Source organism: Plantibacter sp. MMLR14_011 (genome assembly GCF_001865025.1).
GTDB classification, from domain to species: domain Bacteria; phylum Actinomycetota; class Actinomycetes; order Actinomycetales; family Microbacteriaceae; genus Plantibacter; species Plantibacter flavus_A.
This window is the reverse complement of record NZ_MJGW01000050.1, coordinates 226,490-282,199: the sequence shown is the minus strand read 5'-3', so window position 1 is coordinate 282,199 and position 55,710 is coordinate 226,490. Positions and strand designations below refer to the sequence as shown.

The following is a 55,710-nucleotide window of genomic DNA, read 5'->3' as shown; positions in this document are numbered from 1 at the left end:
TTCGACTTGCTTGAGCAAGTGAACCGACCTAGAGTGACTTGCCTGAGCAAGTGAATAGGCGCATCGCCGACAGAGGGAGATGACATGGACCTACAACTCCGAGGCAAGACGGCCTTCATCAGCGGATCGACCGGTGGCATCGGCGCAGCCATCGCCCGGACGCTCGCCGCGGAGGGCACACGGGTCATCGTGAACGGGCGCTCCGAGCAGGCGGTGCATGATGCGGTCACCGCACTTCGGCGCACGCACCCCGACGTCGGCCACGACGGGATCGTCGCGGACTTCGCCGATCCGGCCTCCGTCGAGCGACTGCTCGGCGACCTCGGCGCCGTCGACATCCTGGTGAACAACGTGGGCCAGTTCGGTCTCGCGCAGTTCGAGTCCGTCTCGGACGACGACTGGGCCCACATCCTCGAGGTCAACCTGATGAGCGGCGTCCGACTGTCCCGGCACGTCCTGCCAGGCATGTTGGATCGCGGCTGGGGGCGCATCCTGTTCGTCAGCAGCGAGTCCGGCGTGAACATCCCCGCCGACATGATCCACTACGGCGTCACGAAGGCGGCGATGATCGCCCTCGGCAACGGACTCGCGAAACGGACCCGTGGTACCGCCGTGACGGTCAACACGATCCTCGGCGGCCCGACCTACTCGGACGGCGTCGCCACGACGATCGAGTCAATCGCCGCCGACCAGGTCGCGCCGGTCGACGCCGTGAAGGCCTCGATCATCGGCCAGAACCACTCCACGCTGCTCGAACGCTTCATCGAGCCCGAGGAGATCGCCTCGCTGGCGGCCTACCTCGCGAGCCCACTGGCGTCGGCGACGAACGGTGCGGCCCTCCGCGCGGACGGCGGCGTGCTGACCGGGATGCTCTAGCCCGGCCGGTTGCGACGGGGCTGGCGGCGGCACTATCGGATACCGGCGCCCTCGTCACTCGGAGGAGCGACGCTCCCGTACCGCGTCGAAGGTCCGCTGCAGCGCACCGATGGACGACTCGGAGTCGACCTGGGCGACGCCGATGAAGAGGCAGTCGACGACCATCAGCTGCGCGATCCGACTCCCGAGCGCTCCCGAGCGGAACGCCGTCTCCCGCGCGGACGTCTGGAGGACGATGTCCGCGCTGGTCGCCAGGGTCGACTCCGCGTGGTTCGTGATCGCGATGGTCGTCGCGCCGGAGCGGGCCGCGAGCCGGAGATAGTCGACGGTGTCCGCGGTCGCGCCGGAGTGCGAGATCGCGACGGCGACCGCCTGCTCGTCGAGGATCGCCGCGGCGGTCCAGGCGGCATGCGGGTCGGGCCATTCGAGCGCCACCCGTCCGATCCGCGAGAGTTTCCGCTGCAGGTCGACGGCGACGATGGAGCTCGCCCCGACACCGAAGATGTCGACCCGGCGAGCGCCGGCGACCGCGGCGACCGCACGCGTGAGGGCTGCCGTGTCGAGGGCCTGAGCGGTGTCGGCGATCGAGAGGGATTCGTTCGCGGCGACTTTCGCGACGATGTCGTCGAGGCTGTCGCCGGCGACGATGTCGGGCGACTGCACATTGGTCCCGGCGAGCGCGAGCCGCTCGCGGAGGTTCTCCTCGGTCAGGTCGTGGCGGAAGTCCTTGAAGCGGTCGTAGCCGATCTTGCGCGTGAAGCGCACGACCGTCGTCGTCGATGTCGAGGCCTCCTCGGCGATCTCGGCGACCGACCGCGTCGCGAAGGCGCCCGGGTCGGCGAGCAGCGATTCGGCGATCCGCCGCTCGGAGGGGCGGAGTTCGTCGAGGCGGGCGCGCACCTCGGTGGACACCGCTCGTGATGTCCGGTGGACGTCGGCTCCCATCGGTGCTCCTCTCGACCGTGAACACTGTACCGTCGGCACCCACCGGCGGGATGTATGGAAATTACCATCCAGCGTCAAACTGTGTATGTTTGTTGCAACGACTCGCGACCGGTGCCCTCCTCAGGTGCGGACTGGCCGACACGTATAGCGGAGTACCGCGGGTACTGCCGGCATGCACGATCCAGGAACCAAGGGAGGTCCCGTGACCAGCTCCACACCACGCAGCGACGTGATCAGCAGCACCGCCCGACGCCGGGCCATCGTCGCCGGCAGCGTCGGCAACTTCATCGAGTGGTACGAGTTCGGGATCTACGGGTTCCTCGCCACGATCCTGGCCGCACAGTTCTTCAGCGACGGCCAACAGACCGGTATCGAGTCGCTCATCGCGACCTACGCGTCCTTCGCGATCGCCTTCTTCTTCCGCCCGGTCGGGGCTGCGCTCTTCGGCCGCATCGGCGACCGGATCGGTCGCAAACCGACGCTCATCCTCGTCCTGGTCATGATGTCCGGGGCGACCGCCCTCATCGGCATCCTCCCGACGTACGCCTCGATCGGCGTCGCGGCGCCCATCCTGCTCACGATCGTGCGCATCCTGCAGGGCCTCTCCGCCGGCGGTGAGTTCGGCGGCGCCGTCTCGGTCATGACCGAGTTCGCCCCGGCCGGGAAGCGTGGCTTCTACGGATCGTGGCAGTCGTTCACGGTCGCACTCGGACTCCTCGGCGGCGCCGGCACCGTCGCGCTGCTGGCATCCCTGCTGTCCGAAGCCGATCTGGCGGCGTGGGGCTGGCGGATCGCCTTCCTGCTCGCCATCCCCCTCGGCGCGGTCGCCCTGTTCCTCCGATTGAGGCTCGAGGAGACGCCGGAGTTCCAGAAGGTCGCCACCGCCGACACCACCAAGGTCGCCGAGCCGGTCGTCCGCGCGGGTGCCGCAGAGACCGCCAAGGCGATCCTCCTGGGGATCGGCCGCCTGATGGGCTGGTCCGCCGCCGGGTACACCTTCCTCGTCGTCATGCCCTCCTACCTCCAGAGCAGCCTCAACGCGTCCTTCCAGGAGGCGCTGATCTCCACGGTGCTCGCGAACGCCGGCTTCGCGGCGACGATCCTCCCGGCCGGCTGGCTGTCGGACAAGATCGGTCGGCGTTGGGTGATGCTCACCGGCACCGGTCTCATCGTGATCCTGGCGCTGCCCCTGCTCAACGTGCTGCAGAACCCGGACCTCGGCGTCGGTGTCCACGGCCTCGCCGTGTTCGTCGCCGGAGCGGTCGTCGGCCTGATCGCGGGCCCGGGCCCCGCCATGCTCGCCGAGATGTTCCCCACCTCCGTGCGATACACCGGTCTCGGATTGTCCTACTCGATCTCGAACGCCGTCTTCTCAGGCAGCGCCGGCCTCATCATCACCTCGCTGATCGCCTCGACCGGCAACGTCGACGTCCCGGCCTACTACGTGATGGCGACCTGCCTGGTGAGCGCGATCGCCATCGGCACGCTCCGCGGGAACGCCCACCGGGCGGAGCTGCGCAAGTGAGCCGCCCGATGCGCGTCATCGGCCTCATGTCCGGCACCTCGCACGACGCGATCGACGCCGCCGCAGCCGAGATCGGCGTGGACGGCGACACCCTCGTCGTCCGCCCGCTCGGGATGATCACCGCCGGGTACGACCCGGAACTGCGAGCCGCTATCACCGCAGCCCTGCCGCCGGCGACCACCAGTGTCGACGACGTCTGCCGGTTGGACACGCGGATCGGGCAGGCCTTCGCCGATCTCGCGGTCCGAGCGGTCGCGGAACTCTGCGACGGGGAGGCCGACCTGATCGTCTCCCACGGCCAGACGATGTACCACTGGGTCGAGGACGGCCGGGTCGAGGGCACGCTCCAGCTCGGCCAGCCGGCCTGGATCGCCGAACGCACGGGCTGCACCGTCGTCGCCGACCTGCGTTCGCGTGATGTCGCGGCCGGCGGGCAGGGGGCTCCGCTCGTCAGCATGGTCGACGCGCTCTGGCTGGGTGGCGAGACCGCTGCGGCCGTCAACCTCGGCGGCATCGCCAACGCCACCATCGTGCGGCCGGGCCACGACCCGATCGCGTTCGACAGTGGACCGGCGAACGCGCTCATCGACGCCGTCGTCGCCGAGCACACCGGCGGCGCCCGGCAGTTCGACGCCGACGGCGAGCTCGCCGCGCGTGGCACCGTCCACGAGGAGACGCTCGACCTCCTCCTGCGCGAGCCGTACTACCAGCGCCCCGCTCCGAAGTCGACGGGCAAGGAACTGTTCCACCTCGACTACCTCCGCGAGCAGCTCGCCGGCCGTCCGACGCTTCCGATCGAGGACCTCGTCGCGACCCTCACCGAGCTGACCGCACGGACCGTGGCGGACGCCGTCCGTGGGGTGGAACGCGTCATCCTCGCCGGCGGAGGGGTGCGCAATCCTCAGCTCGTCGCGCGCATCCGGGCCGCACTCCCCGAGGCCGACGTCGTCAGCAGCGACGACGCGGGCCTCCCCTCCGACGCGAAGGAGGCGCTCGCCTTCGCCGTCCTCGGCTTCCTGACGGTGAACGGCCAGGCCGGATCCCTCCCCTCGGCCACCGGCGCCTCACACGGCAGCGTTCTGGGCGCGATCGTCCCGGGACACTCGCTCCCCGCGCGGACGCTCGACGGTCCTCCTCGCGCGCTGCGGTTCGAAGCATGACCGACGACAGCCCCACGGACCACCACGACGGCGTCAGCCCGTCCGACCCAGAACGGAGGGCCGTTCGTGCCTGAAGCATCGAGTACCTTGGCAGCGCTCTCCACCGAGGGACGCAACCCGCGCACGGTCGACCTCGACACGCTGGACACGCTCCGGCTGCTCGAGGTGATCAACGACGAGGACCGACTCGTCGCCGACGCGGTCCGAGCGGAACTGCCGAGCATCGCGCGCGCCGTGGAACGCATCACGGAGGCTCGCCGGCAGGGTGGGCGACTCGTCTACCTCGGTGCGGGGACGAGCGGCCGGATCGGACTGCTCGACGCGGTCGAGTGCCCGCCGACCTTCGGCACCGACCCCTCCGAGGTGCTGGGGCTCATCGCCGGGGGCGAGCACGCCTTCGTCGTCGCCGTCGAGGGCGCCGAGGACGACCTCGAGCTCGGCGCCTCGGAACTCATCGCGGCCGACCTCCGCCCCACGGACGTCGTCGTCGGTCTCGCGGCCAGCGGTCGCACCCCATACGTCATCGGCGGCCTGCGCTACGCACGCCACCTGGGCGCGGGGACGATCGCGGTGTCCTGCAACCGGAACGCCCGGATCAGCGCCGAGGCGGACATCGCCATCGAGGTGATGACCGGCCCTGAGGCGCTCACCGGTTCGACCCGGCTGAAGGCCGGCACCGCGCAGAAGCTCGTCTGCAACATGCTGTCCACCGCGTCCATGGTGCGCTCGGGCAAGGTCTTCTCCAATCTGATGGTCGACGTGAAGCCGACCAACGAGAAGCTCGTCGACCGCGCACAGCGCATCGTCGCGGACGCCACCGGTGTCGAGCGGTCGATCGCCGACGCCGCCCTGGAGCAGGCCGGCGCACACGCCAAGACCGCCGTCGTCATGCTCCTCGCCGACGTGGACGCGGCGACGGCCGCCCGGCTGCTCGAGTCGCACGACGGCGACGTCCGCTCGGCCGTTGCTGCGGCGAGCGCCTGAGCAGGAACGAGAGGACACCGTGGAGATCATCATCCTTCCCGACGCCGCCGAGGTCGGTCGCGTCGCCGGCGCGAAGATCGCGTCGATCGTCGCCGGGCGGCCCCAGGCCGTCATCGGCCTGGCGACCGGGTCCAGCCCGCAGGGCATCTACAAGGAGCTGGCCCGTCGCGTGCAGGCGGGCTCGCTGTCGTTCGCCGAGGCCCGCGGCTTCGCGCTGGACGAGTACGTGGGCATCCCGGCCGACCACCCCGAGTCGTACGCCAGCGTGATCGCGCGCGAGGTCGTCGCCCCGCTCGGCTTCGACCCGTCGCGCGTCCGCGTCCCGGACGGCCGCGCCGCAGACCTCGCGGCCGCCGCGAAGGAGTACGACCGGGCCATCGCCGAGGCCGGCGGCATCGACGTGCAGATCCTCGGCATCGGGTCGAACGGACACATCGGGTTCAACGAGCCGACGTCGTCGTTCGCGTCACGCACGCGCATCAAGACCCTCGCGCCGAAGACCCGACAGGACAACGCCCGCTTCTTCGACTCGCCCGACCAGGTACCGACCCACTGCATGACGCAGGGGCTCGGGACCATCCTCGAGGCGCGCGAGCTCGTGCTGGTCGCCCAGGGCGCCGGGAAGGCGGACGCCGTCGCGGCCGCCGTCGAAGGACCGCTCAGCGCGTTCGTCCCCGGGTCGGCGCTCCAGTTGCACGAGCACGCGACCGTCGTCATCGACGAAGCGGCGGCATCAGGGCTGCGGTTGTCGGACTACTATCGCTACACCTACGACAACCGGCCGGACTGGCAACGCTTCGAATGAACCGGCCGGGCGATGGCCGACGACGCCCCCGTCCTCTGAGGCGTCCGGCCACCGCAGCCGCAACCCAGCACCCCGCTCCCCTGCACCCCGCTGACGCCCGCATTCGAGAAGGAAGCCTCGTGGCACACCCGACCACCGCCCCATCCCGCATCACCGAAGCCATCGGCGGAGCCGTGGGCGATCCCACGCGCATCCGCACCAGGGCGATCGACCTGGCAGCCTACGCCGGGGATGCATCGCACTACCTGCTGACGCCGGAGGCGGTCGTCATCGCGGAGAGCGCTGCCGAGGTCGCAGCGATCCTCCGGGCGGCGACACGTTCCGCGGCGCCCGTCACGTTCCGGTCGGGTGGCACCAGCCTGTCCGGCCAGGCGTCAGGTTCCGGCATCATCGTCGACACCAGGCAGCGGTTCAAGACCATCGAGGTGCTCGACGACGGCAAGCGCGTCCGGGTGCAGCCGGGTGCGACGGTGGCGCAGGTCAACGCGCGACTCACCCGACTCGGCTACCGGCTCGGCCCGGACCCGGCGAGCGAGGTGGCGTGCACGATCGGCGGTGTGATCGCGAACAACTCCAGCGGTATGGCCTGCGGGATCGACGAGAACACCTATCGGACACTGGAGTCGATGGTGTTCGTCCTCCCGTCGGGCACCACGATCGACACGGCCGATCCGACGGCCGACCGGCAGCTCCACGAAGCGGAACCGGAGCTCGCCGAGGGCATCGAGCGCCTGCAGCGCCGCGTGCGATCGGATCCGGCGTCGGTCGCGTCCATCGAGCGCCAGTTCTCCCTGAAGAACACCATGGGGTACGGGATCAACGCGTTCCTCGACTTCGAGTCGCCAGTGGACGTCCTGCAGCACCTCATCATCGGCTCGGAGGGCACGCTGGCCTTCGTCGCCGAGGCGACCTTCCGCACCGTCCCCGTCCTCCCGCTGGTGTCGACGGCGCTGGCCGTGTTCCCCTCCCTCGACGCGGCGACGCGCGCGCTGCCCGAGTTGGTCGCGTCCGGAGCCGCCACGCTCGAGCTCATGGACGCCACGTCCCTGACGGTCGGACAGCGACTCCCCGGCAGCCCGGCGGAGATCCAGGGCTTCACGCCGCAGGATCACGCGGCACTCCTCGTCGAATACCGCTCCGAGGACGCCGTCGAACTCCGGGACCGCGCGACGGCGGGCGGCGTGCTCCTGAACGGTCTGGACGTGCACGCGCCGGTGGTGTTCTCGAGCGACGCGTCCCAGCGGTCACGCGCCTGGGCGCTCCGCAAGGGTCTCTACGCCTCGGTCGCGGGAGCGCGCCCCTCCGGCACCACGGCCCTCCTCGAGGACATCGTCGTGCCGACCGCCGCCCTCGCAGACACCTGCGCGAGCCTGCAGGAGCTCTTCGTGCAGCACGCCTACCGCGACTCGGTCATCTTCGGCCACGCGAAGGACGGCAACATCCACTTCATGCTGACCGACCGGTTCGAGGGCGACGCCGCTCTCGGCCGGTTCAACGGCTTCACCGAGCAGATGGTCGACCTCGTCCTCGACGCGGGCGGCAACCTGAAGGCCGAGCACGGCACGGGTCGCGCCATGGCACCGTACGTCCGCCGGCAGTACGGCGACGAGCTGTACGGGGTGATGCTCGAGCTGAAGCGGTTGGTCGACCCGGCCGGGGTGATGAACCCCGGCGTGCTGATCGACGGGGATCCCAAGGCGCACCTCCAGGGGATCAAGCTCCAGCCGACGGTCGAGGAGGAGGTCGATCGCTGCGTCGAGTGCGGGTACTGCGAACCCGTCTGCCCGAGTCGCGACCTGACGCTGACGCCGCGGCAGCGCATCGTCGTCCGCCGTGCCGAGGAGTCCGCTCGCGCTCGCGGGGACATCGCCCTCGCCGAGGAGCTCGCGGACGACTACGACTACGCCGGCGTGCAGACCTGCGCCGTCGACGGGATGTGCCAGACCGCGTGCCCGGTCCAGATCAACACGGGCGCGCTGGTCAAGCGCATCCGGCGCACGGAGGCGGCTCCGGTCGCCGCCGCGGGCTGGAAGGCGGCCGCCACCGGTTGGGGGCCGGTCACGCGGATCGGTTCGGTCGCACTCTCCGGCGCGAAGCTCCTGCCGGCTCCGGTGGTCGGTGCGGTGACCGACGTGGCCAGGGCCGTACTCGGTACCGACACCGTGCCGAAGTACTCAGGAGATCTGCCGGGCGGCGGACGCTCGCGGAAGGCACTCGGTCGGACGGTGGGTGCCGCTGACGGCCCGACCGTCGGCATCTACGTCCCGGCGTGCGTGAACAGCATGTTCGGCGCGGCGGACGGCGGGGACGGCGTCATGGGCGCGTTCACCCGACTGCTCGAACGGGCGGGCCTGAGCATGGTCGTGCCCGACGGCGTCGAGTCGATCTGTTGCGGCACCCCGTGGTCGTCGAAGGGCTTCGCGTCCGGCGCTGCGGTGAACGAGCAGCGCACGGTCGAACGCATTCGAGCGGCCGTGGCCGACAGCGGCCTGGTGGTCGTCAGCGACGCGTCGAGCTGCACCGAGGGCTTCGCGAAGCTCCTCAGCGAGAGCGGCGTGGTCGTCGAGGACGCGGTGGCCTTCGCCGCCCGGGAGATTCTGCCTCGGGTCGACGTCTCAGCGCAGATCGAGCAACTCGTCCTCCACCCGACCTGCTCCTCACGGCAGATGGGCCTCGACCCGGATCTCGTGCGGATCGGCGAAGCCGTGGCCGAGCGCGTGCACGTCCCGGACGACTGGGGCTGCTGCGCCTTCGCCGGCGACCGCGGCATGCTGCACCCCGAGCTGACGGCGTCCGCGACGAAAGCCGAGGCCGCCGAGGTCGCCGCCCTCGGTGCCGACGCGCACGCGTCCTGCAACCGCACCTGCGAACTCGGGATGACGCGTGCGACGGGCGAGGACTACCGCCACGTGCTCGAGCTGCTCGACGCCGCGTCGTCCGGCCCGGCCTAGGAGACACCGCGCCCCGCTGCCGTTCTGATCCCGAGTCGACGCCCTCGACCGCCCGTGCTCAGCGCGCCACGGCGAGACGGATGCCGAACCCGGTGATCGCGGTGCCGGCGACGACGTCGAGCGTCGTGGCGACCGCTCGTCGATTGAGCCACTGGCGGAATACCTGGGCGGTCAGGACGAGCGTCGTGAGCCACACCGATCCGAGGATGACGTGGACGCTGGTGAGCGCCATGCCCCAAGCGAGTTGCGGTGCATGCGACGGAATGAACTGGGGCAGCAGGGCGAGGTAGAACGCGCCCATCTTCGGGTTCAACAGATTGGTCGTCAGCCCCTGGACGAAGCCCGACACCACGCCGCCCGACGATTCGGTGTCCCGAGCGTCAGGCGCGATCGACCGCTTGCTCCGCAGCGCCGTCCACACCATGCGCCCACCGATCCAGACCAGGTAGGCGGCACCCGCGAGGCGAAGTGCGTCGTACGCGACCTCGGACGCGGTCAACAGCGCTGTCACCCCGATCGCGGTGAGGGCGCCCCAGACGAGCGTGCCGACTTGGATACCGGCGATCACGCCCCAGGCGCGCCGCTTGCCGGTGAAGGCGGCGGTGCGCAGGACGAGGGCCGTGTCCAGCCCAGGGGTGATCGTCAACAGACCGACGACCAGGGCGAACGACCAGAGGGTTTCCGCGGGAGGCATCACGGACTCCCACTCTATCGACGCGTTCCTCCTGATCTGACGAAGCGGGGGCGAGAACCGGCACCGGTCGGTCGCCACTCATCCACTCGATCAGGGCGCGGCGATCCGGTCCAGCTCGGCGAGGTCCGCTTCGGCGAGCGTGAGCGCGGCGCCCGCGAAGTTCTCGCGGAGATGGGCCACGGATGACGTGCCCGGGATCAGCAAGATGTTGGGTGAGCGCTGCAGCAGCCACGCCAACGCGACGGACATCGGCGAAGCGTCGAGTCGAGCTGCGACCGCGGTGAGCGCGTCGGACTGCAGCGGGCTGAACCCACCGAGGGGGAAGAACGGGATGTAAGCGATCCCTTCGCCGGCGAGTCGGTCGATGAGCGCGTCGTCCCCTCGGTTGGCCAGGTTGTACGAGTTCTGCACCGACACGATCGGCGCGATCGCCTGCGCTTCCTCCACCTGCTCGGCGGTGGCGTTGCTCACGCCGAGGTGACGGATGAGTCCCTGTCGCTGCAGGTCGACCAGGGTCTCGAAGGCTTCCGTGACCGGCTCGGGAACTGGTCCGTTCGCATCACCCAGGCGGAGATGGACGAGGTCGAGGACGTCGACACCGAGCGTCTCGAGATTGTCGTCGATCTGCGCTTTGAGCTCATCGGGCTTCCGCGCTGCAGGCCAGCCGCCCTGCGCGTCACGGCGTCCGCCCGCCTTCGTCGCGATGAGCAGTTCTGCGGGATACGGGTGCAGGGCCTCGCGGATGAGTTCGTTGACGACGCGGGGCCCATAGGTCTCAGCGGTGTCGATGTGGGTGATGCCGACGCCGGCCGCTTCGCGGAGGACGGCGAGAGCCGCGTCATGGTCTTTCGGCGGGCCGACCACCCATGGGCCGGCGAGTTGCATGGCGCCGTAGCCGAAGCGGGAGACCGTGCGGTCGCCCAGGGTCCAGGTGCCGCCGGGGAGTTCCAGGGTGGTCGGGTTCATCGATGTGCCTTCCGGTAGGTGTCGGACGAAGTGTCGGCATCCACCCTGGGCGAGGCGCTACCCTTTCGGAAGGAGTTACCTGAAAGTGCGTTGATACCGAAAGCGAGACCATGGCCACCATCACCGCGGCAGATCAGCGGGCTGCGGCGAAGACGCAGTACAACGCGTTCCTCGCCGCCTGTCCGAGCCAGCAGCTCCTCGCGCAGGTGTCCGGGAAGTGGGTGGCTCTCGTGCTGTCGGCGCTCGGGAGCGGTCCGGACTGCGACGGCGAGCCGCGACCGATGCGGTATTCCGAGCTGGCGCGGACGCTCGCGGGTGTGAGCCCGAAGATGCTGTCGCAGACCCTGAAGTCGTTGGAACGCGACGGGCTCATCAGCCGGACGGCGACCGCGACGGTTCCCGTGACCGTGACCTACGACCTGACCGACCTCGGGCTCTCACTCCATGAGACCGTCCGGCAGCTCAAGGTGTGGTCCGAGCTGCACCGCGACGAGGTCTCAGTGCACCAAGCGCGGTTCGACGCCGGCCGATGAGCACTCCGCCCGCTACGTCGTCCGGGTGACCTTCAGCAGCCCGCGGGGCCGATCCGGATCGATGCCGCGGCGGCCCGCGATCGTCATCGCGAGTCGTTGCAGGGGCAGGATCTCGAGGAGCGGCATCAGCTGCTCCGGGAGTCCCGTCGGGAGAGGAACGGTGAGTTCGTCCGGTCGAGCGGCGCGCGGTCCGATCAGGAGCAACGACGAACCGGTGGCGCGCAGACGCTCGACGACCGGCTCGATCGCCTCACCGCCGCGTCCAGGGGAGGCGATCACGATGGAGGCTACCGAAGCGTCGACCATCGCGAGTGGACCGTGCACGAGGTCCGCACCGGAGAACCCCGCCGCCGAGACGTAGCAGGTCTCCATCAGCTTGAGCGCACCCTCGAGCGCGGTCGCGGACGAATAGCCGCGGCCGGCGAGCACGAACCGGTCGCCGGTGAACCGCTCAGCAGCGCGCTCGATCACCTGCTCCACGCTCGCCGTGTCGAGCAGCGCGTCGCCGTACTCGGGCAGCTCGGCGAACCCGCTGGAGGTACTCGCCGACAGCCCGTCGAACAGCATCGCCAGCGCGAGCAGTTCTGCCGTGTAGGACTTCGTGGCGGCGACGGCCAACTCCTCGCCCGCGCAGAGGTCGAACGCCAGCTCGGCGGCCTGCGTGAGCGGCGATTCGGACACGTTCGTGATCGCGAGGGTGAGGGCTCCCGCCTGCCGTGCCGCCTCGAGGGACTGCACGAGGTCAGGTGACCCGCCCGATTGGCTCACCGCGATCACGAGGCACCGGTTCAGCCGTGGTACGGCTCCGTAGACGGTCGTCGTCGACGGCGACCAGGATCCTGCCGGAAGTCCGCAGGTGACCTCGGCGAGGTACTTCCCGTACAGGGCCGCATGGTCGCTCGTGCCACGGGCGATGAACAGGACGAACGCGGGATCGAAGCGACGGATTCGCTCGACGGTCTCGTCGACCACACCGGCCTGCTCCAGGAGTCGACGCCAGGCGGCCGGCTGCTCGCGGATCTCCCGTTCCATCGCGGCGCCCGGCACCGGTGCGAGGGTCGACGTACCGCTCATCGGACGGCCCCCGACGCGAGGACCGGTGCCGCGAAGCCCGATCTGAGCCGGTCCGTCGCCGCCGAATCCGCGCGGACGGCGTCCAAGGCGAGCAACGCTGCGCCGAGGATGGGCGGGTCGGCCGGAAACAGCAGCTCGGCGTTCGGAGCGACCGCCAGGATCCGTCGCCGGACCTGGTCCTCCAGGGCAGGAAGCCGAGCCGAAAGGATGCTGCCACCGAGGACGATCGGCACAGCCGCGGACGTCAGGCCGAGCCGACGGAGCGCGGCGATGGCGAAGGAGGCGATCTCCCCGGCCAGGCGTGACACGAGCTCGTCGGCGACCTGGTCGCCCGCCGCGGCGGCCGCGAACACCTGCGGGCTGAGCTCGGCGAGGCGTTCCCGCGGGATCTCGCCGAAGTGCAGCCGCTCGATGAGCGCGAGGACGTCCGGTTGGTGGAAGTGCTCGAGCACAACCCGCGTGAGCGCGGTGCGCGGGCCTCGCCCGTCCGCATCCCGGGCCGCGGCGGTCATCGCCGAGACACCGAGCTGGAGTCCGCCGCCCCAGTCTCCCGAGATCGGCCCGAGCGACGGGAACCGGATGGTGCGTCCATCGTCGACGGCGACGCAATTGATCCCGGCCCCGCAGACGACGGCGACGCCGGTGCCCGCGAGCGAAGCGAGTCGCAGCAGGGCGAAGGTGTCATTGTCCACGGTGACGGTCCGTGACCAGTTCCTGGCGACGATGGCGGCCACCATGTCCGAGCGCTCGTGGACGAGGTCCACGCCCGCGAGGAAGGCCGCCACATGCTCGATGTCGGCCGGCCCGAGGTCTCGGTCGATCGAGCGGAGAGCTTCATGGATGAGCTCCTCGATCGCGGCCACCGCGCCCGTGGTGCCGAGGACGTGCGGGGAGTAGCCGCCTCCCCGCCCCCGCGCGAGCACCGTCCCGTCCGGTGCCAGCACGACCACGTCGGTCTTACTGTTGCCGCCGTCGACCGCGACGATGAGCCGGGAGCCTACTTCGCCCACGGGAGGAACCTCGCGTTCTCGGCGATCAGCCGATCGGCCAGTCCCTCGGCGAGCTCGTACTGCCCGATGAGCGGGTGCGCGAGCATCGCCTTCACGACGCGGTCGCGACCACCGTGCAGTGCCGCTTCGAGGGCGAGCTCCTCGTACGCCGAGACGTGGGCGATGAGGCCCTCCATCGATCGGTCTACTCGCCCGATGGGCAGCGGCGCCGGCCCGTCCGCACCGATGCGGGACGCGGCCTCGATGACGGCGTCGTCCGGGAGGAACGGCAGGGTGCCGTTGTTGCGGACGTTGACGACCTGGACGTCGCCGGAGTCACGCAGCAGCGAAGCGACCAGCTGGATGGCCGCGAGCGAGTAGTAGCGCCCACCGCGCTCCTGCAGCTGCTGCGGCTTCGTCGTCACAGTGTTGTCTCGATAGAGCTCGAGCAGTTCCCGCTCGACACCCATCACGACCTCCGCACGTGCGGGTTCGACCTGCTGCTGCCGGAAGACCTCGTCGTGGGCGTAGTAGTAGTGCAGATAGTAGGAGGGGACGGCCTGCTGGATCCGCAGGTGCTCCGGGGTGATGCGGAAGACCCGCGCCAGGTCGTCGACCCGCTCGTCGAGCAGCCTCGGCAGCTGGTCGACGCCGTCGACGAGCACCGCCGTCTCCCAGCTCAGGTGGTTCAGGCCGACATGTCGGAGCTGGATGCGCTCCGGAGCGACGTCGAGGATGCCGGCGAAGTTCCGCTCGAAGTTGATCGCGACGTTGCAGAGGCCGACGGCCCGGTGGCCCGCTTCGAGGAGCCCGCGGGTGACGATCCCCACCGGGTTGGTGAAGTCGACGATCCACGTCCGGTCTCCGGCGAGCGCCCGGACGCGGTCGGCGATGTCGAGGACGACGGGCACCGTGCGGAGCGCTTTGGCGAAACCACCGGCTCCGGTGGTCTCCTGCCCGATGCACCCACAGGCGTGCGGGAACGTCTCGTCGGACAGCCGGGTCGACTGGCCGCCGACGCGGAGCTGGATCAGCACGCCGGACGCTCCGTCGACCGCGCGGGCGAGGTCGTCGGTCGCGGTGATGACCGTCGACCTCCCCGCCGCTGCGACCATCCGTCGCGCGAACGTCGAGACCACCTCGAGGCGTTCCTCGTCCGTGTCCATGAGGGCGATTTCGTCGATGGTGAACGAGTCGGACATCTGGAGCAGTCCGTCGATCAGTTCCGGTGTGTAGGTCGACCCGCCGCCGACGACCGTCAACTTCATCCTTTGACTCCTGACAATTTGATTCCTTCGATGAACGATTTCTGGGCGAAGAAGAACAGCACGATGACCGGCACCATCACGAGGACCGTCGCGGCCATCGTGAGGTTCCACTGCACCTGATGGGTGCTCCGGAACGCGGCGAGCCCGAGCGACAGCGTCCAGTGCTCGCGGTTCTCGCCGGTGTACAGCAGCGGTCCGAAGTAGTCGTTCCACGTGCGGAGGAACATGAACAGCGCCGCCGCCGCGATGCCCGGGCGTGCCATCGGGATGACGATGCGAGTGAGCACCCCGAACTCGGAAGCACCGTCGAGCCGGGCCGAGTCGATGTACGACTGCGGGATGGCGACGAGGAACTGGCGGAGCAGAAAGATGCTGAAGGCGTCCCCGAACAGGTTCGGCAGGATGAGCGGCCACAGCGTCCCGGTGAGACCGGCCTTCGCCCACATCACGTACATCGGGACGGCGATCACCTGCGGAGGCAGCATCATCGCGACGATCACGAGGTAGAAGGCCCAGGTCCGCCCACGCCATTTGAGCTTCGCCAGACCGTAGGCGATCGGCACGCTCGAGAGCAGCATCGCCACGGTGGCCGTGACCGAGTAGAACAGGCTCTGCCCGAAGTAGCCGAGCATCGGCGCCTTCTCGAAGACGTTCGCGAAGTTCTCCCAGTGCCAGTCCCGCGGCCAGAGGTCCTTCGTGAGCGCCTGCTGGTCGCTCATGAAGGCGGTGAGGAGGACGAACACGATCGGCGCGATGAAGGCGATCGCGATCGCGACGGCCACCGCATGCAGGCCGATCCAGGCGAGGATGCTCCTGGCGACGACGCGAGGGGGACGTCTCCGGCGTGCCGGCGGCTGCTGCGGCTGCGGCACCGCGTCCGCACGTTCGAGCACTGCGGTCATGACTCAGTCCTCCTCTCCCACGCCCGAGACGCGCATGCGCCGGACGAGGATGATGGTGAAAGCGGCGGAGACGATGAACAGCACGATCGCCATGGTCGAGGCGTAGCCCATGTTGTAGGAATGGAACCCCTGCTCGTAGAGCCACATCGGGAAGGTCAGCGTGGAGTTGTCTGGATAGCCGAGCGAGGCCGTGTTGCCGACCGCGTCGGAGGAGCCTGACGCAACCGCCCCCGCCACGACTGCCTCGGTGAAGTACTGCAGGCCGACGATGATGGAGTTGACGACGGCGAACAGCAGGACCGGCGAGATCGACGGCAGCGTGATGTGCCAGAACCGCGTCCAGGCGCCGGCCCCGTCCAGGGCGGCGGCCTCGTAGTAGTCGGCCGGCACGTCGAGGAGGGCCGCGAGGAGGATGACCATGATCTCGCCGGACGCCCAGAGTGCCAGCACGGTCAGCGCCGGCTTCGCCAGAGCGGGGTCATTGAACCAGAGCGGCCCGTCGACACCGAGGGCGGCGAGGACCTGGTTCACCGGTCCGGTCCCGGGGTTGAACAGGAACACGAACGCGAGGGCGGCCGCGACCGGCGGAGCGAGCGCGGGCAGGTAGAACAGGGTGCGGAACACCCCGGCTCCGCGTTTGATCTTCGTGAGGACCATGGCGGTCAGCAGCCCGAAGACCACCCTGCCCACCGTGATCGCGACGACCAGGTAGACGGTGTTCCGGATCGAGACCAAGATGAGCGGGTCCTGCGTGAACATGAAGACGTAGTTCCGCACACCGATGAAGACCGGTTCGTTGATCAGGTCATAGCTGGTGAACGAGTAGAACACCGTCGCGAGCAGCGGGTACGCGAAGAAGACGCCGAACCCGATGATCCAGGGCGACATGAAGGCGAGGACCGTCCAGCGATTCCGGCGGGCTGCGGCCCCCTTCCGGCGCTGCGCCGGCCGGCGCGGCGGGAGCGACGACGGCCCTGGTCGGGCTGCCCTCACCCCCACCCCGTCGTGCATGGTGGACGTCACGGCTTCAGCGAGTCCGCGTTGGTGATCTGCTGGTCGACGTCGGCGAGGCCCTTGTCGAGGTCCGAGACACCGCCGGTCTGCCACTTCACCGCGAAGTCGCTCGCAGTCTTGAGGAAGGCTCCACCGTTGGCCGTCGGCGGCAGCGAGGAGGAGTGTTCATTCTGGAAGATCTCCAGGAAGGGAGCGAGGTTTCCCGTGAACTGGAGGTCCGGGGACTGCAGGGCGTCGAACGTCGTCGGGATGTTCTTCAGCCCGTTGGCGAGTTCGACCAGCGGAGCGGTCTCGGTGGTGAGGTATTTGATGAGCTCCCACGCGGCTCCCGCGTGCTTGGCGCCCTTCGGGATGCCGATGATGTTCCCACCGATGTCGCTGCCGCCGTAGGTGTCGGCGAGGTCGTCGGCGACCGGCAGCGGTGCGGTTGCGAAGTCGATCCCGGGCGCCTGCGTCTCGACGAAGCCGGTGCGGAACTCGCCGTCGAACATCATGGCGATCTGCCCGGTCTGGAAGGCGTTGTCGGCGGAGTACTTCTGGCCGGCCGCGGCCGTGAACGCGGTGAGCTTGTCCTGGCCGTAGAAGTCCGTCATCTCCTGCTGCCAGGTGAAGAGGTCCTTCCACCCCGGGCTGCTCGACAGACTGGACTTCCCGTCCTCGTCCTGCCAGTCGGCTCCGAACTGCGGCGCCCACACGTCCAGGCGGTTGTTGTAGAACCCGATGGTGGGTACGAACCCGGCGACCTTGATGGAACCGTCCGGGTTGAACTCGGTGAGCTTCTCCGCCACGTCGCGGAGCTCGCTCATGGTCTTCGGCGGCTCGGTGATCCCCGCCTTCGCGAAGAGTTCCTTGTTGTAGTACAGCCCATAGTCGTCGGCGAGGAGCGGCATCGCGCAGCGCACGCCGTCGTACTGCGTGTACGACTGCACCGCCTTCGGGATCTGGTCGAGGTCGACGTCGTCCCGCTTGATGTAACCGGCCAGGTCCTGGAACGCACCCGACTGGCAGTACTGTCCGAGCGCGTTGGCGTTGCTCGAGATGGCGACGTCCGGTGCGGTGCCACCACGGATGGACTGCGAGATCTTGTCGTCGTCCTGGCTGCCCTCACTCTTGATCGTGATGTTCGGGTGCAGTTTGTGGAAGCCGTCGAGTGCGCCGTTGACGACGTCGAGCTCGGCGTCGGCGAAGCCGCTCCAGACGGTCAGCGTGATCTTCTCGTCGTCGCCGGGAGCCGGCGACACCGATGTCGACGGACCGGCGCTGCCGGAACAGGCGCTGAGGGCGAGGATCGTCGTCGCGACGACGGCGATCATGGGCAGGACTCTTTTCATGGGTGGCTCCTGGGGGTGAGGTGGCGCAGTTCAGAGAGAGTGGTGCGGGTGAAGCGGGTGGAACGGTCGATGGACGCCCGGGTGCTCAGGAGAGTTCGAGCGTCGAACCCGAGGCGAAGAAGTGCTCTCGGGCGTGGCCGAGCGCGGCCTGGACGGCGCCGGCGCGGACGGAGCTGGCGTCGTCCCGGCCTGGGACGATCGAGACGGGTGGCTCGACGAGTCCGCGGAGCTCCTCCTTGACGAGCCTGCAGAGCTCGTCGCCGCCCGCAACGCAGATGTCGCCGTCGAGCACGATCAGCTCCGGGTCGAGGAGGCTCACCACTGCGGCGAGGCCTGCGGACAGGCGGCGGGCGACGTCACGGGGAAAGCCGTCGGGATCGGCCGCGAGGCCGAGGCCGAGCGCTTCGACGGTTCCGGCCGCTTCGATGCCGTGGGCGCGCGCCAGGTCGAGGAGCGCGGTGTCGGTCATGAGGTCACCGAAACGGTTGCCGACCGGTGTCGTGGCGGCGAGCGCCAGGTCGGGGACCAGGGTGAAGCCGATCTCGCCGGCACCGAGGGTGGCACCGCGGATCAGTTCGCCCCCGACGACGACCGAGGAGCCGACCCCGCGCTCGGCGACCCAGAGCAGGAGGAAGTCCTTCGTGTCTTGCGCGGCTCCCCTGGCCATCTCGTTGAGGGCCACCAGGTTCACGTCGTTCTCGATGGTCACCGGCACGTCGAGCCGACCCTCGAGCATGTGCAGGAGGTCGACGCCCTTCCAGAGCGGGACCTCGGACGCATAGCGCAGCTGGCCGGTGAGCTGGTCGACCGCGCCCGGGATCCCGATGGAGATGTGTGACAGCGCGGACGGTTCGACACCGATCTGCGAGCAGGCGGCCTCCAGTGCCTCGAACAGCGCGGCACCCGGGTCGGAGGTCTCAGCCGTGGTGGCGAGGAAGTGCTCTGCGACCACCGAACCGTCGAGGGCGGCGATCGCGACGTCGATCCCGTTGCGGCTCACGTCGATGCCGGCGGCGTGACCGGCGTCCGCTTTGAGGCGCCAGAGCTGCGCCCGCGGCCCGGGGCCCTCCGCACGGAGCCCTGCACGCTCGACGAGGCCAGCGCGTTCCAGGCGCGTGAGGAGCTGCGACGTGGCCGGCTTGGAGAGGCCGACGAGCGCCTCGAGTTGCGCCCGGGACACCTCCCGCTCCCCCACGAGGACGTCGAGCGCGGCTCGGTCGTTGAGCACGCGGAGCACGCTCGGACTGCCTGATGCCGCCATGATCACTCCTTCGTCGATCAATCGACTAGGAAGTTACCTATCGATTGCTGACGAGCGTACGACAGCGCTTTCCACCCGTCAAGAGCGGATTGGTCGGCGCGATCTGACGAAGGACTTCAGCCAGCAGACCGACGCGACCAGGCGGTCGCTGCAGATCAGTCTCACTGCCAGTGTCCGCCATGTATCCGGACCTGTATTCGGTGCAAGAGGTATAAACCCGAATAAGATGGCAGCATGATCGCGGATACTGGCTCCACGGGATCGGACACCTCCTGGCCCGCGACGGGCTACGAACCACGGGCGTGGACGCACGACAGCGACGCGGTCGCGTCCAAGCGACGACGCCGGTTGGCCGCGGGCCCGTACCAGGCGGCAGTCCCACCCTTCGTCGCGGATCTGTCTGTCGAGCTACCCGCGGACGTCGTGACTGCAAGCGAGGACGCCGGCCGCGAGCTGACCCGCTTCGACGCCGAGGTCGGCACGCTCGCGGCACCGTTCTCGTCTATCCTGCTGCGGACCGAAAGCGCATCGAGCTCGGAGATGGAGCATCTCACCTCGAGCGCGAAGCAGGTGGCCCTTGCGGAGATCGGCGACTCGACGTCGGTCAACGCCAAGCTCGTGGTGCAGAACGTCGCGGCCATGGAGGCGGCTGTGGCGCTGGCGGATCGCCTGGACCCCGAGGCGATCCTCACGATGCACCGCGCACTGCTGGAGCGGTCCGATCCGGACATCGTCGGTCGGTGGCGCGACGACCAGGTGTGGATCGGCGGAACCGGTTTCTCCCCGCACGGCGCTGCCTTCGTCCCCCCGCACCAGGATCGTGTGCCTGAGCTCATGACGGATGTGATGACGTTCGCGAACCGTCTCGATGTGCCCGTCATGGCGCAGATCGCGATCGCTCACGCTCAGTTCGAGACGATCCACCCCTTCCCGGACGGCAACGGACGCACTGGCCGCGCGCTCGTGCAGGGCATGCTGCGGGCAGCTGACGTGACGAGGAACGTGACTGTACCCGTGTCCGCCGGCCTGCTCGGCGACACGGACCACTACTTCCGCGCGCTCACGGCGTACCGGTCGGGTGACCTGCGCCCGATCATCGAGACGATGACGGAAGCCGCGTACGCGGCGGTCGCCAACGGCCGAACCCTAGAGCGCGACATCACGTCGATCGCAGAGCGATGGGACGAAACCGTGAAGGTGCGCAGCGACTCATCGGTGCAGCGTCTGAAGCAACTGCTCCTGCGGCAGCCGGTGATCACGACGTCGCTGGTGGCATCGACCCTGGGGCTGCACTTCTCGACGGCGGACACCTCGGTGCAGAAGCTCGTCGACGCCGGGATCCTCGCCCAGTCCAGCGCGGGCCGACGGAACCGCCACTGGCAGGCCAGTGAGGTCCTGCGGGCGCTGGACGAGTTCGGCGCACGGGCCCGTCGTCGGCGGGGAGGCCGGTGAGCCGATCGGCCCTGTATGTGCCGTAGCGCGGGGTGAAGTCCGGACGTACTGCCCACGCCCAGCACCCCGGACCGCGACGATTACGCTGGCGAGATGACCGATCGTGTCCTGCGGAACAGTGACCCGGGTGATCTTGACGCCGACGTGCGTGCCGAGCTGATGCCCCGTCTCTCCGAGATGCGAGGTCAGCCGCGCCTCGATGCCGTGGTCGAGGCCTCCCGCGCGGCGGTACTGGCGGCAGTGCCGAGGCTGCGTAGCGCACAGGCGCGTCTTGCTCGGGACAGCGGTGGCGACGGACGAAGAGCGTCCCGCACCCGGTGGGGCGCTCGCGACGCGGCGACGGTGGTCGCGCTCCTGCTCGGGCTGCTCGCGGCGGGCCTTGTCCTGCCGTCTCCTCGGAACGGCCGGCCGGCTCTCGGTGTCGACGAAGCGGCGATGTGGGTGGGGCTGTGCGCGATCGTCTCAGCGGTGATCTTCGGCCTCCTCGAACGGGGAAGACTCACGTCGTTCCTGCTCGGAGCGCACACGCGCGGCGCGGCGCGGCTGTACGTGGTGGTCGGCGTCGTGTGGACGGTGGTCTTCGCCTACGTGGTGGGCAACTGGGATGAGGTCGATCGGTACGAGCCCGCCCGGGCGATGACGGGCCTCGTGCTCCTCGGCACAGCTGTGGCCGGGATCGCTGCGCTGGCGGTGGTCGCTCGCCGCCGGGATCGCGTCGCGCTCGCTGATCCGATCACGGCGGCGAAGGACGAGTGGGGCAGGAGCCCGGGAGACGTCGATCCACTTCGGCAGTGGTGGGCTGCGCTCCCCCGCACGCTCACGCCGACTGAGCGGCGTGCAGCGGATCGCTCCTACGGTGCGACGATCGACCTCTTGGAACGGGCACGGGTCCTCCGCGCTCGCGACACACGGCGTCTTCGGCGCAAGAATCCCGCTGCGGTCTGGCGCGGAGACGCAGGCTGACCGGGCTGAGCCACGTCTCCGGCATCGACAGCGTGATCCGAGGGCGACGCACCGCTCGGCGGTGAACGGCGCGCGTCGATCACGTGGGATCGGATGGCACCTCGGCACGTCCGCGCTCATCTCGCTGATGGCATTGAGGTCGGCGACGGTGCCGTGCCCCGTCAGCGCGATGGCTCTACCATGTACGCATGATGGACCGGGGGTACGACGTCGATCTCGCGAGCATGCGGAATCCCGCGATGCCGCCGTCCCAGCTGGCGGCGATAGCGGCCCGCAGGCACGATCTGCATCCCCTCATCCTCCGTCACCCGGCGTGCTACCCGCAGCTGCGCGAGTGGATCTTCCACGCCAGCCCTGCGCAACGAGCCATGACGGGCGCTGCTCCTGTCGCTCTCCCTCCGCTGACTCAGGACCCTCGGCGTGGGCGCGGCGGACTGTGCGCGATCCTCGGATGTGGCGGCCTCGCACTGCTGGGCGTGTTCGTCATCGTGATCGCGTTCGTCGGCGGACTGCTCGCGGCACCGTCGACGCCGAATGGACCTGCGGCCGAGGGCACGACCGCTCGCGAAGACTCCCTGGCGGCGTTCGAGTCGGAACGAACCGCATACAACGAGCTCTATACACAGATCGAGAGCAACCCCGTCGCTCCCCTGGTCGCCGACCTGTTGGCGTTCCGGCGGGCGGAGGCGAACATCGCGGACCCCTCGCTCACCGACGGTTCGGTCGCGAAATACGCGGCCGACGCAGCTGGCGTCCGTGAGCAACTGGAGCAGCGAATCGCGGAAGCCGCGACTCGGCTCACCAACGTCTCCGGCTCCGTCACCGAAGCGATCGTCGATGAGGCCGGTCAGGGCTTCATCGACATCGCGTGGGACGCGAGCACGGCGTGCGCGACCTCCCGGCGGGCGGATGAGGGTTACACGACGATAGGTTGCGTCTCGGAGGAGCCGCTCGCGGTGCATCTGGCTCCCGAGGACCAGATCGGCGGTGACATCGCCCGGCGTCAGGTCGTCCTGCACGAGCTCTCCCACCTCTACACGCGCGCCGACAGTGACGCGAAAGGCATGGCCCCGTCAGCATCCTCGGTGCTCGTCGAGCAGGGCCACTTCCAGGGCAACAGCGAAGCCTTCGCCGACTGCTATGCGCTCACGTATCTGAACCTGTGGACGCTGACGTTCGATGGCCGAAATTACGGTTACGGGTACGTCTGCACCGCGGAGGAACGAGAGCTCATGCGGTCGTGGGCCGCGGAAGTACACGCGCCCATGCCGTAGGCGTCTCTCGCAATCAGGTGTTCGAACATCCCCGATCACCAGGCCAGAGTCGCGTGGCGGCTCCTTCGCGCCCGAACACCCCGTGGGCTCCAGAGCTTCCGCCGTGACGAAGCATGACCCTAAGGTGGACAACGGCGATGTCGGTGATCACCGGGGGGACAGCATGCGAATTGCCAGTAGGAATGTGCCGATGATCGCGGCGGCCATCGCCGTGGCGGTGAGCGCGGCGGGTTGCACCTCGCTCTTCCCACCCAACAGAGGCCCCGCCCCGGCGTCGATGCCGCCGGCGCAACACGGCCTCGATGTCGCGTGCGAGACGGTGAACGCGGAATGGGGATTCGCTCTCGATCCGTGGGAGGCGCTCGAAGCCGACTCCCAGCGGAAGGATTTCGCTCAGAAGCAGACCGAGCACCAGTCGGTGATCTCCAACTTGCAGGACATCGCCGATCGTGTCGCCGCCCCCGAATTGCGACAGGTCCTCGACGCGTCGATCAGTGCGCATCAGCAGTATGCCGACACCATCTGGCCGGGCCTCGCCGCTGTGCCGGCGGGATACGCCGTCGATCTCAACGATCCGACGAACCTCCTCGTCGTCCTCGGACAGCAGGAAACCGAATTCGAGCGGCAGATGTCCGATGCGAACGTGCAGCGCTACGACCTGTGCGGAGTGATGCAGAGCGGTCAGACCGCGACACAAGCGTGTGAGATCGCCGACGGTGAATGGGTCGACGCGGGCCTCGTCTACAGCGGTGCATCCGGTGCCGCGGCCATCGGGGACGTGCCCGCCGCTCAGCGCCAGGCGACTGACGGGCTCGCGCAGCTCAAAGCAGCGCTGGCGCAGGTCACCGTCTCCGAGGTCCACACGGAGATGGCGGGCATGTACGACGCGTACGAAACGTACTACGAGGACGTGATCTCCGGTCTACTCACGGAGGAGCAGGTGCTCCAACTCTCCGCAGACGAGGTCGATGCATACGTCTCGGAGGGTGATACCGCCTTCGCAGCATGGGACGACGCACTCACCGCCGGCGAAGAGCGTCTGTCGGCTTACTGCGCCGACCAGGGGTAGCCATGACAGCACCAGACCACCACCTTCCCCACACGGTGTTCTCAGGAGCATTCGGCGACCACGCGACCGGACAGTACCTCCCGGCATGTGCCGAGGTCCGCGACGGCTTCGTTGCGCTCTGGGTCGCAACGCCTGCCGGGTGGATGGAGTACTTCCGGGTCCCCGCACAGGAGGTCGTCGTGAAGTCGGCGGCTCAGCGGATCACGCTTGTCGTGCGCGATCAGAGCTATCCGATGCTCGCGGATCCCCGATCCGTGGACCGGGCGCTCTATCACGGCATCGCCGGCGGCGTCGCCGGCATTCTCGACAAGCCACGCTTCGAAATGGGCGTCGACCTCGCCCGCACGGTCAATGTGGCCGGAGCGGCGTACTCGTTCCACCTCGGCGGCGGCCCGGGGTTCATCGCGGCGGCTCAGCACGCCGGCGCGCGCACGTCCCGCCTCGGCTACGGGCCCCTTCTCGCCATCGGTTGCGGCGGCGGCGTCCTCGTCGTGATCCTCATCACACTCGTGACCCTGCTGGCGGTCAACCTGTAGCACGAGCGTTGCGGGATCGAAGTCGGTCAGATCGCCGACGAGCACCATCCATGCAGTGTCGACCGACACCGGGGACAGGACGCGTGCGAGGTCGGTGACCGCGACGTGGACGGCTGGCGAGAATGACTCGGGCCAGGACTGGTAGCGACCAGTAGCTGAGGACCGTGCCGGCGACGTTCACCAGCGCGGCAGCACACACGAGGCCAGCGCCTGATCCTGGCGAGACGGAGTCGTCGACGCAGACGGGTGACGGTCTCGGCGTCAGCCGCCGGGCTATGCGCTTCGGTCAGTCGTCCGGAGCCAGTCCGTGATGGTGTCAGCGACGTGGTCGAGGTCGGATTCGAGGAGGAAGTGTCCGCCGTCGACGAGTTCGACGCGAGCATCGGGGGCGTCGCGGGTGAACGCCGTGGCGCCGGCGGCGGCGGCGGCGAAGATCTCGTCGTTACGACCCCAGATCGCGAGCACCGGCACCTGTGAGGTGCGGAGCCATTCGTGCACCGCGGGGTAGAGGTCCCGGTTGGTGGCGTAGTCGCGGAAGAGCGCCAGCTGCACGTCGTCCTGACCCGGTCGGGCGAGGAGCGCGAGGTCGTGCTCCCAGGCGTCGGGGTCGACGGTCGTCGCGTCCGGCACACCGTGGGTGTACTGCCATTCGACGGCTTCCCGCCCGAGGGCTGGACGGAGCGCGTCGCGCGTCTCGGCGGTCCGTTCGGCGGCGTCGGCCCAGATCGGGTCCCAGAAGCTCGGAACGAACCCCTCTTCGTAGGCGTTGCCGTTCTGGGAGATGACCCCGACGACGGCGGTGGGGTCGTTGAGGGCCAGGCGCCAGCCGACCGGGGCGCCGTAGTCCTGGACGTAGATCGTGTACTGCGTCACGCCGATGGTCGAGAGGAACCGGCCGGTCACCCCTGCGAGGGCCGCGAAGGTGTACTCGAACTCGTCGACCGAGGGGGCGGAGGAGCGACCGAAGCCGATGTGGTCCGGAGCGATGACGCGGTACTGGCCGGCAAGGGCCGGGATGAGGTGCCGGAACATGTGGGAGCTGCTCGGGTACCCGTGGAGGAGTAGGAGCACGGGAGCGTCGGCAGGGCCAGCCTCGCGGTAGAAGACGTCGAGCCCGTCGATCGAGACGGTGCGGTGGTGGACGGTGACCATGGCTAACCCCTTTAGATCGTTTTACTGGTTAGCCAGACGGTAGCATGGATCGAGGGCGCCGGTCGGCGCACGAGAACGGAGAACGATGCTTCGCGACGAGGAGCTGCTGCTGGGCCTGTTGAACAGTGCGCCGGTCGTCGAGGGCACCCCGACCGACCGTCTCGAGGGGCCGACCGGACAAGACCTGGCGCGCAGCTGGGGCGGCACCGGATCCGCGGACGAGGTGGCGCGCCTTCGACATGCGAGGCAGGCGCTCCAGACCGTCGTCCGTGGAGATGACGGCGGAGCGATCAGAGACCTCGCGGGCATCCTCGACGATGCCGTGCGCACGCCGCGCATCACCCCGGGCGGCGTGGTCTGGGAGCTTCAGGTCCCTGAGGACGATCGCCTCGTGGCGGCGGTCGTGCTGGCGTGGTCGAGCGTGATCACGGAGTTCCCCGGGCGCCTCCGTGCCTGCGCGAACCACGAATGCACGCAGTTCCTCGTCGACCACAGCCGACCTGGCACCGCGAAGTGGTGCTCGATGGCGGTCTGCGGCAACCGGATGAAGGCGCGCACGCATGCGCGCCGCGCTCAGAGCTGAGCGGCCCGGTACACGCTCGGATCAGGACGAACGTCGTATCGCGGCGTCAATTCGCGGCGGCGACATGAGTCCCTCTCAAGCTGACGCTCGGCGCATCAGGCTCGTTCCAGCGGAAGAGCACCAGATGCCAGAGCCCCGGCCGCTTGCGCGAGGGATCGATCAATCCGTACGCGCCGCCGGCAAGGAGGCGGTCGCGGACGCTCCACGACGTCGGCGTGCCCCCGCCGGCGACGATGTCCTGCCAGGGGGCTGTCGCGTCAGCGAGGTCGATGCCTGCCGACTCCAGAGCCCGCGCGTCGCGCAGGTCGACGATGCCGGACGCCTCGACGTCGATCTCAACGATCTCGCGCGCCCCCGCCCGAGCATCCTGGTGGGCGATCATCGCGGCCTCGACACCGTCGACGGACGAGCTCAGGTACAGCGTCGGCTCGTTCGCCCGCGAGTAGCGCCCAGCGGTGCGCGATCCGGCGATCGCGAACTCGCGGAAGCTCGGGTCGATCGCGCGGTAGAACGTGCCCCTCAGTGGTGGGGCGAAGGTCAGGTCGATGCCGGTCACGATGTCAGAGCGCAAACGGCCGGTAGGCGAGCGCGCGATCAATGATCTCGTCGGGCGAGAGCACGGACGGCGGCCAGTAGATCAGGTCGGACACGCGCGGATCAGGCACGTTCGCGCGAAGGACCCCGAGGAGCTGGTCCTGCTCACCCTCGGTGCCCGTCGCGGCCTGGAGTCGGCGGACGAGGTCGACGAGCTCCGCGCGACTGAGTCCGGTGAGATCGGCCATGACCACCATGGTAGATCGGCTGCTGCGCGCAACAGGGGCATGCATCGAGAGTGCGCAGTCTGCTCCTCGCAGGACGATGAGCAAGCACAATGCGCACTCTGGGCGCGGACCGCGAACTACATCCCCGGCGCCATGTCGGCGAAGCGGCTGAAGTGCCCGTGGAAGCCGACGGTGATCGTGCGCGTCGGTCCGTTACGGTGCTTGGCGATGATCAGGTCGGCCTCGCCGGCTCGCGGGCTGTCCTTCTCGTAGGCGGATTCGCGGTGCAGGAGCACCACCATGTCGGCGTCCTGCTCGATCGAGCCCGACTCACGGAGGTCGGACAGTGCCGGCATCTTGTCGGCCCGCTGCTCAGCACCACGGTTCAGCTGTGACAGCGCGATGACGGGGACCTGGAGCTCCTTCGCCATGAGCTTCAGCGCACGGGAGAACTCCGAGACCTCCTGCTGACGGCTCTCGACACGCTTACCGGACGTGAGCAGCTGCAGGTAGTCGATGACGACCATCTTGAGGCCCACACGCTGCTTGAGTCGACGGCACTTCGCCCGGATCTCCACGAGCGTCATGTTCGGGCTGTCGTCGATGTAGAGCGGAGCGTCGTTGATGCGCCCACGCACCTGCGCGATCTTCGTCCAGTCCTGTGAGTCGACGGTGCCCTTACGCATGAGCTGCAGCGGCACGGACGCCTCAGCACTCATGAGACGCATCGCGATCTCGCTACGACCCATCTCGAGCGAGAAGAAGATCGACGGCTGGTTGTAGTGCACGGACGCAGCGCGGGCGAAGTCGAGCGCGAGCGTGGACTTACCGATAGCGGGTCGGGCGGCGACGATGATGAGCTGACCCGGGTGCAGCCCGTTCGTCAGTTCGTCGAGCTCGCGGAAGCCCGTCGGCACGCCGGTCATGGAACCGTCGGTGTGCTTGGCGGCCTCGATCTCGTCGATCGCCGCACTCACCGCGTCGGTCAGCGGGACGTAGTCCTCGACCTCCTGGTTGCCGGAGACGGCGTAGATCTCGGCCTGAGCGGAGTTGACGAGCTCCACGGCCTCTCCCTCGGCCGCATACCCCATCTGCACGATGCGGGTGCCGGCCTCGACGAGACGACGCAGCAGTGCGCGCTCCGCGACGATGCGGGCGTAGTAGCCGGCGTTCGCCGCGGTCGGCACGAGACTCGTCAGCGTGTGGAGGTAGTCCGCGCCACCGGCACGGGACAGCTCACCCGTCTTGACGAGCTCGTCGGTCACGGTGATGACGTCGGTGGGCTCACCGTGCGAGTACAGCGTCAGCAGGGCGTCGTAGATGACCTCGTGCTTGGGGATGTAGAAGTCCACACCACGGAGCGTCTCGACCACATCGGCGACCGCGTCCTTCGACAGCAGCATGCCGCCGAGCGCACTCTGCTCCGCGAGGAGGTCGTGCGGAGGGACCCGCTCGTTGCCGCGCGGCTCGTCGTATGAACCGCCGCCTTCGGAGCGGCCCAGGTGAGCGATCGACAAGTGGACATCCCTTCTCGATGTTGACTCGGGTGGTGCGGGTGGAGACGACTCAGGTGTAGCAGGAACGTGCGACACGCACGGGCCCTGCGGGGCGCCCGCAGGCTACGGACGAGGGCTGCTCAGCCTGCTCGCCCGGCTGTTCCGAGACGCCGATGACTCACGATAGGGCCACTCGTCTCCACAACCAACTCTGCCTGTGGATAACTCTGTGGAGAGATCGGGGGAAACGCCGCGTGTCGTGTGCACAAGCTGTGGGAAACCCTGTGGAGAGAGAAGTTTTTCCACCAGTCAATACTGTCCTGACCAGGAGATTCTGATTCCACAGGCTGTGTGTGGAAAGTTCTTTCGATCCTGTGTCGAACGTTGAGGAGAACGGGGGTCACCTGTGTACAACTTGCTTGACTCCGAGGGCGAAACGGGTGTAACACGCAGACGCCGAGACGACACTCCACCCCCGTTCTGGGCACAGAAAAACGCGATGGCGGCAGACCTCTCGGTCCACCGCCATCGCGCTCATCACGACGTGCATGAGGCGCCGGACCCGAGGGCCCGACACCGCACGGCGGGTACTACTTGGCCGCGACCACCTGAAGGGTGATCGTGGCGACGATCTCGTCGCGGAGGCTGATGGTGGCCTCGTGCTCGCCGACGTACTTGATCGGGGTGTGGATCTCGATCTTGCGCTTGTCGACCTCGCCCAGCCCAGCTTCCGCCACGGCCTTCGCGATGTCGGCAGGCTTCACGGAACCGAACAGACGGCCTTCGCCACCCGTCTTGACCGTGAGCTTGACCTTGGTGGCCTGGAGGCGAGCCTTCAGGTCCTGGGCCTCTTCGATCGTGGCGTGCTCGCGCGCAGCGCGGGCCGACTTGATCTGCTCGACCTGCTTCTCGCCACCGCGGGTCCACGGGGTCGCGAAACCCTGGGGCACGAGGAAGTTGCGGGCGTAGCCGTTCTTGACGTCGATGACGTCACCAGCGGAGCCGAGGCCGGAGACCTCGTGCGTCAGAATAACTTTCGACATGTGCGGCGCCTCCTAGCGGCCAGAGCCGGCGTAGGGCAGGAGCGCCATCTCGCGTGCGTTCTTGACCGCACGTGCGATGAGTCGCTGCTCCTGGACGTTGACACCGGTGATACGACGAGCACGGATCTTTCCCCGCTCGGAGATGAACTTGCGAAGCGTGGCGACATCCTTGTAATCGATGACACCGACGCGGATCGCCTTCGCGGGAGCGACGTTCTTGCCGCCCTTAGCACCGCGGGCAGGCTTGCGGCGGTCGCCGCTCGACTTTCCAGCCATGGTTGTTCCTTTGCGTGTGAATGGAGTGATCGGCTAACCGGCAGAACCGGACCGATCGAATCTGTTTAGAAGGGGGTCTCGTCGCTGTAGCTGCCCGGAGTGTTCCAGGCGTCTGCACCGCCGTTGCCGCCGGAAGCTGCGGGTGCGCTCTGAGCCCAAGGCTCGTTCTGCTGCACCTGCGGAGCTCCGCCGCCGCGCTGCTGACCACCGCCGCCGCCACCCGAGGGTGCACGGCTGATGGTCGCGGTCGCGTACCGGAGCGAAGGGCCGATCTCGTCGACTTCGAGTTCCATCGAAGTCCGCTTCTCGCCTTCCTTCGTCTCGTAGGAACGCTGCTTGAGACGCCCGGTCGCGATGACGCGGCTTCCCTTGGTGAGCGATCCGGCCACGTGCTCGGCGAATTCACGCCAAACGCTCGCGCGCAGGAACAGCGCTTCGCCATCCTTCCATTCGTTCGTCGCGCGATCGAAGTTGCGCGGCGTGGAAGCGATGGTGAAGTTGGCGACAGCCAGGCCGTTCTGCGTGAAACGCAGTTCCGGATCGCTGGTCAGGTTGCCCACCACGGTGATGACGGTCTCGCCGGCCATGAGCCCTAGGCTTCCTTGGTCTCAGCCGCAGCCGGAGCCGCGTCTGCCTTGGGAGCCGCGGCGACAGCAGCAGCGGGCTTGGCGGCAGCCTTGCGGGCGGCCTTCTCTTCGCTGCGCTTCGTCTCGGTGGCGACCTGAGCGATGGCCTCTTCGGCACGCAGCACCTTGGTGCGCATGACGGCCTCGGAGAGCTTCAGCTGACGGTCGAGCTCCTGCGTGGCAGTGCTCGTCGCAGTGAAGTCCACGACGGCGTAGATGCCTTCGGTCTTCTTGTTGATCTCGTAAGCGAGACGACGACGGCCCCAGATGTCGACCTTGTCGATGGTTCCACCATCGTTGCGGATGACGTTGAGGAACTTGTCGAGGCTCGGTGCAACCGTGCGCTCGTCAATCTCGGGGTCGAGGATGACCATGAGTTCGTACTGATGCGTCACTAACCCACCTCCTTCGGACTCGAACGGCCACAGACTTTCTGTGGCAGGAGGGTGTAAGCATCGTTGCGATCGGGCGAGAACAGAGCGGACGCACCCGGGCAACCTTCACAGCATACCGGACGGGAGCCCGTACCGCCACCGCGGGCCTGTCGCGGAGCCGCCACGCATGGGATGCTGGACCCGATGAGCAGCCCAGCCAGCCGACAGCGCGCCGACCGACTGATCGGTCTCGACCTCGCGCGCTTCCTCGCCCTCATCGGCATGATGGCCACGCACGTGTGGGCGTTCGACATCGCCACCGGCGGGCACACGCCGATCACAGAGGTGTTGTCGGGCAAGGCCGCGGCCCTCTTCGCCGTGCTGGCCGGCATCGGGATCGTCCTCACGAGCCGCCGCGACCTCGCCGCCGGCTCTCCCTCCGCGGCGCGACTCAACCTCTTCGGACGCGGCTTCGCCCTGCTCGTCCTCGGCCTCACCCTCGGCGTGCTGCCCGGCGGCATCTACGTGATCATCGCGTATTACGGCGTGACCTTCTGGCTCGCGATCCCGGCCGTCACGTGGCGTCCACGCACGTTGCTGATCGTCGCAGCCGTCTGGGCGGTGGTCTGGCCGATCTGCTCGCAAGCACTCCGGGTGCCGCTCAGTGGCGTCGACTCCCCCGAGATCGGCAGTGCGTCCTGGTTCGACGTCTCGGGCGGTGGGTTCGCCCGAGGGTTGCTCCTCACCGGGGTGTACCCGGCGCTCACGTGGATCGTCTACGTCCTCGTCGGGATGGCAGTCGGTCGGCTGCTCATGGTCGCTCGGGCGAACGGGACCCTGCGACGGTTCGCACTGCAGCTCGCGGCGATCGGACTCGTCGTCGCCGTCGCCGCGGACCGCCTCGCCGCCCTCCTGCTCGGTCCGGTCGGCGGTGTCCAGGGCATCGCGCGCGCCTGGACCGGCGGTCTCGAACCCGATCCGACGACGATCACCGCCGTCGAGGACGCCCTCGCCGAAGGGATGTACGGCACGAGCCCCACGGAGTCCTTCTGGTGGCTCGTCGCCCGTGCCCCGCACTCGGGCACCACGCTCGACCTCGTCTTCACGATCGGGATCGCGGCGGTCGTCATCGGTCTGTGCCTGGCACTCGGGACGGTCCTGAACCGCGGCTGGTCGCTCGCGCTCCTGCCGGCGACCGGCGCCGGGGCCGCTCCGCTCACCGTCTACTCGGCGCACGTCTTCATGGCGTCGGTGGGTGCCTTGATCGCCGCGATCGCCGGGACGTACGCGGACACGGCGTGGCTCATCTCGAGCCCGCAGCTCTGGCTCGTCCACGTCGCCGGCGCGCTCCTCCTCGGCTGGATCATCGCCCTCACGAAGCGTCGCGGACCGCTCGAGACACTGGTCCACGCTGCCGGCCGGGCACTCACGGTCGCCGCGAACCGCCCTGGTCGGACGCCCGCGACGATGACGCCCGTGCCCGAACCGCACGGAACACCGCACGTACGATGACCGGTCCGACGACTCGAACGACGACGCTGGACACGCGACCGCTCACGGAACGGATCGACCGACGCGCACTTCGCGAGTACCGCAGGGGCCTCCCGGGCGAGATCCGTCCACCACTCCTGGCGGCGATCTGGCCCGCCGTCGTGCTGGCGGTGCTGCCGATCGGCTTCCTCTCCGCCTGGTGGTTCGTGCTCGAAGACGGCTCGATGCCGGATGAACCCTTGGACTGGTCGGCCCTGATCCTCCTGCCCTACCTCGCGCTGCCCGTCGGCATGCTCGTCCTGCTGGTGCGCACGGTCCGACGACGCAGCGGCGTGCGTCAGTACCGGCTGGACCGATTCGCTCGGGCGAACGGCTTGGGCTACCGACCGTTCGCCATACCGGTGGCGTTGCCCGGCCTGATCTTCACGATGGGTGGGACGAGCGTGGTCAGGGACCTCGTCTGGCGGGACGGCAGGTCGCCGCTGTCCGTCGGGAACCTGCGCACGACCATCGGTTCGGGACGGAACCGCAAGGAGCATCGGTGGGGCTACGTGGCGCTCCGGCTGCCGGTGGCGCTCCCCCACATCGTCCTGGACGCCGTCGGTAACAACTCGCTCCTGCACCCCCGCCTGCCCGTCACCTACGCCAAGGACCAGCGGCTCTCACTCGAAGGCGACTTCGACCGCCACTTCGAGCTGTACTGCCCGCGTGGGTACGAGACCGACGCCCTCTACCTCTTCACACCCGACATCATGGCGCGGTTCATCGACACCGTCGCCGAACTCGATGTCGAGATTGTCGACGACCACCTCTTCCTGTACTCACCCAAGGACCTTTCGACCCTCGACCCCGAGGTGTGGACGTGGCTGCTGTCGGTCGTCGACATCCTGACGGAACGCATCGCGCAATGGGAGCGCTGGCGGGATCGTCGACTGGAACCGGTCGACGCGGCGACGATGGCGGCTTCGTTCCCACTGATCCGTCCGCCACGAGGAGTGGCACGGCAGGGAAGACGCCTGTCCCGTCGGACAGGATGGTGGTGGCTCATCGGTCTGGCCCTCGCCGTCTACGGCTGGTACCTCATCATCACCGACGCCGTCCGGGCGATCACCGGCGGCTGAGCCCACCCATCCCAGCCCGCGAACTGTCACTTCGGAACAGTGCGGGCCACGCGCACCCGCATCAAGTGACAGTTCGCGGGCTAGGGGGCGAGGAAGGCCGCGGCGAGCATCGCCGCCGTCCCGCCGATGCAGATCGTGCCAATCGCGACGGCCCCGATGAAGATGCCGACGACGACGACCCAACCGGTGAGACAGCCGATCACCGCGCCGCCGGACTCGAGCAGGCTCGCGAGCGGTCGCTGGTCGTCCGGGGCCACCGCGTCACCGTCGGTCGGGCGGGTTCCGGTCGCCCAGGCGGGTCGGGTCGGGCGGGTCTGGACGTGTTCGACGGTCATGGCGCATCCTTTCGAGGGCTGATGCACTCCATCCCACCGCCCGACCTGTTTCGCCAGCGTCAAGCTCGCGAACTGTCACCTCGGAACAGTGTGGGCCGCGCACACCCGCGTCACGTGACAGTTCGCGGGCTACTTGGCGTCGGCGTAGGAGGTGACGACGGCGGTGGTGACCGGGAACTCGACCGGCGCGGTGCCGAAGATCAGGCGACCGGCCTCGGCCGCCGCCTCGCGCACGAGGGCGACGACCCGCTCGGTCTGGTGCTCGGGGCAGTGGACGACGATCTCATCGTGGAGGAAGAAGACGAGGTGGGCCGACTCGGTGAGCGCGGCCGCCGGACCGACCGACTCTGCGGCGAGCGCCTGCAGCCGCGTCCGGAGGCCGGCCATCCAGCACAGCGCCCATTCGGCGGCGGTGCCCTGCACCACGAAGTTGCGGGTGAAGCGACCCCAGCTGCGCGCCTCCATGCGGGCACGCTGGGTCGCGGCGGCGTTGGCGCCCTCCATCGATGCGGCGGACTGGATCTCGCGCCAGGTCTCGCCGGGTAGCGGTGAGGTGCGACCGAGCCGGGTGCTGACCCGTTCCCCGCGCTCCCCGGCACGGGCGGCGGCCTCGACGAACTCGATCGCCCGCGGGAACGCCCTCGTGAGCCGGGGCAGGAGGCGCCCGCTCTCCCCCGTCGTCGCGCCGTACATGGCACCGAGCATCGCGATCTTCGCATGTGGTCGGGTGTCGACCGCGCCGACGTCGACCATGCCCTGGTAGAGGTCGACGCCGCGTCCGGCATCGGCCATCGCGCGGTCGCCGGACATCGCGGTGAGGATGCGTGGCTCGAGCTGGGCGGCGTCGGCGACGACGAAGCGCCACCCCTCGTCCGCGAGGACGGCACCGCGGACCTGGTGCGGAAGCTGGAGGGCACCGCCACCGTCGGAGGCCCAACGGCCCGTGACGACCCCGCCGGGCACGTACGTGGGGCGGAAGCGTCCGTCCTTCACCCAGGTCTCGACCCACGTCCAACCGTTCGCGGTGAGGAGACGGGACAGCTTCTTGTACCGGAGCAGCGGCTCGATGACGGGGTGCTCGATCTCCTGCAGCTCCCACTGCCGAGTGGACGTCGCGTTGATGCCGGCACGCTGCAGGGCCTTGAGGAGCTCGCCCGGTGACTCGGGGCTGAGCTCCTGCACCCCGAGGGCGGCCTTGACCTCCTCGAGGACCGCGGCCAGCTTCGCCGGACGGACACCGGGCGGCACCTTGGGGCCGAGGGCGTCGGCGAGGATGCGGTCGTGGGCCTCGGCGTCCCACGGGAGACCGGCGAAGGTCATCTCCGTGGCGATGAGGGCACCGGCGGACTCGGCGGCGAGGAGGAGTCCGAGCTGCGAGCGTCCCTGCGGTGTCGCACCGTCGACGGCGTCACGCTGGAGCGTGAACTCGGCGACGGGATCGCGTTCGCCGCCCGGGAGGTCGAGGTCGAAGAGGGTCCCGACCGCCTCCGCACGCTGGGCGACGCGCGGGTCGAGGACCTCGTCCCACGGGCCCGCCGGAGCCGTCGCGAGGGCGGAGTCGGCGGTGAAGGCGGCGTTGCGGAGGAGGTTGTGTGAGAGCCGGAGGTCGACGCAGCGGGCGACCCGGACACCCGCGGCGAGGAGCGCCGGGTACCAGAGCGTGGTGTCGTCCCAGACCCAGCGCGGCGGATTCGGCTCGGCTTCGAGACGCCGGACGAAGGCCGCGAGGTCGGCGCGCGGGATGGTGGTCTCGGAGACCGGAGGTGGTTCGCCGGACGGAATGGGGCGGTCCTCGAGGTGCACGACGCGCACGCGGGCGCCGTCGAGCTGCTGGAGGACGATGTGCACCACCCCAGTCTGCCGTCACCCGCCGACCTCGCCCGACGCGACCTCTCGCTGGAGACATGAGACCCGGACGGAATCGCGAATTCCGTCCGGGTCCCGTGCGGGCAGCGCAGGGACGTTCAGCGCCTCCGGCCGCGGGCCAGGTTCACCCGCGTCATGACCAGGTACGCCGCGAGAACCAGCTCGGCGAAACAGAGCGCCGAGCCGAGGTACTCGGCGACGCCGAAGCCCGCTCGGACGCCGATGATGATCGTCAGGAACGCGGCGACGATCGATCCGGCCGTGAGACCCTGGCGAATCTGGAGCGGCTGTGGGCCGTGCGTGGTGATTGGCGATTCAGGGTTCGACATACAGATATATTAGATTGCTGTCGTGTCGACCGTCTTGACGTCCTCGGCGCACGATGTGGGGGTCCCTGCGCCTGTCGAAAAGCGAGGCGCCACTGTGCTTGCACTTCGACAAGCTCAGTGACCGGGGAAAGGTCGGTGACCGCGGTAAGGCCCTGGAGACCGGGACATCCCCCCTATGGGGGCGGGCGCAGCGGTGCCAGACTGCGAGCATGCTGATCTCGACGATGAACGATGTCCCCGGCCGCCAGGTCACCGAGGTGCTGGGCGAGGTGACCGGCCTCACGGTCCGTGCACGCAACGCGGGCGTGCAACTCGGCGCCAACTTCAAGGCACTGCTGGGCGGTGAGCTCTCCGGGCTCACCAAGCAGCTCGCTGAGAGCCGCGAGGAAGCGAAGCAGCGACTCATCGAGGCGGCCACCGCGCTCGGTGCCGACGCGGTGCTCGCGATGCGGTTCGACGCGGCCGAGGTCGGCCAGAACTACCAGGAGGTCGTCGCCTACGGCACCGCCGTCAAGCTCGGCTGAGGTCACACACCACCGCTTGGCGACAGGAGAAGCGCCTGAGGGCAGGACCGAACGCGACGTTCGATCCTGCCCTCGTGCAGATCTCCTGCTGTCAGGCGCGGAGGCGCTTGAGCTCCTCGCGACGGACTGCCTGCTCGGCCGGGTCCGGCACGGGGAGCGATGCGAGGAGTCGGCGCGTGTAGACGTCGCTCGGCGCACCGAGCACCGCTGAGCCGGGCCCCTCCTCGACGATGTCGCCGCGATACAGCACGACGATGCGGTCGGCGAGGATGTCGACCACCGCGAGGTCGTGGCTGATGAACAGCGACGCGAATCCGAACTCACGCTGCAGCTCGGCGAAGAGCTCCAGCACGCGGGCCTGCACGGACACGTCGAGTGCCGAGGTCGGTTCGTCGGCGACCAGCAGTGCCGGTTCGAGCGCCAACGCCCGCGCGAGCGAAGCGCGCTGCCGTTGCCCGCCGGAGAGCTCGTGCGGGAACCGGTCGCCGAACGCCTTCGGCAGCTGGACCGCCTCGAGGAGCTCGTCCACCCGGCGTCGGGCCGCCCGTGTGTCGCCGAAGCGACCGTGCACGATGAGCGGCTCCGCCACGCACTCCGCGATCGTGAGCAGCGGGTTGAAGCTCGTCGCCGGGTCCTGGAACACGAACCCGATCTCGCGGCGCTTCGGAGCGAACTCGCGCTCCTTCACCCGGTTCATCTCCACGCCGAGCACCGACAGGGAGCCGCCGGTCACCTTGGTGAGCCCGGCGATCGCGCGGCCGATCGTGGTCTTGCCCGACCCCGACTCCCCCACCAGGCCGAGGACCTCGCCCGCGTGGATCGTGAAGTCGACGCCCTTGACCGCCCGGAACCCGGCACGCCCGAAGCGACCCGGGTACTCGATCTCGAGCCCCTTCGCGACCACCACCGGCTCACCGAGCTGCAGCTGCTTGCCGCGCTCGACCTCGGCCGGCGCGGAGCTCTTGCCGCGGCCGACGTGCGGCACCGACGACAGGAGCTTCTTCGTGTACTCGGCCTTCGGTGAGGAGAACAGCTCCTGGACGGGAGCCTCCTCGACGATGTCGCCCTGGTACATGACAACGACGCGGTCGGCGAGGTCGGCGACGACGCCCATGTTGTGGGTGATGAGGACGATGGCCGTCCCGAACTCGTCGCGGCACCGACGCAGGAGGTCGAGGATCTCCGCCTGCACCGTGACGTCGAGCGCGGTCGTCGGCTCGTCGGCCACGATCAGTCCGGGGTCGAGCACGAGCGCCATCGCGATGACGATGCGCTGCTTCTGCCCGCCGGAGAACTGGTGCGGGAAGTAGTCGACCCGCTCCTCCGGCTCAGGGATGCCGACGCGACGCAGGATGTCGATGGCCTTGGCCCGTGCCTCGGCCTTCGTGTACGAACCGTGCGCGCGAAGACCTTCGGCGATCTGCCAGCCCACCTTGTAGACGGGGTTGAGCGCGGTCGACGGTTCCTGGAACACCATCGCCGCGTCGCTGCCGCGGATGGACCGCAGCTGCTCCGCCGACGCCGTGACGACGTCCTGCTCGGTCGAACCGTCGCGGGAGCGCAGGACGACCGCGCCGGAGGCCGTCGCCGTCTCCGGGAGCAGACCGAGGATGGTCTTGGCCGTGACCGTCTTGCCCGAACCGGACTCGCCGACGATCGCGACGATCTCGCGTGGTGCGACCGACAGCGAGATGTCGTTGATCGCCTTCACCGCGCCGGCGTCGGTCGAGAACGAGACCCCGAGGTCGCGGATGCTGACGATGTCCTTGGTGCCGAGGTCGCGTGGACCGGTGGTCGGCGTCGACTGGCTCATGAGCGCTCGTCCTCTCGTCGGTTCTCCAGATCGCTGTCCGCCGCGGCGTCGCTCACGGCTCCCAGCGACTCGGCGTCCATCATCCCGGCGCCACCGGGGCTGTCGGGCGTGCCACCGGTGGTCGTGATGCTCGACGTCGCAGCGACCGATCCACTCGACGCGCCGACCCGACGACGGCTGCGCAGACGTGGGTCGGACAGGTCGTTGAGGCTCTCACCGACGAGCGTGATGCCGAGCACGACGAGGACGATCGCGAGGCCCGGGAACAGCGCGGTCCACCAGATCCCGCTCGTGACGTCGGAGACGGACCGGTTGAGGTCGTAGCCCCACTCGGCGGCCGCGGTCGGCTCGATGCCGAACCCGAGGAAGCCGAGCCCCGCGAGCGTGAGGATGGCCTCGGAGGCGTTGAGGGTGATGATGAGCGGCAGCGTCCGGGTCGCGTTCCGCAGCACGTGACGGAACATGATGCGGGAGCTGGACGCACCGATGACCTTCGCCGACTCGACGAACGCCTCGCTCTTGATGCGCACGACCTCGGAGCGGATCACCCGGAAGTACTGCGGGATGAAGACCACGGTGATCGAGATCGCGGCGGCGAGGATGCCGCCCCAGAGGCTGGACTGGCCGCGGCTGATGACGATCGACATCACGATCGCGAGCAGCAGCGACGGGAAGGCGTACACCGCGTCGCAGACGACCACGAGCACGCGGTCGAGCCAGCCGCCGAAGTACCCGGCGACGAGCCCGAGCAGGACGCCGATGAAGATCGACAGGATGATCGCGGCCACGATGACGAAGAGCGCGGTCTGGGCTCCCCAGAGCACCCGGGACAGGACGTCGTACCCGCCGACGGTCGTGCCGAGGAGGTTCGTCGCGTTCGGCGCCTGCTGCGTGCCGAACGAACCGTCGTCGCCGCGCAGCTGGTTGAACCGGTAGGGCGCGACGAGCGGCGCGAGGATCGCGATGAGCACGAACACGCCCGTGACGACGAGACCGATGACGAGCATCGCCCGCTGCAGCCCGACCGACTGCCGGAACTGCTTGACGACGGGGAGACGTTCCCGCAACGGTCGCTTCGCCGGCGCGGTCTGAACGGCGGTGGTGGCTGTCGGAGCACTCATGCTCAGTACCTCACCCTCGGGTCGATGATCGCCGCGATGATGTCGACGATGAAGTTGGTCAGGGCGACGATGACGGCCAGCAGCGCGACGATCCCCTGGACGGCGACGAAGTCACGCGCCTTGAGGTACTCACTCAGCATGAAGCCGAGGCCCTTCCATTCGAACGTCGTCTCGGTGAGGACCGCGCCCGCGAGGAGGAGCGCGATCTGGAGGCCGATGACCGTGATGATCGGGATGAGCGCCGGACGGTAGGCGTGCTTCGTCACGAGCCGGAACTCACTGACGCCGCGCGACCGGGCCGCATCGACGTAGCCGGAACCGAGCGTGCCGATGACGTTGGTGCGGACCAGCCGCAGGAAGACGCCGGCCGTCAACAGGCCGAGGGCGATCGCCGGGAGCACCGCGTGGGCGAGGACGTCACTGATCGCCGTCGGATCGCCGAGGCGGATCGCGTCGATCAGGTAGATGCCGGACGGGTTCGAGATGGTCTGGAGCGTCAGCTCGGTGCCGGTGCTCGCTCGCCCGGCGACCGGGAGGATCCCGAGCCAGACGGAGAAGATGAGCTTGAGCAGCAGGCCGGCGAAGAACACCGGGGTGGCGTAGCTGAGGATCGCGAAGACGCGGAGGCCAGCGTCCTGCCAGCGGTCACGGCGGGCGGCGGCGAGCATGCCGAGCGGGATGCCGACGATGAAGGCGACGATGAGCGCGTAGATCGCGAGTTCGAGGGTCGCGGAGCCGTACGTGAGGAGGACCTCGATGACCGGCCGGTTGTCGGAGATCGTCGTGCCGAAGTTGCCGACCGCGATCTGTCCGAGGAACTCGACGTACTGGATGAAGATGGGCCGGTCGTAGCCGGCGGCACTGATGCGTTCCGCGAGCTGATCGGCCGGGAGTCGGCCTCCGAGCGCCGCGGTGATCGGATCACCGGTCAGGCGCATCAGGAAGAAGACCATGGTGACGAGGATGAACACCGTCGGGATGATCAGCAGGAAGCGGATGACGAGATACCGCCAGAGTCCGCCACCTCCGGAACGTCTGGCCGCCTTGGGGGGTGGGGTTGCGACAGCTGCCGTCATTGCAGTGGATCCTCCTCGATCACCGACTCGGTAGAGCCCGGACACACGATCGGGGCGGCTCTGTGGAGCCACCCCGATCGCGACGTCCGACTCACCATAGTCGGATATCAGTTGGTCAGGCTAGTCAGCCCTTGGTGATGGGCGCGTAGCGGAACTTGAACGACGCGTCGAGGACGGTTCCCTCGACGTCCTTGCCGACGACGGCCACCTGAGCGCCCTGGAGCAGCGGGATGGTCGACAGGTCGGCCGCCTCCGTGTCCTGGATCTGCTCGATGAGCTTCGTCCGTGCGTCGGCGTCCGTCGTCGAGCGCTGCTCGTTGATCAGGTCGTTGACAGCCGGGTTGTCGTAGTGGTTCGCGAGGAAGTTGTCCGTGGCGAAGAACGGCGACAGGTAGTTGTCGGCGTCGGAGTAGTCCGGGAACCAACCCAGCTGGTAGGCCGGGTAGACGTCCGTCGTGCGGTCCTTTGCGTACTGGACCCACTCGGTCTGCTGCAGGTTGACGGTGAACAGGCCGTCGGCCTCGAGCTGGTCCTTGATGAGCGCGTACTCGTCGCCGGAGCCGGAACCGTAGTGGTCACCGTTGTACTGGAGGTTGAGCGCGACCGGGACGGTCACGCCGGCAGCCTCGAGGGTCTCCTTCGCCTTGGCGGCGTCGGGGCCGCCGTCGCCGTCGCCGTAGAGACCCTTGAGGGACTCGGTGGCACCGGTCAGGCCGGCGGGCACGTAGGAGTAGAGCGGGGTGTAGGTGTCCTTGTAGACGTCCTTGGCGATCGCGGCGCGGTCGATCAGGTCGGCAGCGGCCTGGCGGACGGCGAGCGCCTTCGCGGGGTCGGCGTCGGCGGTGGTCGCACCGTAGGGCATCGTGTCGAAGTTGAAGACGAAGTAGCGGATCTCGCCACCGGGGCCGTCGACGACCTTGACGTTCTTGTCCTTCTTCAGGTCCTCGATGTCGGTCGCGGAGAGGCTGCGCGACGCGACGTCGATGTTGCCCTGCTTGACGTCGAGCTTCAGGTTGGACTCGTCGGTGTAGTACTTCACGTTGACGGTGTCGTTCTTCGCCGCGCCGAGGAGGCCCTGGTAGTCGGCGTACTTCTTGTACGAGATGAGCTCGTTGAACTTGTAGCTGTCGATCGTGTACTGGCCGGCGAACGCCTTGCCCTTGACGATGTCGGCGTCCGGGGTGATCTCGGTGGCGGAGAAGACGTCCTCGTCGACGATCGGGCCGACGGGGCTCGAGAGCACCTGCGGGAAGGTCTGGTCGTTCTCGGTCTTCAGCGTGAAGACGACGGTGAGGTCGTCGGGCGCGTCGGTCTTCTCGAGGTTGCCGAGGAGCGAGGACGGTCCGTTGTCGTCCGCGATGGCGAGTTGACGGTCGAAGCTGAACTTCACGTCGGACGAGGTGAGGTCGTTGCCGTTGGCCCACTTGAGGCCCTTCTTGAGCTTCACCGTGTACTCGGTCGGCGAGGTGAACTCGGCCGACTCGGCGATGTCGGGCTCGACGTCGGGGCTGTTGTACGGCGTGTTCAGGAGGAACGGGAAGACCTGGTTCATGACGGCGAAGGAGCCGTTGTCGTACGATCCGGCCGGGTCGAGCGTCGTGACCTTGTCGGTCGTGCCGATGACGATCGTGCCACTGGCGCCGCTGCTGGAGCCGCTCCCGCCGCCGGCGGCGCAGCCGGCGAGGGCGAGGGCGGTGATGGAGAGACCCGCGAGCGCGACGGCGCTCTTCCGGAATCCGCTACGTAGGGATGACATTGATGTCGACCTCGTTTTCTGTGTGTGAGAGACGGCACGGCTGTGTGCAGGTTCTTCGCACGTGCTTGTAGAGGATTACAGCACGCTCCGAACAAATCCCTCAAACCCAGAAGGCTTCCGGTGCTGATTCGTTACGAGCACGAAACGTGCGCATGCGGCAGCTGTCGCGCAAGGACCGCGCGTTTGGCCCGCACTCCGTGGAACTCGCCATCTCGCACCGATCATGGATCACCGGTTGTCGATAGTATACAGTCTACAGATGACAGGTCCGGATGAGGCGGACCTCAAGACTCTGAGGAGCTCGTATGTCTGTGCACCCGCCTGCGGCCACCACCGCCCAGCTGGGCGGCGACACGCCCGCCGCTCCCGAGTTGCGCCCGGCGCAGAGCGCTCGCGTGGCGCGGACGCACCTCACCTATCGGGAGGCGGCTCCCGGGCTCTCCGTCCGTGAAGCGGACCTGTCGCTCAGACTCGACGGCGGCGGTCACGGGCTCCTCGACACGACGCACTTCGACACCGTCCGCTTCCCACCACCGGCCTGGGCCGACCAGGCCATCCGCGAGGCCGTCGCCACCGGCGAATGGGCGTACACCCCGTACCGAGGCGACCCCGGCGTGCTCACCGACCTCGCCTCGGCGATCAGCGGCTTCCTCGGCAGCCCGGTGGGTCCCGGCAACCTCGCCCTGACCCCCGGGACGCAGGGCGCCCTGTTCACGACACTGTCCTCGATCGTCGACGAGGGCGACCTCGTCCTCCTCGCCGACCCGGACTACCTGTTCTGCGAGCGGATCCTCGCGTTCCTCGGAGCACGGGTCGAGCGCATCCCGCTCATCCTCGACGGCGAGCGCCCCGGCCTCGACCTCGACGTGGTCGAACGGTTCCTGCCCGAGCAGCCGAAGCTGCTCATGTTCTCGCACCCGAACAACCCGACCGGCGCCGTCTATCCCGCGGAGATGATCTCCCGCGTCGCCGAGCTCGCCGTCGCCGGCGGCTTCCGCGTGCTCGTCGACGAGCTGTACAGTCGCCTGCTCTACACGGACACCCCGTTCCCCCACCTCCGCTCCGAGCCCGGCATGGCCGACCGGACCATCACCCTGCTCGGCCCGTCGAAGACCGAGTCCATGAGCGGCTTCCGGATCGGCGTCGTGGTCGCCCCGGAGGACGTCATCGCGTCGGTCGAGCAGACCCTCGCGATGACCTCCCTCCGCGCCCCCGCCTACGCGCAGCGCATGCTCGCCCGGTGGCTCGTCGACGACGACGACTTCCTCCACGAACGCATCGCCGACCTGGAGGCGATCAAGCGCACCACCGTCGAGAGCCTGTCGCGGGTCCCCGGCCTACGCATGACGCCGCAGGACGGGACCGCCTACCTGTTCCTCGACGTCTCGGCGTTCGGGGTGTCGGACGTCGAGGTCGCCGGAGCCCTGCAGCGCGAGGCGCAGGTCGTCGTCTCGCCCGGGTACCAGTTCGGCCCCTCCGGCAGCGGGCACTTCCGGATCTGCTACGCCCGCGACGAGACGGAGTGGGCTGCGGCGCTCGAGCGGATGGTCGTGTGCCTGACCGGCCTCGCGACCGCAGCCGGTATCGACGCGTGACCGACGGCGCATCTCGCGACGCGGGGATCCGGCCAGCCGGCGCTTACTCGGTCGCACGCCTCGTCGGCGAGCTCGTCCACACCGCCGGCATGACCCCGCGGGTCGACGGCGCGCTCGTGGCGACCGGCCGGATCGGTCGAGAACTCGACGACGCCCAGGCGCTGTCCGCCACCCGGATCGCGACCGAGCGGGCGCTCGCTGCCGCTGCGAACGCGGTCCCCGAGGGTGCCTTCCTCACCGAAGTGGTCTCCCTGACCGTCTACCTCGCCGTGGCCGACGGCTTCGTCCGGCTGAGTGAGATCGCCGACGCGGCGAGCGCCGTGGTCGTCGAACGGTTCCCCGACGCCTCACTGCCCGTCCGCGCCGCCCTCGGGGTCGCCGCGCTTCCCGGCGATGCACCCGTCGAGATCCAGCTCGTCGCGCGATGCACCGGCGGGCCGATCACCTGATCAGCGCCCAGCGGTCGACGCGTGTGGTCTGATGGTGGTCATGGCCGTCTCATTCAGCTTCACCGTCGGGGTCGACGAGCCCCATCACGTCACCGTGCGGGTCGCCGGGATCCGGAACCGGGTGACGATCGAGGTCGACGGGTGGCTGGCGGCCGACAGCGGGGGCAATCTGGGGCGCATCATGCCGAACGTCTTCGACGTCGAGGTCGGGGTGCAGGAACGACACATGGTGTCGATTCGGGTGATCATCCAGGAACCGATCGACGGTGGCGCACGCTACATCGACGTGTTCATCGACGGCCGCTTCGCCGCGCGGCACGACTGGCGGGCGATCCGCGAGCGGTGACCGTGGGTCGACGGGTCAGTAGCCCCGGTCGGCGTCGAAGCGGTTGAGCAGCGGCTCCCCCGCGCGGTACCGGGCGAGGTTCTCGATGAAGAGCGCGGTGAGCGTCGCGTTCTCGCTCTCCACCGTGGACGCGGAGTGCGGTGAGATGAGCACGTTGTCGAGGTCCCAGAGGGGCGAGTCGGCGGGCAGGGGCTCCTCACGGAACACGTCGAGGGCGGCACCGCCGAGTCGACCCGAGCGGAGGGCCTCGATGAGGGCGTCCTCGTCGATCACCTGACCGCGCGAGATGTTGACCACGGCCGCGTGCGTCGGGAGCATCGCGATGCGGTCGGCGCTGATGAGGTTCTCGGTCTCGGGGGTGAGCGCCGTGCACAGCACCAGTACGTCGGTCGTCGGCAACACCTCGTCGAGCCGGTCGACATCGCTCAGCTCGACACCCTGCGGCAGCTCGTAGCGTCCGCCCACACGACCCACCGCGGTCACGCGTGCGCCGATCGCGTCGAAGGTCCGGACCACGTTCGAGCCCATGCCGCCGACGCCGACGACGGTGACCCGCATGCCGGCCAGCTGCCGGGTGGTGTACCGCTCGAACCGATGCTCGCGCTGCTGCCGCTGCAGGTACGGCAGTCCCTTCACGACGAAGAGCGCCCCGGTGAGGGCGAACTCGGCGAGTGGCACGGCGTGCACGCCACCGGCGGTCGTGGCGATGATGCTGCTGCGATCGAGTCCGGTGCGACGCATGAACGCACCGATGCCGGCGCTCGTCGCCTGGATCCATTTCAGGTTCGGTGCCCGCTGCGGGAGCGCCGCCGGGTCCTGCCAGTCGAAGTCGAACGCGACCTCGGCCCGCGCGAGCAGTTCCTCCCAGCGCCGCTGGTCCGCGGCGCTCAGCTGCGGCGTCGGCCCGTGGTGGTCGGCGACGTACTGCGGCACGCCGATGAGCGTCGGGTCGTAGAGCACCTCGACGTCCGGGTGGGAGGCGCGGATCGCCTCGACGTGTTCGGGTTCGAGGTAGCTCGTGATGAGGATCTGCATGATGGTCCATCCTGCCGCGGACGCGGCGGCGTGTGCGGGCGGTCGGGTGCGCGCGGTGTCAGGCGGTCGGCCAGGGGTCGACCGCGGCGAGCCGCTCGGCCGTCAGCGCGGGGCGGTCGCCAGACGCCTCCGCCGATACCGTGCGGGGCTGCAGGACCCGACGGGGTCCGCAGGCGATCGGCAGGAATCCCGGTCCATGCCCTGGCATGGGCGAGCCTCCGTGGACGACGATCCCGACGGTGATCCAATCGCGGCGGAACCCCATGTTGTGGCGGACGTCGAGGTGCTCGACGGCGAACAGGTCGCCGAGGCGCATGTCGATGCCGTCGAGTTCCGGCGAGTCCGGGGTGACGGCGAGATCGACGTCCCACTGGTGCGCCGGCCGGCCGATCCCGTTCCCGGCCACCTTGCCGGGGAGGACCCCGACCACGTCCACGGTCGCGACACCCGCGTCGACCGTCACGGGGAGGGCGTCGAGCAGTGCGGGGTCGATGTTCAGCAGGACGATCTCCTCCGGTAGGTCGGCGCGTTCGTACCCCTGCCCCATCGCGTGCACGGCGATGCGGTCTCCGGGCAGGAGCGCCGCCATGGTCTCGTCGTCGAAGGAGACGATGACCCTGCCGGCCTCGCCGCGCTTGCCGACGACGGAACCCGTCGCGCCGGTCGCCGCGCCGGATCGCACCGTGGCGCGGTTGCCGACGCACGCGAAGGACGTCAGGCCGAAGCGCGATCCCGGGTCCGGGTGCACGAGGGTGACGCCGGGTGCCGCGTGGTCCGTGTCGGTCGCGAACACCGAGTCCCCCAGGTGCACGCCGAGCACGACACCGCCGTCGCCGACCGGCACGTAGGGGTGCCCGTCGCGGTCGATCCGGTACGACACCATCGGGGTGAGGCCGGCGTGCTCGACGAAGCCGAGCAGGTTGTTGGCGATGATCGAGCTCATACGGTCGTCTCCGTCGCGGTCGTGGGGGTGGAGGTGGTCGTCGCCCGGCCCATCGCGGTGAGCGCAGTGGCGAGGTTCGCCGCAGGATCGTCGAGGACGGTGAACGCCGACGCGGGTCCCGACAGCAGGGTCGAGGGCCCTGGTCCGTGCCCGAAGAGGCGGCACTCGCCGGTGGAGATGACCCCGATCGTGATCCAGCCGGGCCGGTAGCCGCGTCCGTAGGAGTGGTCCTGGTCCTCGAGCACGACGATGTCGCCGATGCGGAGCGACTCCAGGCCGAGCGACAGGTCCTCGCTGAGACCGGGGTAGGCACCCATCAGATCGGTGTTGGCGAACTCGGAGAGCATGCCGCCTCCTGCACCCGCCGCCTCGGCCGGGACGCGCATGGCGACGCCGACCTCGAGTGTGCCGTCAGCCGCCGTCGAGAACGGCAGGTGCGGCAGGAGCCGCGGGTCCAGGTTCTTCACCCGGACGTCCGGGTGGTCGAGGAGGCGCAGGCCCTGACCGCGGGCCTCGACGCTCACGGCGTCGCCGGTCGTCACCTGGCGGAGCGCCCCGTCGGCGAAGTCGGCGAGGACGTAGGCGTGCTGGCCGATGACGACACCCTCGGCTCCTGCCGCCGCCCCCGAGCGCACGGTCACGACGTTGCCGACGCAGCTGAGGAACTGCAGTGCGGCGTTCGCCTCGGCACCCGCGTGCCGGATCGACAGCCCGGGTTCGAGATGGTCGCTCGCGTGCCCCGTGGCGGCCTCTCCGACGTGCGCGCCCATCGTGACCCCGCCCATGCCGGGCAGGATGAAGGGGTGGCCGTCGGGATCCACCCGGTAGCCGTGACGGTCGGCCTGGGGCGGCCAGACCTCTCCGGTCAGGATCTGCGTGACCAGGCGGTCCTCGTTGGTCCTGAGACTCATGCCGTCGCTCCCTTCGGGGCCGGTGCGGTGCCGAGGGCGAAGCCGCGGATGCGGAGCGGTGGCGCGGTCGCGGCACCGTTGAACACGTTCATGAGCGGCTGGCTCAGCGACACCGATCCGACGCCGTCGACCCGCGCGAGACTGTCGAGCACGCTCACTGTGAACCGCTGCGACTCGACCGGACGCGTGATCCGGCCGTTCTCGATGAGGAAGCATGCGTCGCGCGTGACCCCCGTGATCGTGGAACGGACCGGGTCGACCGTGCGCGTGTACCAGAAGCGCTGCAGGTACACCCCGCGTTCGACGCCCGCGATGAGGTCGAGCTCGGTCGTGTCGGCCGCGCGGAGGATGACGTTCATCGGGATGGCGTGCGGCGCCTCCTCACGGGCGATGTGGAAGTTGCCGCTCGAGGCGGTCCCGAGCGCGAAGGCGGTCTCCCGGTCGGTGACGACCTCCGCGACCCGTCCACGGTCGAGGAACGGGACGTCGCGCTTCGTGGTGCCCTGGAAGTCGAACGGGAACGGCAGTCCGAGGTCGGCCGTCGCGTCGTCGTGGACCGAGACGAGCGACGAGGCAGCCTGCTCCCCGGCGCGGGTCGCGGCCGTGCCGAAGCCGGATGCCAGGGCCCCACCGGTGAATCCGAAGGCGCCGAAGAAGTCGAGGAACTCACCGGCGGCGAGCGCCCCGAGCACGACGTCGTACTCGCCGGCGGCGAGCGAGGAGCGACCCCGGGTGGCGGACGCCTCGGAGAGGGTCCGCTCGACGGACTCCGCCGCGAGCAGGCGGTCCGAGGAACGGGAGAGGTCCTTCCAGTGCGAGGACCCGTCGTCGATGCGGACCGTCAGGGAACCCTGCGCCTCGGTCGCCGCGGCATAGCGGGACGTGCCGCGCTCGCGGTCGTGGAAGGCGACCTCCGTGACCGCGCGGCCGAACATGCCCGCGGCCACACCACCGGCGCGGTCGGCCTCCGTCATCGCGCGATCGGCGAGGGCGACGTGTTCGCCGACGTCCCAGGCCGCCGTGTCCTCGCCCCAGAGCAGGGCACCGGACGCGGTGCGTCCCGACACGACCGGCTCGTCGACAGGGCCCGGTTCGGCTCGCGGTGGCCCGGCGGGGAGCCCCTGCCTGGCCTGCTCCCGCGCGGCGGCGCTCGCGTTCGCGACCGCCCGGCCGAGCCCGGCGATCGAACTGGCCGCGGCGAGCGACGCCCGCCCGTCCACCTCGGCGCGGACCATGATCTGCACCTCGTCGATGGCCTGACTCTGGTGCACCCGACGACCGGCGAAGCGGGTGAAGTCCCCTCGTCGACCGGTGAGGAACGCCTCGATCCGGTCCGCCGGGGCGTCGCGCAGGGCGGCCTCGAGCGCCTCGGCGGCTCGCTCGCCGCCGACGACGGGCCCGAAGGCGGTGGTGGTCGTGCTGTCGGTGTCGCTCATCGGTCCACTCCGATCCGGAGGTTCCGCACGAGCGTCGGCGAGGCGCCGTGCCCGAGGAAGCCCCATTGCTTGGGTTCGCCCTTGCCGCAGGGCATGCCGAAGGCCTTGAACTCCTCCGGCCCGGCGACCGCCTCGACGGACTGCCAGAACTCGGGCGTCGTGCCGCCGTAGGAGAAGCCACGCAGCAGGCGACCCCGCCGACCGTTCTCCACCTCGTACGCCACCTCGGTGCCGAACTGGAAGTTGTGTCGCCGCTCGTCGATCGACCAGCTGCGGTTGTCGTCGATGTAGTAGCCGTCGCCGAGACGCTCCTGCAGTTCCTCGGTCGACCCGCTGCCGGGTTCGAGGAACACGTTCGTCGCGAAGCACACGGGTGTGTACCCCCAGCCGTCGGAGCGGGCTGCGCCGATCGATGGCACCCCGATCCGGGCGGCCGAGTCGCGCGTCGAGAGGAAGTTGCGGATGATCCCCTCCGAGATGAGCGGCTGGCGCGACGCCGGGACACCCTCGTCGTCGAACGCGAAGGAGCCTCGGGTGCCGGGCACCGTCGGGTCGGAGGTGATGTTCACCGCCTCGGAGCCGTATCGGAGCGAGCCGACCGCGTCGGGCCCGATGAACGAGGTGCCCGCGTAGTTCGCCTCGTCACCGAGGATCCGGTCGAGTTCCAGGGCGTGACCCGTCGACTCGTGGATCTGGAGGGCCATCTGCGCCGGGCCGATGATGACGTCGGCCGTGCCCTGCGGCGCGAGTGGCGCCGTCAACAGCTCCACGGCCTCCCGCCCGATCCGATCGGCCTCCTCGACCATCCGGAGGCCTTCGACGTACTCCCACCCCGCCTGCGCGGTGTTGCCGTGGAAGGAGTTCGGGAAGGAACGCCGTTGCATCGTGCCGTGGCCGACCGCGTTCACGAGCGCCATCGCCCCGCTCTCGATGAGGTGCTGGTGCTGCATCGAGCCCTCCGTGTTGGCGAAGTGCCGGTGCTGTCGCTTGGCGTTCAGGCCGGCCTGGGCCATCACCACCTCGACGGGCGCGCTCGCGGCGCTCAGGATGTCGCCGAGCAGCGCCTGCCGGGTCGACGCCGACACCGCGAAGGGGTCGAGCACGACGTCGGTCGCGTACCGGCCGCTCACCGCCGGCATCGGCGGCAGTTCCGTGCGGTGCGCGTCGGAGACCCGATCGGCGTTGCGTGCATTGGCGAGCGCGCGATGAGCCGCGAGCGTGAGGTCGTCGGCGTCGTCGATCGGAACGGAGGCGAACCCCCAGCTGCCGTTGAAGAGCACACGCACGCCGACACCGAGGTTGTGCTCGATCCGCTCGTCGAGTCCGGACTCGAGCGTCGAGTACAGGCGCACCTCCTCGGCCTCGATGAGCCGGGCGTCGGCGTAGCTCACGCCCGGGACGTCGACCGCTGCGAGCACCCTGGTGAGCATCGTCGCCGCCGCCTGATCGTCGGCGAGTTCGCCCCAGGCGTGGGCCGCCGCGTCGACCGCTGCGAGCGGCGCGACCGTCTCGGCGTCCGTCACGCGCGGGCCGCCTCGGCGTCGTTCGCATCCGACGGGGCGAGCGCGAGCGGGAAGTCGCACCAGGCGCGGGTGCGGAACGACAGCTCGAACGCGTTGATCGTCTCCTGGACGAGCGCGCCCTGGTCGAAGTTGCCCTGGTTGAAGTCGTCGCCGGACAGGATCTCGGTGGCGAAGTCCTTGCAGAGGTTCGAGTAGAAGAGGAACGGCCAGGGCTCGGTGGACGCCCCACCCTCGGGGAAGAACTCCTGCGGGATCTCGAGCTCCTCGAACTCGACCTGGTCCTTCTTCGCGACCTTGATCGTCTGGCAGATGCCGGCCTCCTCGACGAGGCGGACGATGATCGCACCCTCCGAACCGTAGATCCGGGCCTCGATGCCGGGGAAGTTGCCGACGGTGACGTAGGACGACTGGATCGACGCCAGACGGCCCTGCTCGAACTCGGCGATCCACATGTCGCCGTCGTCGATGTTCATCCGCTGCATCGCGCCCGTGTCGCGGACCATCCGCTCCGGGACGAAGTTGCGCATCGTCCCGACGACGCTCGTCATCGGAGCATCGAGCCACCAGTGCATGATGTCGATGATCGGCGCGCCGTAGCCCTCGATGGAGGAGACGGCGATGACCTCGGGGTCCGCGTCCGGGTCCACCTGACGCAGCGGCGTCTTCGGATCGATCCACTGGCTGTTCTGCTCGTAGCCGTTGAAAATGTAGGGCTCGCCGATGAACCCCTGGTCGATGAGGTGCTTCGCGTACTGGATGGCGGGGGCGAAGCGGAAGGTGAAGCCCAGCTTCGTCTTGACACCACGCTCGGCGGCGAGCGCCGCGGCGCGCCGGGTCTCGGTGTAGTCGCTGTTCACGGGCTTCTCGCAGAGGACGTGCTTGCCCGCCGCGATGGCCGCCATGGAGATCTCGAAGTGCATGGCGTTGCCGGTCGCGACGTCGATGACGTCGATGTCGGGGTCGTCGATCAGTTCGCGGTAGTCGGTCACGGCACGCTCGACACCGAACTCCGCGGCCGCCGACGCGAGCGCCTCCTCGTCGATCTCGGCGAGCGCGACGACCTCGACACGCGGGTCGCGCTGCCAGCCGGGGATGTGGGAGCGGACGGCCCAGCGGCCGGCACCGACGACGGCGACTCGGAGCTTGCGATCGGACTCGGACATGGTGGTTCTCCTTCTGCGGGTGCCGGCATCGTGCGATGCGCGGACGGTGGTGGGATCGGTCGGAGGTTCAGGTCACGCGCGCTGCAGGCGGACGCGTGGGTCGATGACGGAGTAGAGGAGGTCGACGATGAAGTTGACGACCACGATGAAGAGGGCCGAGAAGAGCACGGTGCCGACGATCATCGGGGTGTCGAGGTTGGAGATCGCGTCGAAGGCGAGCCGGCCGATGCCGTTCAGTCCGAACACGGTCTCGACGATCACGACGCCTCCGAGGAAGTATCCGAAGTCGAGTCCGATCATCGTGACGAGCGGGATCGCGACGTGCCGGAAGCAGTGGCGCCAGAGGATGGTCCGCTCGGGCATGCCCTTCGCCCTGGCCATCCGGACGAACGGCGAGTCGAGCGTCTCGATCATGTTCGTCCGCGTCATGCGGGCGTACCAGGCACCGCCGCCCGACCCGAGCGTGAAGGTCGGGAGCACGAGGTACCAGATGATCGGGTCACCGAGCCCGTTGAGCGGGAACAGTCCCCAACTGAACGCGAAGTAGTAGATGAGGAGCAGGCCGAGCCAGAACGACGGCGCCGACAGTCCGATCAGCGACACGAAGGTCACCGTGCGGTCGACCCAACCACCGCGACGGTAGGCGGCGTAGATGCCGGCCGGGACACCGAGGATGATCTGCCAGACGAGCCCGCCGATCGCCACGAGGACCGTCGTCGGCAGAGCGGAGACGATCCGCTCGAACACACTCGTCTCCCGCAGGACGTACGAGGTGCCGAGATCGCCGCTCAGGAGCCGGCCGATGAACCCGAGGTACTGCTCCCACAGCGGGGCGTCGAGGCCGAGCTGTGCGCGGATGGATGCGATCGTCTCGGCACTCGCGTTCGGCCCGGCGAGGGTGGCCGCCGGGTCCGCGGGGACGGCGTAGACGAGGAGGAACGCGAGGCTGACCACCCCGAAGAGGACGAGGGCCATCTGGCCGAGTCGTCGTGCAAGCCACCAGAACATGGTCTACCTCGCCATCGGTGCAGCTGAGTCGAGCATCTCGGACAACCAGTCGCCGACGAGGTTGAACGCCATCACCGTCACGATCAGGCAGATGCCGGGGATGAAGAGCATCCAGGGGGCGATCTGGAAGTAGGTGCTCCCGTCGGAGATCATCTGCCCCCACGAGGCCTGTGGGATCGGGACACCGATGCCGAGGAACGACAGGGCGCTCTCGATGAGGATCGAGGAGGCGACGCCGAGCGTGGCGTACACGATGATCGCCGGCAGCAGGTGCGGGATGATGTGCTTCCACATGATGCGGAGGTGCCCGACACCGAGCGTCCTGGTCGCGACGACGAACTCGCGGTGCTTCAGGGAGATCACCATGCCGCGGATGATGCGGGCGAGCGTCGTCCAGTAGATGAGGGCGATGACGATGATGACGTTCGTGGTGCTCCGGGTCGTGACCGCGATGAGGGCGGTGCAGAGCAGCAGGATCGGGAAGGAGATGACGACGTCGGTGATGCGCATGAGCACCGCCTCGACGATGCCGCCGAAGTAGCCGGCGATCACCCCGACCGTCACCCCGACGATCGTCGCGAGTCCGTTGGCCACGATCCCGATCACGAGGGACACCTGCGTGCCCGAGATGAGCCGCGAGAGCACGTCGCGACCGAGCGCATCGGTCCCCAGGAGGAACCCGGGCGTCCCGGGCGGGAGCGGCTGTCCCTGCGGCCCGAGTCCGATGTCGTTGTAGGTCTGCAACGGGTCGTGCGGCGTGATGAGCGGAGCCAGCACCGCGATGAGCGCGATGAGGAGCAGCACGATGAGCGACACGAACGCCGCAGGGTCGCGTCGGAGACTGCGCAGCACCTCGCGGGCGCGCATCGGTCGGTCATCGTCGGTCGCCGCCAGGTCGACACCCTGGCCGATGACGGGAGGCAGTGCTTCACTCATGCGTCGGCTCCGATCCGAGCGGGTTCCGGGACCAGGACGGGATCCGCGAAATGGCACGCCGCGTCCTGCCCCGATGTCGTGGTCCGCAGCGGCGGGGCGACGGTCCGGCAGACCTCCTGGGCCATCGGACACCGCGGGTGGAAGCTGCACCCGCTCGGCGGGTTCGCGGCGCTCGGCGGTTCGCCCGTGAGACGGACGCGCGGCAGGCGGGTCGAGCGATCGCGGACGATCGGCTCCGGCACCGCCGACAGCAGGGCTCTCGTGTACGGATGCTGCGGGTTCTCGAAGATCTCGTCGCGCGTCCCGATCTCGACCAGACGTCCGAGGTACATGATGCCGACGTGGTCCGCCATGAACCGGAGGGTGGACAGATCGTGCGAGATGAAGAGGTACGCGAGACCGAGCTCCTCCTGCAGGTCCTTGAGCAGATTGAGCACTTGCGCCCGGACCGAGACGTCGAGCGCGGAGACGGCCTCGTCGCAGAGGATGAGGCGCGGGTCGACGCAGAGCGCGCGAGCGATCGACACGCGTTGCCGCTGTCCGCCGGACAGCTCGCGCGGACGCCGTTCGATGAAGCTCCGCGACAGGCCCACCTGGTCGAGGATGCCCTCGACCGCCCGCTTCGGGTCGGTCGGCTTGGTGGTCCGGAGCGAGATCGCCTCGAGCAGGGTCTCCCCCACCTTCATCCTCGGGTCGAGCGAGTCGTAGGGGTCTTGGAAGATCATCTGCATCGTGCGGCGGTACTCCGCGAGCCGACGTCCTCGCAGCGCTCCCACGTTCTCACCGTTCAGCCGCATGCTGCCGGCGGAGGCCTGGTTGATGCCCATGAGCGTCCTGGCGATGGTGCTCTTCCCGGAGCCCGACTCGCCGGCGATGCCGAGGGTCTCGCCGGCACGGAGCTGGAAACTGACGCCCTGCACGGCGGGGACGCGGGACGCCCGTCGGCCGATACCACCGGAGCGGCGGAACGTGACCTCGAGGTCCCGCACGTCGAGCAGCGCCTCGCCGGCCCGCGAGCGGCTGCTGGGACCGTTGACGAGGTCCGAACCGTCGAGCCGGCTCATGCGGCCGACTCCTGCTCGCCCGCGAAGGCCTCCGGTGCGACGACGCCGCACGCGACCCGCTGCCCGACACCGCCGAGCGGTGCCTGGACGAGCGCCGGGTCGTTCGTCAGACACGCGTCGACGGCCGCCGGGCAACGCGGCGCGAACGCGCAACCGCTCGGCCGACGACCGGCCGTCGGTGGCGCCCCGGAGATGGTGCGGAGCCGTGGCGGGATCGGCTCGGACAACTTGAGGATGGAGCCGAGCAGCGCGTGCGTGTACGGGTGCTGCGGGTCGCCGACGATCTGCTCGGCCGTGCCCTCCTCCACGATGCGCCCCGCGTACATGACGAGGATGCGGTCGCAGAAGCTGGAGATGACACCGAGGTCGTGGCTGATGAGGATGACGCCCGTGTCCTGTTCGGAGACCATGTCGTCGAGCAGGTCGAGCACCTGGGCCTGCACGGTCACGTCGAGCGCCGTGGTCGGCTCGTCCGCGATCAGCAGCTTCGGTGAGCAGGCGGTCGCGATGGCGATGCAGACGCGCTGCCGCATCCCGCCGGAGAACGCCCCGGGGAAGTCGTTCATGCGCGCCTCCGCGTCGGGGATCCCGACGCGGCGCAGCAGGTCGACGGCGCGGGCGCGAGCGGCGACGCGGCCCATGCCCAGGTGCGTCTCGAGCGACTCCGTGATCTGCCGGCCGACCCGCATGAGCGGGTTGAGGCTCGACATCGGGTCCTGGAAGACCATCGCGACCTGCGAACCGCGCCACTGCTGCAGCGCCCGGTCGGAGTAGGCGAGGACGTCCTCCCCGCCGAACCGCACCGATCCGCCGGCGATCACACCGGGGTCCGACACGAGCCGCATCACGGCCTGCGACGTCAGGGACTTGCCGGAACCCGACTCCCCCACGATGCCGACGCGCTCACCCGCGGAGACCTGGAACGAGACGCCGTCGACGGCGTGGAAGGGGTCCCCCGAGGAGGTCGGGAAGTCGACCACGAGGTT

Annotated in this window: 54 protein-coding genes (1 of these 54 running past the window's edge); 19 read left to right on the top strand and 35 right to left on the bottom strand. The window is 69.1% G+C overall.

Annotation, left to right across the window (positions count from 1 at the left end; translation table 11 throughout):
• The first annotated feature begins 84 nt into the window (after positions 1-84).
• A complete protein-coding gene (locus BIU99_RS15680) occupies positions 85-876 on the top strand; it encodes an SDR family NAD(P)-dependent oxidoreductase (protein ID WP_071262093.1) in 792 nt (263 codons plus the stop codon).
• Between the two features lie 54 nt (positions 877-930).
• Here the strand turns inward: BIU99_RS15680 and BIU99_RS15675 are convergent, their stop codons facing one another.
• A complete protein-coding gene (locus tag BIU99_RS15675; protein WP_071262092.1) occupies positions 931-1,821 on the bottom strand; it encodes a MurR/RpiR family transcriptional regulator in 891 nt (296 codons plus the stop codon).
• Positions 1,822-2,023: 202 nt separating this feature from the next.
• Here BIU99_RS15675 and BIU99_RS15670 point away from each other — a divergent pair, with 202 nt between their 5' ends.
• The 5 genes from BIU99_RS15670 to BIU99_RS15650 all read left to right on the top strand — a co-directional run bounded on the left by BIU99_RS15670 (position 2,024) and on the right by BIU99_RS15650 (position 9,246).
• Positions 2,024-3,346: an MFS transporter gene (locus tag BIU99_RS15670; protein ID WP_071262091.1), complete on the top strand. Its 1,323-nt coding sequence runs from the start codon at positions 2,024-2,026 to the stop codon at positions 3,344-3,346.
• Entirely contained in the window at positions 3,343-4,506 is a 1,164-nt protein-coding gene (locus tag BIU99_RS15665; RefSeq protein WP_254773633.1) for an anhydro-N-acetylmuramic acid kinase, read from the top strand. The genes BIU99_RS15670 and BIU99_RS15665 overlap by 4 nt, the downstream gene beginning before the upstream one ends.
• A gap of 66 nt (positions 4,507-4,572) precedes the next feature.
• Entirely contained in the window at positions 4,573-5,490 is a 918-nt protein-coding gene (gene murQ, locus BIU99_RS15660) for an N-acetylmuramic acid 6-phosphate etherase (protein ID WP_071262088.1), read from the top strand.
• 19 nt (positions 5,491-5,509) lie between these two features.
• A complete protein-coding gene (nagB, locus tag BIU99_RS15655; protein ID WP_071262087.1) occupies positions 5,510-6,295 on the top strand; it encodes a glucosamine-6-phosphate deaminase in 786 nt (261 codons plus the stop codon).
• Positions 6,292-9,246, top strand: coding sequence for an FAD-binding and (Fe-S)-binding domain-containing protein (locus BIU99_RS15650; RefSeq protein ID WP_083397411.1), 2,955 nt, complete (start codon positions 6,292-6,294; stop codon positions 9,244-9,246). Before nagB ends, BIU99_RS15650 begins: the two co-directional genes overlap by 4 nt.
• A gap of 58 nt (positions 9,247-9,304) precedes the next feature.
• On the opposite strand, the gene BIU99_RS15645 is transcribed toward BIU99_RS15650, so the two are convergent.
• Both BIU99_RS15645 and BIU99_RS15640 read right to left on the bottom strand, forming a co-directional pair.
• Entirely contained in the window at positions 9,305-9,940 is a 636-nt protein-coding gene (locus BIU99_RS15645) for a LysE family translocator (RefSeq protein ID WP_064295645.1), read from the bottom strand.
• A gap of 90 nt (positions 9,941-10,030) precedes the next feature.
• Entirely contained in the window at positions 10,031-10,906 is an 876-nt protein-coding gene (locus BIU99_RS15640; protein WP_071262085.1) for an oxidoreductase, read from the bottom strand.
• A gap of 110 nt (positions 10,907-11,016) precedes the next feature.
• Between BIU99_RS15640 and BIU99_RS15635 the strand changes: the two genes are divergently transcribed.
• Positions 11,017-11,439 (top strand): helix-turn-helix domain-containing protein, encoded by a 423-nt coding sequence (locus tag BIU99_RS15635; RefSeq protein ID WP_071262083.1) that lies wholly within the window; start codon positions 11,017-11,019, stop codon positions 11,437-11,439.
• Positions 11,440-11,451: 12 nt separating this feature from the next.
• Here the strand turns inward: BIU99_RS15635 and BIU99_RS15630 are convergent, their stop codons facing one another.
• The 7 genes from BIU99_RS15630 to BIU99_RS15600 form a co-directional block, all read right to left on the bottom strand.
• The gene (locus BIU99_RS15630; protein ID WP_083397410.1) at positions 11,452-12,513 is read right to left on the bottom strand and encodes an SIS domain-containing protein; all 1,062 of its coding nucleotides are present in this window, start codon (positions 12,511-12,513) and stop codon (positions 11,452-11,454) included.
• Entirely contained in the window at positions 12,510-13,523 is a 1,014-nt protein-coding gene (locus BIU99_RS15625) for an N-acetylglucosamine kinase (RefSeq protein WP_071262079.1), read from the bottom strand. The genes BIU99_RS15630 and BIU99_RS15625 overlap by 4 nt, the downstream gene beginning before the upstream one ends.
• The gene (locus BIU99_RS15620; protein ID WP_071262078.1) at positions 13,511-14,770 is read right to left on the bottom strand and encodes a 6-phospho-beta-glucosidase; all 1,260 of its coding nucleotides are present in this window, start codon (positions 14,768-14,770) and stop codon (positions 13,511-13,513) included. The genes BIU99_RS15625 and BIU99_RS15620 overlap by 13 nt, the downstream gene beginning before the upstream one ends.
• The gene (locus BIU99_RS15615) at positions 14,767-15,672 is read right to left on the bottom strand and encodes a carbohydrate ABC transporter permease (RefSeq protein ID WP_083397409.1); all 906 of its coding nucleotides are present in this window, start codon (positions 15,670-15,672) and stop codon (positions 14,767-14,769) included. Before BIU99_RS15615 ends, BIU99_RS15620 begins: the two co-directional genes overlap by 4 nt.
• Positions 15,673-15,675: 3 nt before the next feature.
• Positions 15,676-16,560, bottom strand: coding sequence for a carbohydrate ABC transporter permease (locus tag BIU99_RS15610; RefSeq protein ID WP_071262077.1), 885 nt, complete (start codon positions 16,558-16,560; stop codon positions 15,676-15,678).
• Positions 16,561-16,691: 131 nt separating this feature from the next.
• Positions 16,692-18,017, bottom strand: a complete 1,326-nt coding sequence (locus BIU99_RS15605; RefSeq protein WP_071262076.1) for an ABC transporter substrate-binding protein — start codon at positions 18,015-18,017, stop codon at positions 16,692-16,694.
• Positions 18,018-18,102: 85 nt separating this feature from the next.
• Positions 18,103-19,278 (bottom strand): ROK family transcriptional regulator, encoded by a 1,176-nt coding sequence (locus BIU99_RS15600; RefSeq protein WP_071262186.1) that lies wholly within the window; start codon positions 19,276-19,278, stop codon positions 18,103-18,105.
• 234 nt (positions 19,279-19,512) lie between these two features.
• Between BIU99_RS15600 and BIU99_RS15595 the strand changes: the two genes are divergently transcribed.
• The 5 genes from BIU99_RS15595 (at position 19,513) to BIU99_RS15575 (ending at position 24,572) form a co-directional block, all read left to right on the top strand.
• Positions 19,513-20,730: a Fic family protein gene (locus BIU99_RS15595; RefSeq protein ID WP_071262075.1), complete on the top strand. Its 1,218-nt coding sequence runs from the start codon at positions 19,513-19,515 to the stop codon at positions 20,728-20,730.
• A gap of 93 nt (positions 20,731-20,823) precedes the next feature.
• Complete coding sequence (locus BIU99_RS15590) at positions 20,824-21,693, top strand: hypothetical protein (protein ID WP_071262074.1); 870 nt, start codon at positions 20,824-20,826, stop codon at positions 21,691-21,693.
• Between the two features lie 188 nt (positions 21,694-21,881).
• Positions 21,882-22,967 (top strand): hypothetical protein, encoded by a 1,086-nt coding sequence (locus tag BIU99_RS15585; protein WP_139205477.1) that lies wholly within the window; start codon positions 21,882-21,884, stop codon positions 22,965-22,967.
• 103 nt (positions 22,968-23,070) lie between these two features.
• Positions 23,071-24,036 (top strand): hypothetical protein, encoded by a 966-nt coding sequence (locus BIU99_RS15580; protein ID WP_139205476.1) that lies wholly within the window; start codon positions 23,071-23,073, stop codon positions 24,034-24,036.
• Positions 24,037-24,038: 2 nt separating this feature from the next.
• Complete coding sequence (locus tag BIU99_RS15575; protein WP_139205475.1) at positions 24,039-24,572, top strand: hypothetical protein; 534 nt, start codon at positions 24,039-24,041, stop codon at positions 24,570-24,572.
• A 273-nt stretch (positions 24,573-24,845) separates the two neighbouring features.
• Here BIU99_RS15575 and BIU99_RS15570 read toward each other — a convergent pair whose 3' ends face one another.
• A complete protein-coding gene (locus tag BIU99_RS15570) occupies positions 24,846-25,724 on the bottom strand; it encodes an alpha/beta fold hydrolase (protein WP_071262070.1) in 879 nt (292 codons plus the stop codon).
• A gap of 85 nt (positions 25,725-25,809) precedes the next feature.
• On the opposite strand from BIU99_RS15570, the gene BIU99_RS15565 reads away from it, so the two are divergent.
• A complete protein-coding gene (locus BIU99_RS15565; protein WP_071262069.1) occupies positions 25,810-26,307 on the top strand; it encodes a CGNR zinc finger domain-containing protein in 498 nt (165 codons plus the stop codon).
• 46 nt (positions 26,308-26,353) lie between these two features.
• On the opposite strand, the gene BIU99_RS15560 is transcribed toward BIU99_RS15565, so the two are convergent.
• The 7 genes from BIU99_RS15560 to rpsF all read right to left on the bottom strand — a co-directional run bounded on the left by BIU99_RS15560 (position 26,354) and on the right by rpsF (position 30,883).
• On the bottom strand, positions 26,354-26,863 hold the full coding sequence (locus tag BIU99_RS15560; protein WP_254773631.1) for an RES family NAD+ phosphorylase: 510 nt from the start codon (positions 26,861-26,863) through the stop codon (positions 26,354-26,356).
• 4 nt (positions 26,864-26,867) lie between these two features.
• Positions 26,868-27,089: a hypothetical protein gene (locus BIU99_RS15555; RefSeq protein WP_071262182.1), complete on the bottom strand. Its 222-nt coding sequence runs from the start codon at positions 27,087-27,089 to the stop codon at positions 26,868-26,870.
• A gap of 116 nt (positions 27,090-27,205) precedes the next feature.
• Positions 27,206-28,585 carry a replicative DNA helicase gene (dnaB, locus tag BIU99_RS15550; RefSeq protein WP_071262068.1) on the bottom strand — a complete coding sequence of 460 codons (1,380 nt, stop codon included), beginning with the start codon at positions 28,583-28,585 and terminating at the stop codon, positions 27,206-27,208.
• A 569-nt stretch (positions 28,586-29,154) separates the two neighbouring features.
• The gene (gene rplI, locus BIU99_RS15545) at positions 29,155-29,607 is read right to left on the bottom strand and encodes a 50S ribosomal protein L9 (protein WP_056780635.1); all 453 of its coding nucleotides are present in this window, start codon (positions 29,605-29,607) and stop codon (positions 29,155-29,157) included.
• Between the two features lie 12 nt (positions 29,608-29,619).
• Complete coding sequence (rpsR, locus tag BIU99_RS15540) at positions 29,620-29,883, bottom strand: 30S ribosomal protein S18 (protein ID WP_056010351.1); 264 nt, start codon at positions 29,881-29,883, stop codon at positions 29,620-29,622.
• A 65-nt stretch (positions 29,884-29,948) separates the two neighbouring features.
• Positions 29,949-30,470 (bottom strand): single-stranded DNA-binding protein, encoded by a 522-nt coding sequence (locus BIU99_RS15535; protein ID WP_064295656.1) that lies wholly within the window; start codon positions 30,468-30,470, stop codon positions 29,949-29,951.
• 5 nt (positions 30,471-30,475) lie between these two features.
• Positions 30,476-30,883 (bottom strand): 30S ribosomal protein S6, encoded by a 408-nt coding sequence (rpsF, locus tag BIU99_RS15530; protein WP_217485263.1) that lies wholly within the window; start codon positions 30,881-30,883, stop codon positions 30,476-30,478.
• 204 nt (positions 30,884-31,087) lie between these two features.
• Between rpsF and BIU99_RS15525 the strand changes: the two genes are divergently transcribed.
• Together BIU99_RS15525 and BIU99_RS15520 are read left to right on the top strand one after the other, a co-directional pair.
• The gene (locus BIU99_RS15525; RefSeq protein ID WP_175484418.1) at positions 31,088-32,395 is read left to right on the top strand and encodes a heparan-alpha-glucosaminide N-acetyltransferase domain-containing protein; all 1,308 of its coding nucleotides are present in this window, start codon (positions 31,088-31,090) and stop codon (positions 32,393-32,395) included.
• Entirely contained in the window at positions 32,392-33,495 is a 1,104-nt protein-coding gene (locus BIU99_RS15520) for a hypothetical protein (RefSeq protein WP_071262066.1), read from the top strand. Before BIU99_RS15525 ends, BIU99_RS15520 begins: the two co-directional genes overlap by 4 nt.
• An 80-nt stretch (positions 33,496-33,575) precedes the next feature.
• Here BIU99_RS15520 and BIU99_RS15515 read toward each other — a convergent pair whose 3' ends face one another.
• The 3 genes from BIU99_RS15515 to BIU99_RS15505 form a co-directional block, all read right to left on the bottom strand.
• The gene (locus BIU99_RS15515; protein ID WP_071262065.1) at positions 33,576-33,830 is read right to left on the bottom strand and encodes a hypothetical protein; all 255 of its coding nucleotides are present in this window, start codon (positions 33,828-33,830) and stop codon (positions 33,576-33,578) included.
• 129 nt (positions 33,831-33,959) lie between these two features.
• Entirely contained in the window at positions 33,960-35,678 is a 1,719-nt protein-coding gene (locus BIU99_RS15510; RefSeq protein ID WP_071262181.1) for a bifunctional 3'-5' exonuclease/DNA polymerase, read from the bottom strand.
• A gap of 116 nt (positions 35,679-35,794) precedes the next feature.
• Positions 35,795-36,025 carry a hypothetical protein gene (locus tag BIU99_RS15505; RefSeq protein ID WP_071262064.1) on the bottom strand — a complete coding sequence of 77 codons (231 nt, stop codon included), beginning with the start codon at positions 36,023-36,025 and terminating at the stop codon, positions 35,795-35,797.
• Positions 36,026-36,234: 209 nt separating this feature from the next.
• Between BIU99_RS15505 and BIU99_RS15500 the strand changes: the two genes are divergently transcribed.
• A complete protein-coding gene (locus tag BIU99_RS15500) occupies positions 36,235-36,549 on the top strand; it encodes a YbjQ family protein (protein WP_064294105.1) in 315 nt (104 codons plus the stop codon).
• Positions 36,550-36,640: 91 nt separating this feature from the next.
• Here the strand turns inward: BIU99_RS15500 and BIU99_RS15495 are convergent, their stop codons facing one another.
• The 4 genes from BIU99_RS15495 to BIU99_RS15480 all read right to left on the bottom strand — a co-directional run bounded on the left by BIU99_RS15495 (position 36,641) and on the right by BIU99_RS15480 (position 42,315).
• Positions 36,641-38,362: an ABC transporter ATP-binding protein gene (locus BIU99_RS15495; RefSeq protein WP_071262063.1), complete on the bottom strand. Its 1,722-nt coding sequence runs from the start codon at positions 38,360-38,362 to the stop codon at positions 36,641-36,643.
• The gene (locus BIU99_RS15490; RefSeq protein ID WP_079003704.1) at positions 38,359-39,483 is read right to left on the bottom strand and encodes an ABC transporter permease; all 1,125 of its coding nucleotides are present in this window, start codon (positions 39,481-39,483) and stop codon (positions 38,359-38,361) included. Before BIU99_RS15490 ends, BIU99_RS15495 begins: the two co-directional genes overlap by 4 nt.
• A 2-nt stretch (positions 39,484-39,485) precedes the next feature.
• Positions 39,486-40,559, bottom strand: a complete 1,074-nt coding sequence (locus BIU99_RS15485; RefSeq protein WP_071262062.1) for an ABC transporter permease — start codon at positions 40,557-40,559, stop codon at positions 39,486-39,488.
• Between the two features lie 124 nt (positions 40,560-40,683).
• Positions 40,684-42,315, bottom strand: coding sequence for an ABC transporter substrate-binding protein (locus BIU99_RS15480; RefSeq protein ID WP_071262061.1), 1,632 nt, complete (start codon positions 42,313-42,315; stop codon positions 40,684-40,686).
• A 305-nt stretch (positions 42,316-42,620) separates the two neighbouring features.
• Here BIU99_RS15480 and BIU99_RS15475 point away from each other — a divergent pair, with 305 nt between their 5' ends.
• From BIU99_RS15475 to BIU99_RS15465, 3 genes are read left to right on the top strand one after another with little or no spacing between them, the layout of a single operon-like run.
• Positions 42,621-43,910 carry an aminotransferase class I/II-fold pyridoxal phosphate-dependent enzyme gene (locus tag BIU99_RS15475; RefSeq protein ID WP_083397406.1) on the top strand — a complete coding sequence of 430 codons (1,290 nt, stop codon included), beginning with the start codon at positions 42,621-42,623 and terminating at the stop codon, positions 43,908-43,910.
• A complete protein-coding gene (locus BIU99_RS15470) occupies positions 43,907-44,359 on the top strand; it encodes a RidA family protein (protein WP_083397405.1) in 453 nt (150 codons plus the stop codon). Before BIU99_RS15475 ends, BIU99_RS15470 begins: the two co-directional genes overlap by 4 nt.
• Positions 44,360-44,399: 40 nt before the next feature.
• Entirely contained in the window at positions 44,400-44,705 is a 306-nt protein-coding gene (locus tag BIU99_RS15465) for a hypothetical protein (RefSeq protein WP_139205474.1), read from the top strand.
• Between the two features lie 15 nt (positions 44,706-44,720).
• Here BIU99_RS15465 and BIU99_RS15460 read toward each other — a convergent pair whose 3' ends face one another.
• The 10 genes from BIU99_RS15460 to BIU99_RS15415 all read right to left on the bottom strand — a co-directional run.
• A complete protein-coding gene (locus BIU99_RS15460; protein ID WP_071262060.1) occupies positions 44,721-45,740 on the bottom strand; it encodes a D-2-hydroxyacid dehydrogenase in 1,020 nt (339 codons plus the stop codon).
• A 58-nt stretch (positions 45,741-45,798) separates the two neighbouring features.
• Positions 45,799-46,683 carry a DUF4438 domain-containing protein gene (locus BIU99_RS15455; protein WP_071262059.1) on the bottom strand — a complete coding sequence of 295 codons (885 nt, stop codon included), beginning with the start codon at positions 46,681-46,683 and terminating at the stop codon, positions 45,799-45,801.
• Positions 46,680-47,594 carry a DUF4438 domain-containing protein gene (locus BIU99_RS15450; RefSeq protein WP_083397404.1) on the bottom strand — a complete coding sequence of 305 codons (915 nt, stop codon included), beginning with the start codon at positions 47,592-47,594 and terminating at the stop codon, positions 46,680-46,682. The genes BIU99_RS15455 and BIU99_RS15450 overlap by 4 nt, the downstream gene beginning before the upstream one ends.
• Entirely contained in the window at positions 47,591-49,030 is a 1,440-nt protein-coding gene (locus BIU99_RS15445) for a metallopeptidase TldD-related protein (RefSeq protein ID WP_071262058.1), read from the bottom strand. Before BIU99_RS15445 ends, BIU99_RS15450 begins: the two co-directional genes overlap by 4 nt.
• Positions 49,027-50,553: a TldD/PmbA family protein gene (locus BIU99_RS15440; RefSeq protein ID WP_217635014.1), complete on the bottom strand. Its 1,527-nt coding sequence runs from the start codon at positions 50,551-50,553 to the stop codon at positions 49,027-49,029. The genes BIU99_RS15445 and BIU99_RS15440 overlap by 4 nt, the downstream gene beginning before the upstream one ends.
• The gene (locus BIU99_RS15435) at positions 50,550-51,716 is read right to left on the bottom strand and encodes a Gfo/Idh/MocA family protein (RefSeq protein WP_071262056.1); all 1,167 of its coding nucleotides are present in this window, start codon (positions 51,714-51,716) and stop codon (positions 50,550-50,552) included. Before BIU99_RS15435 ends, BIU99_RS15440 begins: the two co-directional genes overlap by 4 nt.
• 72 nt (positions 51,717-51,788) lie before the next feature.
• Positions 51,789-52,724, bottom strand: coding sequence for an ABC transporter permease (locus BIU99_RS15430; protein WP_071262055.1), 936 nt, complete (start codon positions 52,722-52,724; stop codon positions 51,789-51,791).
• Between the two features lie 3 nt (positions 52,725-52,727).
• On the bottom strand, positions 52,728-53,660 hold the full coding sequence (locus BIU99_RS15425; protein WP_197478999.1) for an ABC transporter permease: 933 nt from the start codon (positions 53,658-53,660) through the stop codon (positions 52,728-52,730).
• Positions 53,657-54,724 (bottom strand): ABC transporter ATP-binding protein, encoded by a 1,068-nt coding sequence (locus BIU99_RS15420; protein ID WP_071262053.1) that lies wholly within the window; start codon positions 54,722-54,724, stop codon positions 53,657-53,659. The genes BIU99_RS15425 and BIU99_RS15420 overlap by 4 nt, the downstream gene beginning before the upstream one ends.
• Positions 54,721-55,710, bottom strand: the 3' portion of a protein-coding gene (locus tag BIU99_RS15415) for an ABC transporter ATP-binding protein (RefSeq protein ID WP_071262052.1). The gene runs 24 nt beyond the window's last position; only the last 990 of its 1,014 coding nucleotides appear in the window; its start codon lies off the right edge, out of view; it ends in the stop codon at positions 54,721-54,723. The genes BIU99_RS15420 and BIU99_RS15415 overlap by 4 nt, the downstream gene beginning before the upstream one ends.

Bases quoted from the DNA above. Each gene is read 5' to 3' on its own strand.
- BIU99_RS15525 (WP_175484418.1), top strand. From the start codon at position 31,088: ATGAGCAGCCCAGCCAGCCGACAGCGCGCCGACCGACTGATCGGTCTC.
- BIU99_RS15465 (WP_139205474.1), top strand. From the start codon at position 44,400: ATGGCCGTCTCATTCAGCTTCACCGTCGGGGTCGACGAGCCCCATCAC.
- BIU99_RS15420 (WP_071262053.1), bottom strand. From the start codon at position 54,724: ATGAGCCGGCTCGACGGTTCGGACCTCGTCAACGGTCCCAGCAGCCGC.
- BIU99_RS15570 (WP_071262070.1), bottom strand. From the start codon at position 25,724: ATGGTCACCGTCCACCACCGCACCGTCTCGATCGACGGGCTCGACGTC.
- BIU99_RS15515 (WP_071262065.1), bottom strand. From the start codon at position 33,830: ATGACCGTCGAACACGTCCAGACCCGCCCGACCCGACCCGCCTGGGCG.
- BIU99_RS15630 (WP_083397410.1), bottom strand. From the start codon at position 12,513: ATGAGCGGTACGTCGACCCTCGCACCGGTGCCGGGCGCCGCGATGGAA.
- BIU99_RS15490 (WP_079003704.1), bottom strand. From the start codon at position 39,483: ATGAGTGCTCCGACAGCCACCACCGCCGTTCAGACCGCGCCGGCGAAG.
- BIU99_RS15445 (WP_071262058.1), bottom strand. From the start codon at position 49,030: ATGAGCGACACCGACAGCACGACCACCACCGCCTTCGGGCCCGTCGTC.
- BIU99_RS15555 (WP_071262182.1), bottom strand. From the start codon at position 27,089: ATGGCCGATCTCACCGGACTCAGTCGCGCGGAGCTCGTCGACCTCGTC.
- BIU99_RS15600 (WP_071262186.1), bottom strand. From the start codon at position 19,278: ATGGCGGCATCAGGCAGTCCGAGCGTGCTCCGCGTGCTCAACGACCGA.
- BIU99_RS15635 (WP_071262083.1), top strand. From the start codon at position 11,017: ATGGCCACCATCACCGCGGCAGATCAGCGGGCTGCGGCGAAGACGCAG.
- BIU99_RS15575 (WP_139205475.1), top strand. From the start codon at position 24,039: ATGACAGCACCAGACCACCACCTTCCCCACACGGTGTTCTCAGGAGCA.
- BIU99_RS15460 (WP_071262060.1), bottom strand. From the start codon at position 45,740: ATGCAGATCCTCATCACGAGCTACCTCGAACCCGAACACGTCGAGGCG.
- BIU99_RS15455 (WP_071262059.1), bottom strand. From the start codon at position 46,683: ATGAGCTCGATCATCGCCAACAACCTGCTCGGCTTCGTCGAGCACGCC.
- BIU99_RS15450 (WP_083397404.1), bottom strand. From the start codon at position 47,594: ATGAGTCTCAGGACCAACGAGGACCGCCTGGTCACGCAGATCCTGACC.
- BIU99_RS15535 (WP_064295656.1), bottom strand. From the start codon at position 30,470: ATGGCCGGCGAGACCGTCATCACCGTGGTGGGCAACCTGACCAGCGAT.
- BIU99_RS15485 (WP_071262062.1), bottom strand. From the start codon at position 40,559: ATGACGGCAGCTGTCGCAACCCCACCCCCCAAGGCGGCCAGACGTTCC.
- BIU99_RS15505 (WP_071262064.1), bottom strand. From the start codon at position 36,025: ATGTCGAACCCTGAATCGCCAATCACCACGCACGGCCCACAGCCGCTC.
- BIU99_RS15645 (WP_064295645.1), bottom strand. From the start codon at position 9,940: ATGCCTCCCGCGGAAACCCTCTGGTCGTTCGCCCTGGTCGTCGGTCTG.
- BIU99_RS15475 (WP_083397406.1), top strand. From the start codon at position 42,621: ATGTCTGTGCACCCGCCTGCGGCCACCACCGCCCAGCTGGGCGGCGAC.
- BIU99_RS15650 (WP_083397411.1), top strand. From the start codon at position 6,292: ATGAACCGGCCGGGCGATGGCCGACGACGCCCCCGTCCTCTGAGGCGT.
- BIU99_RS15610 (WP_071262077.1), bottom strand. From the start codon at position 16,560: ATGTCGCCCTGGATCATCGGGTTCGGCGTCTTCTTCGCGTACCCGCTG.
- BIU99_RS15675 (WP_071262092.1), bottom strand. From the start codon at position 1,821: ATGGGAGCCGACGTCCACCGGACATCACGAGCGGTGTCCACCGAGGTG.
- BIU99_RS15430 (WP_071262055.1), bottom strand. From the start codon at position 52,724: ATGTTCTGGTGGCTTGCACGACGACTCGGCCAGATGGCCCTCGTCCTC.
- BIU99_RS15640 (WP_071262085.1), bottom strand. From the start codon at position 10,906: ATGAACCCGACCACCCTGGAACTCCCCGGCGGCACCTGGACCCTGGGC.
- BIU99_RS15615 (WP_083397409.1), bottom strand. From the start codon at position 15,672: ATGACCGCAGTGCTCGAACGTGCGGACGCGGTGCCGCAGCCGCAGCAG.
- BIU99_RS15595 (WP_071262075.1), top strand. From the start codon at position 19,513: ATGATCGCGGATACTGGCTCCACGGGATCGGACACCTCCTGGCCCGCG.
- rpsF (WP_217485263.1), bottom strand. From the start codon at position 30,883: ATGGTCATCCTCGACCCCGAGATTGACGAGCGCACGGTTGCACCGAGC.
- BIU99_RS15585 (WP_139205477.1), top strand. From the start codon at position 21,882: ATGATGGACCGGGGGTACGACGTCGATCTCGCGAGCATGCGGAATCCC.
- BIU99_RS15680 (WP_071262093.1), top strand. From the start codon at position 85: ATGGACCTACAACTCCGAGGCAAGACGGCCTTCATCAGCGGATCGACC.
- BIU99_RS15480 (WP_071262061.1), bottom strand. From the start codon at position 42,315: ATGTCATCCCTACGTAGCGGATTCCGGAAGAGCGCCGTCGCGCTCGCG.
- rpsR (WP_056010351.1), bottom strand. From the start codon at position 29,883: ATGGCTGGAAAGTCGAGCGGCGACCGCCGCAAGCCTGCCCGCGGTGCT.
- rplI (WP_056780635.1), bottom strand. From the start codon at position 29,607: ATGTCGAAAGTTATTCTGACGCACGAGGTCTCCGGCCTCGGCTCCGCT.
- BIU99_RS15500 (WP_064294105.1), top strand. From the start codon at position 36,235: ATGCTGATCTCGACGATGAACGATGTCCCCGGCCGCCAGGTCACCGAG.
- BIU99_RS15590 (WP_071262074.1), top strand. From the start codon at position 20,824: ATGACCGATCGTGTCCTGCGGAACAGTGACCCGGGTGATCTTGACGCC.
- BIU99_RS15620 (WP_071262078.1), bottom strand. From the start codon at position 14,770: ATGAAGTTGACGGTCGTCGGCGGCGGGTCGACCTACACACCGGAACTG.
- BIU99_RS15520 (WP_071262066.1), top strand. From the start codon at position 32,392: ATGACCGGTCCGACGACTCGAACGACGACGCTGGACACGCGACCGCTC.
- BIU99_RS15565 (WP_071262069.1), top strand. From the start codon at position 25,810: ATGCTTCGCGACGAGGAGCTGCTGCTGGGCCTGTTGAACAGTGCGCCG.
- BIU99_RS15425 (WP_197478999.1), bottom strand. From the start codon at position 53,660: ATGAGTGAAGCACTGCCTCCCGTCATCGGCCAGGGTGTCGACCTGGCG.
- BIU99_RS15435 (WP_071262056.1), bottom strand. From the start codon at position 51,716: ATGTCCGAGTCCGATCGCAAGCTCCGAGTCGCCGTCGTCGGTGCCGGC.
- BIU99_RS15605 (WP_071262076.1), bottom strand. From the start codon at position 18,017: ATGAAAAGAGTCCTGCCCATGATCGCCGTCGTCGCGACGACGATCCTC.
- BIU99_RS15495 (WP_071262063.1), bottom strand. From the start codon at position 38,362: ATGAGCCAGTCGACGCCGACCACCGGTCCACGCGACCTCGGCACCAAG.